This is a genomic window from Paenibacillus haidiansis (genome assembly GCF_036553665.1).
Taxonomy (GTDB): Bacteria; Bacillota; Bacilli; order Paenibacillales; family Paenibacillaceae; genus Fontibacillus; species Fontibacillus haidiansis.
This window is the reverse complement of the sequence record NZ_JAZHPZ010000018.1, coordinates 1-57,671: the sequence shown is the minus strand read 5'-3', so window position 1 is coordinate 57,671 and position 57,671 is coordinate 1. Positions and strand designations below refer to the sequence as shown.

The 57,671-nt window shown below is 55.4% G+C and carries 47 protein-coding genes, 1 rRNA gene and 1 riboswitch; of the genes, 45 read left to right on the top strand and 3 right to left on the bottom strand.

Annotated features, from left to right (window positions below; genetic code table 11):
• Positions 1–500 precede the first annotated feature (500 nt).
• The 16 genes from pth (at position 501) to hydG (ending at position 21,986) form a co-directional block, all read left to right on the top strand.
• Positions 501–1,061 carry an aminoacyl-tRNA hydrolase gene (pth, locus tag V3851_RS23385; protein ID WP_331848924.1) on the top strand — a complete coding sequence of 187 codons (561 nt, stop codon included), beginning with the start codon at positions 501–503 and terminating at the stop codon, positions 1,059–1,061.
• Positions 1,062–1,149: 88 nt separating this feature from the next.
• Complete coding sequence (locus tag V3851_RS23380) at positions 1,150–1,380, top strand: anti-sigma-F factor Fin family protein (RefSeq protein ID WP_331848923.1); 231 nt, start codon at positions 1,150–1,152, stop codon at positions 1,378–1,380.
• 229 nt (positions 1,381–1,609) lie between these two features.
• Positions 1,610–5,134: a transcription-repair coupling factor gene (mfd, locus tag V3851_RS23375; protein WP_331848922.1), complete on the top strand. Its 3,525-nt coding sequence runs from the start codon at positions 1,610–1,612 to the stop codon at positions 5,132–5,134.
• On the top strand, positions 5,121–6,239 hold the full coding sequence (locus tag V3851_RS23370; protein WP_331848921.1) for a peptidylprolyl isomerase: 1,119 nt from the start codon (positions 5,121–5,123) through the stop codon (positions 6,237–6,239). Before mfd ends, V3851_RS23370 begins: the two co-directional genes overlap by 14 nt.
• A gap of 323 nt (positions 6,240–6,562) precedes the next feature.
• Positions 6,563–7,105, top strand: coding sequence for a stage V sporulation protein T (gene spoVT / locus V3851_RS23365; RefSeq protein WP_331848920.1), 543 nt, complete (start codon positions 6,563–6,565; stop codon positions 7,103–7,105).
• Positions 7,106–7,290: 185 nt separating this feature from the next.
• Positions 7,291–8,979, top strand: a complete 1,689-nt coding sequence (locus V3851_RS23360) for a putative polysaccharide biosynthesis protein (protein WP_331848919.1) — start codon at positions 7,291–7,293, stop codon at positions 8,977–8,979.
• 133 nt (positions 8,980–9,112) lie between these two features.
• Positions 9,113–10,615 (top strand): bifunctional methyltransferase/pyrophosphohydrolase YabN, encoded by a 1,503-nt coding sequence (gene yabN, locus V3851_RS23355; protein WP_331848918.1) that lies wholly within the window; start codon positions 9,113–9,115, stop codon positions 10,613–10,615.
• Positions 10,616–10,786: 171 nt separating this feature from the next.
• Positions 10,787–11,059, top strand: a complete 273-nt coding sequence (locus V3851_RS23350; protein WP_044482598.1) for an HU family DNA-binding protein — start codon at positions 10,787–10,789, stop codon at positions 11,057–11,059.
• Positions 11,059–11,340, top strand: coding sequence for an RNA-binding S4 domain-containing protein (locus V3851_RS23345; protein WP_331848917.1), 282 nt, complete (start codon positions 11,059–11,061; stop codon positions 11,338–11,340). The genes V3851_RS23350 and V3851_RS23345 overlap by 1 nt, the downstream gene beginning before the upstream one ends.
• 469 nt (positions 11,341–11,809) lie before the next feature.
• Entirely contained in the window at positions 11,810–12,892 is a 1,083-nt protein-coding gene (gene hydE / locus V3851_RS23340) for a [FeFe] hydrogenase H-cluster radical SAM maturase HydE (protein ID WP_331848916.1), read from the top strand.
• Between the two features lie 44 nt (positions 12,893–12,936).
• Positions 12,937–13,926 carry a 2-oxoacid:acceptor oxidoreductase family protein gene (locus V3851_RS23335; protein WP_331848915.1) on the top strand — a complete coding sequence of 330 codons (990 nt, stop codon included), beginning with the start codon at positions 12,937–12,939 and terminating at the stop codon, positions 13,924–13,926.
• A gap of 27 nt (positions 13,927–13,953) precedes the next feature.
• A complete protein-coding gene (locus V3851_RS23330) occupies positions 13,954–16,245 on the top strand; it encodes a thiamine pyrophosphate-dependent enzyme (RefSeq protein ID WP_331848914.1) in 2,292 nt (763 codons plus the stop codon).
• Between the two features lie 87 nt (positions 16,246–16,332).
• Positions 16,333–16,842 (top strand): NADH-quinone oxidoreductase subunit NuoE, encoded by a 510-nt coding sequence (gene nuoE, locus V3851_RS23325; protein ID WP_331848913.1) that lies wholly within the window; start codon positions 16,333–16,335, stop codon positions 16,840–16,842.
• A gap of 12 nt (positions 16,843–16,854) precedes the next feature.
• Positions 16,855–18,738, top strand: coding sequence for an NADH-quinone oxidoreductase subunit NuoF (gene nuoF, locus V3851_RS23320; protein ID WP_331848912.1), 1,884 nt, complete (start codon positions 16,855–16,857; stop codon positions 18,736–18,738).
• Between the two features lie 18 nt (positions 18,739–18,756).
• Positions 18,757–20,493, top strand: a complete 1,737-nt coding sequence (locus V3851_RS23315) for an NADH-dependent [FeFe] hydrogenase, group A6 (protein ID WP_331848911.1) — start codon at positions 18,757–18,759, stop codon at positions 20,491–20,493.
• Positions 20,494–20,564: 71 nt separating this feature from the next.
• Complete coding sequence (hydG, locus tag V3851_RS23310) at positions 20,565–21,986, top strand: [FeFe] hydrogenase H-cluster radical SAM maturase HydG (RefSeq protein ID WP_331848910.1); 1,422 nt, start codon at positions 20,565–20,567, stop codon at positions 21,984–21,986.
• A gap of 402 nt (positions 21,987–22,388) precedes the next feature.
• On the opposite strand, the gene hydF is transcribed toward hydG, so the two are convergent.
• Positions 22,389–23,642 carry a [FeFe] hydrogenase H-cluster maturation GTPase HydF gene (gene hydF, locus V3851_RS23305; RefSeq protein ID WP_331848956.1) on the bottom strand — a complete coding sequence of 418 codons (1,254 nt, stop codon included), beginning with the start codon at positions 23,640–23,642 and terminating at the stop codon, positions 22,389–22,391.
• 18 nt (positions 23,643–23,660) lie between these two features.
• On the bottom strand, positions 23,661–25,046 hold the full coding sequence (locus tag V3851_RS23300; RefSeq protein ID WP_331848955.1) for an aspartate ammonia-lyase: 1,386 nt from the start codon (positions 25,044–25,046) through the stop codon (positions 23,661–23,663).
• A gap of 224 nt (positions 25,047–25,270) precedes the next feature.
• On the opposite strand from V3851_RS23300, the gene yabP reads away from it, so the two are divergent.
• The 27 genes from yabP to lysS all read left to right on the top strand — a co-directional run bounded on the left by yabP (position 25,271) and on the right by lysS (position 55,868).
• Positions 25,271–25,552 (top strand): sporulation protein YabP, encoded by a 282-nt coding sequence (gene yabP, locus V3851_RS23295; RefSeq protein ID WP_331848909.1) that lies wholly within the window; start codon positions 25,271–25,273, stop codon positions 25,550–25,552.
• The gene (gene yabQ, locus V3851_RS23290) at positions 25,549–26,118 is read left to right on the top strand and encodes a spore cortex biosynthesis protein YabQ (RefSeq protein ID WP_331848908.1); all 570 of its coding nucleotides are present in this window, start codon (positions 25,549–25,551) and stop codon (positions 26,116–26,118) included. The genes yabP and yabQ overlap by 4 nt, the downstream gene beginning before the upstream one ends.
• A gap of 19 nt (positions 26,119–26,137) precedes the next feature.
• Positions 26,138–26,497, top strand: coding sequence for an FtsB family cell division protein (locus tag V3851_RS23285; protein WP_331848907.1), 360 nt, complete (start codon positions 26,138–26,140; stop codon positions 26,495–26,497).
• A gap of 116 nt (positions 26,498–26,613) precedes the next feature.
• Entirely contained in the window at positions 26,614–27,090 is a 477-nt protein-coding gene (locus V3851_RS23280; protein WP_331848906.1) for a S1 domain-containing RNA-binding protein, read from the top strand.
• Positions 27,091–27,457: 367 nt separating this feature from the next.
• Positions 27,458–29,956: a stage II sporulation protein E gene (gene spoIIE / locus V3851_RS23275; protein ID WP_331848905.1), complete on the top strand. Its 2,499-nt coding sequence runs from the start codon at positions 27,458–27,460 to the stop codon at positions 29,954–29,956.
• Between the two features lie 162 nt (positions 29,957–30,118).
• Positions 30,119–30,207: riboswitch (cyclic di-GMP riboswitch) on the top strand.
• 164 nt (positions 30,208–30,371) lie between these two features.
• Positions 30,372–32,129, top strand: a complete 1,758-nt coding sequence (locus V3851_RS23270) for a methyl-accepting chemotaxis protein (RefSeq protein WP_331848904.1) — start codon at positions 30,372–30,374, stop codon at positions 32,127–32,129.
• Between the two features lie 27 nt (positions 32,130–32,156).
• Entirely contained in the window at positions 32,157–35,891 is a 3,735-nt protein-coding gene (locus tag V3851_RS23265) for a non-ribosomal peptide synthetase family protein (RefSeq protein WP_331848903.1), read from the top strand.
• 171 nt (positions 35,892–36,062) lie between these two features.
• The gene (locus V3851_RS23260) at positions 36,063–36,809 is read left to right on the top strand and encodes a vWA domain-containing protein (protein WP_331848902.1); all 747 of its coding nucleotides are present in this window, start codon (positions 36,063–36,065) and stop codon (positions 36,807–36,809) included.
• Positions 36,793–37,731 carry a serine/threonine protein kinase gene (locus V3851_RS23255; protein ID WP_331848901.1) on the top strand — a complete coding sequence of 313 codons (939 nt, stop codon included), beginning with the start codon at positions 36,793–36,795 and terminating at the stop codon, positions 37,729–37,731. The genes V3851_RS23260 and V3851_RS23255 overlap by 17 nt, the downstream gene beginning before the upstream one ends.
• A 20-nt stretch (positions 37,732–37,751) precedes the next feature.
• Complete coding sequence (gene tilS / locus V3851_RS23250; RefSeq protein ID WP_331848900.1) at positions 37,752–39,191, top strand: tRNA lysidine(34) synthetase TilS; 1,440 nt, start codon at positions 37,752–37,754, stop codon at positions 39,189–39,191.
• A gap of 63 nt (positions 39,192–39,254) precedes the next feature.
• Positions 39,255–39,794 carry a hypoxanthine phosphoribosyltransferase gene (gene hpt / locus V3851_RS23245; protein WP_331848899.1) on the top strand — a complete coding sequence of 180 codons (540 nt, stop codon included), beginning with the start codon at positions 39,255–39,257 and terminating at the stop codon, positions 39,792–39,794.
• A gap of 114 nt (positions 39,795–39,908) precedes the next feature.
• The gene (ftsH, locus tag V3851_RS23240) at positions 39,909–42,044 is read left to right on the top strand and encodes an ATP-dependent zinc metalloprotease FtsH (protein WP_331848898.1); all 2,136 of its coding nucleotides are present in this window, start codon (positions 39,909–39,911) and stop codon (positions 42,042–42,044) included.
• 297 nt (positions 42,045–42,341) lie between these two features.
• Positions 42,342–43,280: a quinolinate synthase NadA gene (nadA, locus tag V3851_RS23235; protein ID WP_331848897.1), complete on the top strand. Its 939-nt coding sequence runs from the start codon at positions 42,342–42,344 to the stop codon at positions 43,278–43,280.
• A gap of 35 nt (positions 43,281–43,315) precedes the next feature.
• Positions 43,316–44,932 (top strand): L-aspartate oxidase, encoded by a 1,617-nt coding sequence (gene nadB / locus V3851_RS23230; protein WP_331848896.1) that lies wholly within the window; start codon positions 43,316–43,318, stop codon positions 44,930–44,932.
• Complete coding sequence (nadC, locus tag V3851_RS23225) at positions 44,922–45,788, top strand: carboxylating nicotinate-nucleotide diphosphorylase (protein ID WP_331848895.1); 867 nt, start codon at positions 44,922–44,924, stop codon at positions 45,786–45,788. Before nadB ends, nadC begins: the two co-directional genes overlap by 11 nt.
• A gap of 4 nt (positions 45,789–45,792) precedes the next feature.
• Positions 45,793–46,557, top strand: coding sequence for a type III pantothenate kinase (locus tag V3851_RS23220; protein WP_331848894.1), 765 nt, complete (start codon positions 45,793–45,795; stop codon positions 46,555–46,557).
• Positions 46,558–46,578: 21 nt separating this feature from the next.
• Complete coding sequence (gene hslO / locus V3851_RS23215) at positions 46,579–47,466, top strand: Hsp33 family molecular chaperone HslO (protein ID WP_331848893.1); 888 nt, start codon at positions 46,579–46,581, stop codon at positions 47,464–47,466.
• A gap of 228 nt (positions 47,467–47,694) precedes the next feature.
• Positions 47,695–48,633, top strand: a complete 939-nt coding sequence (gene cysK / locus V3851_RS23210) for a cysteine synthase A (RefSeq protein WP_331848892.1) — start codon at positions 47,695–47,697, stop codon at positions 48,631–48,633.
• Positions 48,634–48,913: 280 nt separating this feature from the next.
• On the top strand, positions 48,914–49,495 hold the full coding sequence (gene pabA, locus V3851_RS23205) for an aminodeoxychorismate/anthranilate synthase component II (protein WP_331848891.1): 582 nt from the start codon (positions 48,914–48,916) through the stop codon (positions 49,493–49,495).
• Positions 49,492–50,445, top strand: a complete 954-nt coding sequence (locus V3851_RS23200; RefSeq protein WP_331848890.1) for an aminotransferase class IV — start codon at positions 49,492–49,494, stop codon at positions 50,443–50,445. The genes pabA and V3851_RS23200 overlap by 4 nt, the downstream gene beginning before the upstream one ends.
• A gap of 5 nt (positions 50,446–50,450) precedes the next feature.
• The gene (gene folP / locus V3851_RS23195; protein WP_331848954.1) at positions 50,451–51,287 is read left to right on the top strand and encodes a dihydropteroate synthase; all 837 of its coding nucleotides are present in this window, start codon (positions 50,451–50,453) and stop codon (positions 51,285–51,287) included.
• Between the two features lie 39 nt (positions 51,288–51,326).
• A complete protein-coding gene (gene folB, locus V3851_RS23190; protein ID WP_331848889.1) occupies positions 51,327–51,689 on the top strand; it encodes a dihydroneopterin aldolase in 363 nt (120 codons plus the stop codon).
• A gap of 9 nt (positions 51,690–51,698) precedes the next feature.
• Positions 51,699–52,247: a 2-amino-4-hydroxy-6-hydroxymethyldihydropteridine diphosphokinase gene (folK, locus tag V3851_RS23185; RefSeq protein WP_331848888.1), complete on the top strand. Its 549-nt coding sequence runs from the start codon at positions 51,699–51,701 to the stop codon at positions 52,245–52,247.
• Positions 52,199–52,408, top strand: a complete 210-nt coding sequence (locus V3851_RS23180) for a helix-turn-helix domain-containing protein (protein ID WP_331848887.1) — start codon at positions 52,199–52,201, stop codon at positions 52,406–52,408. The genes folK and V3851_RS23180 overlap by 49 nt, the downstream gene beginning before the upstream one ends.
• 29 nt (positions 52,409–52,437) lie before the next feature.
• Positions 52,438–53,439: a tRNA dihydrouridine synthase DusB gene (gene dusB / locus V3851_RS23175; RefSeq protein ID WP_331848886.1), complete on the top strand. Its 1,002-nt coding sequence runs from the start codon at positions 52,438–52,440 to the stop codon at positions 53,437–53,439.
• Between the two features lie 339 nt (positions 53,440–53,778).
• The gene (gene greA / locus V3851_RS23170; RefSeq protein ID WP_148454309.1) at positions 53,779–54,255 is read left to right on the top strand and encodes a transcription elongation factor GreA; all 477 of its coding nucleotides are present in this window, start codon (positions 53,779–53,781) and stop codon (positions 54,253–54,255) included.
• Positions 54,256–54,398: 143 nt separating this feature from the next.
• Positions 54,399–55,868, top strand: coding sequence for a lysine--tRNA ligase (gene lysS / locus V3851_RS23165; protein WP_331848953.1), 1,470 nt, complete (start codon positions 54,399–54,401; stop codon positions 55,866–55,868).
• A 79-nt stretch (positions 55,869–55,947) separates the two neighbouring features.
• Here lysS and V3851_RS23160 read toward each other — a convergent pair whose 3' ends face one another.
• On the bottom strand, positions 55,948–56,541 hold the full coding sequence (locus V3851_RS23160; protein WP_331848885.1) for a TetR/AcrR family transcriptional regulator: 594 nt from the start codon (positions 56,539–56,541) through the stop codon (positions 55,948–55,950).
• Positions 56,542–56,642: 101 nt separating this feature from the next.
• Here V3851_RS23160 and V3851_RS23155 point away from each other — a divergent pair, with 101 nt between their 5' ends.
• Positions 56,643–57,185: a hypothetical protein gene (locus tag V3851_RS23155; RefSeq protein ID WP_331848884.1), complete on the top strand. Its 543-nt coding sequence runs from the start codon at positions 56,643–56,645 to the stop codon at positions 57,183–57,185.
• A gap of 325 nt (positions 57,186–57,510) precedes the next feature.
• A 16S ribosomal RNA gene (locus V3851_RS23150) occupies positions 57,511–57,671 on the top strand; the annotation flags it as partial.

Here is a 57,671-nt window from a genome sequence, read left to right as displayed (position 1 = left end):
GCGAGGGAGTGCAACCCTTTTGGTGTATGGTGGTTCTCAACCGTGGTCTCAACCCTCCCAAACCCTCCCTTACTGTAAGGGAGGGCCCCCCAGGGCTCTGCCCTAGGGGATTACCCGAAATGGGGGGAACGTGGGAGGTATAGAGGCGCTCCTACCCGCTGTCCCCTTCGGGGATGCGCTAGGTTGGTGCGAGGCACGCTTTTCCCCCTTCGGGTCCGTCTTACTTTGGGTGCACCCGGGTTACCTATCGGTTGGAGGCACTGCTGCTTTCGAACGCACCCGAGATTAATTCGAGGAGAGAGCCGCTTGTCGCCCCTTTGGGGCACGCTCTACAGTTGGAGCTTCTGCAGGCGAAGGAGTTAATTGGGAGGGTGAGTTGGTAACTTACTTCAAACAATCGCTCTCCCTACGGGAATCGCTTACTTGTGAGCAAACATTATAGTGTTAAGAGTAATAAGGGCTATACTAAGTCCGTGAAATAACCAATGGAGGATTCACAAATGAAATGGATCGTAGGCCTCGGCAATCCGGGGGCTAAATATGAGAAGACCAGACATAATATCGGGTTCATGGCGCTGGACGAGCTGGCACGCCGGCACGGAATCGCGATCAAGCAAAGCAAATGCAAGGCGCTGATCGGCGAAGGGCTTCTGCCGGGCGGCAAGGTCGCGCTGATTAAGCCGATGACGTTCATGAATTTGTCGGGCGAAGCCGTTCGCGCTTTTATGGATTATTATAAGGTGCCGCTTGAAGATATGATTGTCGTGTACGATGATCTGGATACGGAGGTCGGACGGAACCGGCTGCGGTATCAAGGCAGCTCGGGCGGTCATAACGGAATTAAGTCGATTATCCAGCATACGGGAACGCAGACGTTCAACCGGATCCGCATGGGGATTTCGCGGCCGGAGCCGGGGTATGCCGTCGTAGATTATGTGTTGTCTACGTTCCCCAAGAAGGAGGCTCCCTTGTTACAGAAGTCGATCGAGGCGGCCTGCGATGCGCTGGAGTACAGCCTGGACCATACTTTTGAACAGACGATGGCCAAATTTAACGGGTAGAACTCCCGTAAATATTCGGGGCGGCGGGCTAAAAGCGGGTACCTGGGGACATACTGAAGGTTATAAACAATCTTCAGGAGGCATATAGATGGCAATAAACTATGTCTGCCGGCACTGCCGGACGTTTATTGGTAGAATAGATGCGCCCCATGTATCCGAATCCCAACTGGGTTTCCATTTCTTGACCCCCGAGGAGCGGCGAGATATAATAGCGTATGATTCGAACGGCGAAATGACGGTCCGCGTGACCTGCGATTATTGTAAAGAAGCGCTGGAGAGCAATCCGGAGCTGACGCTGCTTTCGAATCCCCTGCAATAAATGGCAGCGGAAACGATACCACCGGATGAATGGGATACAGAGCCTTGGCACGGTTGCTGAGGCTCCTTTTGTGGTTACACTATCGCGGGCTGGAAGGGCGAATAGAATCCATGCTCCGCGCTTGAGTGACCGACCCGCGGATTTGTCACAGCACTTGCGTGCCGATAATAAGATAGCTAATGGTAAACTTGCAGGATAGACGCATTACGAAATAAGAGAGGTGCCTCATTTGTTACAAGCACTCATACAAGCATTCTCCCGGGACTCGGATTTCACCTCGATGGTAGCGGGAGTTGGCGCCGGAATGAAGGAACAGCTGATTTCCGGCTTATCTGGGTCCTCCAGACAGGTAGCGCTCGCGGCGCTGCATCAGGAGACGAATCGGCCCTTGCTGGTTGTTACCCATAACATGTTTTCCGCGCAGAAAATATTCGAAGATTTACAGGAAGCGCTATCAGCGGACCAGGTGCTGTTATATCCTGCGAACGAGCTTGTCGCCGCCGAGGCGGCCGTCTCGAGTCCCGAGACGCTGGCTCAGCGAATTGAGGTGCTGCTGCAATGCTCCAAGGAATTCCGGGGGATTGTGGTCGTACCTTATTCGGGCGTGCGCCGGTTCATCCCTACGCCGGAGGCGGTGGCGGATGCGGGGCTATCGATTGAACTAGGGGGAACGCTCCAACTGGATCAATTCCTGTCCAAAATGATCGAGCTCGGTTACGAGAGAGTAGAGCGCGTGGAATCCCGGGGAGAAATGAGCATTCGCGGCGGTATCATCGACTTTTATCCGCTGACCTCGTCCATGGCTTATCGCGTGGAACTGTTCGACGACGAGATCGACTCGATCCGGACCTTTGACCCGGCGGACCAGCGGTCCGTAGATCAAATCAAGCAGGTGTTCGTAACTCCTTGCAAAGAGATCATCGCCACCAAAGACCGTCTGGAAAAGGCGGCCCAAGCCGTAGCGGACCGTCTGGAACGCCAGCTTGAGAAAATGACCGACCGCCAGGCGAAGCAGAAATTGAAAGAAGAGGTTTCCAGAGAGATTGAGCTGCTGCGCGAGCATGTTTATTTTCCGGAAATCTATAAATATATTTCGCTGATTTATCCCGAGAATACTACGCTATATAATTACATGCCGAAGGATACCCTGCTTATTCTCGACGAGCCGGCCCGGTTGCTGGAGACGTCGCGTCAATTGGAGCGGGATGAATCGGAATGGAATTTGCATTTGTTCCAGAACGGCAAAAGCTTGCCGGAGCTTCCGCTCGCACTGGAAGGGGACCACGTGCTGTATCACCGTCCGTTCCAGACGCTGTTTCTGTCACTGTTTTTGCGCCAGGTGCCTCATACCCAGCCGCAAAATATCATCAATTTCGTCAGCCGGGCGATGCAGGATTTCCACGGGCAGATGAACGTATTGAAATCCGAAATGGAACGTTGGAAAAAGAGCGGCGCCAACGTAATCATGCTGGCGAGCGGCGAGGACCGGATGGACCGGATGCGCCGGGTGCTGCAGGATTACGGCATTGACGAGCCGACCCTGCTGAAGGGTAATCTGCAGTCGGGCTTCGAGCTGCCTTCCGTTCATCTCGTCGTCATCACCGAAGGCGAGATGTTCTCCCAGAAACAGCGGAAAGCGCGCAAGGTCGGCAAGAGCATGGACAATGCCGAGCGGATCAAGAGCTATACCGAGCTGAAGGTGGGCGATTATGTCGTTCACCAGAATCACGGGATCGGGAAATATTTGGGTATCGGCACCTTAGAGGTTGGCGGCATCCATAAAGACTACATGCATATCATGTATGCCGGAGGCGACAAGCTGTCCGTGCCGATCGAGCAAATCGACATGATTCAGAAATACGTCGGTTCGGAGGAGAAGGAGCCGAAAATATACAAGCTCGGGGGCAATGAATGGACCCGGGTCAAAAATAAAGTCCGTTCCTCGGTGCAGGACATTGCCGATGACCTGATCAAGCTGTATGCGGATCGCCAGGCTTCGCCGGGTTTTGCGTTCGAGAAGGACACGCCGGAACAGCAGGAATTCGAGGCGATGTTCCCGTACGAGGAGACGCGCGACCAGCTCCGTGCGATCGAAGAAATCAAAAAGGACATGGAGCAGTCCCGGCCGATGGACCGCCTGCTTTGCGGCGATGTCGGCTACGGCAAAACCGAGGTGGCGATCCGGGCCGCGTTCAAAGCGGCGATCGAAGGCAAGCAAGTGGCCGTACTGGTGCCGACAACGATTCTGGCTCAACAGCACTACGAGACCTTCCGCGAGCGTTTTGCCGGATACCCGATCAATATTCAGACGCTAAGCCGCTTCCGCAGCCGCAAAGAGCAGAACGAGACGATCAAAGGCGTGCGTCAGGGGACGGTCGACATCGTCATCGGTACGCACCGTTTGCTGTCTCAGGATCTCGTCTTTAAGGACCTGGGACTGTTGATTGTCGACGAAGAACAACGCTTCGGCGTAACGCATAAGGAGAAGCTCAAGAAGCTCAAAACGAATGTGGACGTGCTTACCTTGACCGCCACGCCGATTCCGCGGACCCTGCATATGTCCATGCTGGGCGTCCGGGATTTGTCCGTCATCGAGACGCCACCGGAAAACCGGTTCCCGGTCCAGACCTATGTCGTAGAGCACAGCCAGGCGCTTGTACGCGAAGCGGTCGAGCGCGAAATGGCCCGCGGCGGGCAGATTTATTACTTGTATAACCGCGTGCAAGGGATCCAGGAAATGGCCGCGCAAATTTCGATGCTTGTGCCGGACGCGCGGGTAGGGATCGGCCATGGGCAAATGTCCGAACAGGAGCTGGAGAAGACGATCCTTGATTTCCTGGACGGAGAATACGATGTGCTCGTCAGCACGAGCATCATTGAGACCGGAGTCGATATCCCGAATGTCAATACGCTGATCGTTCACGATGCCGACAAAATGGGGCTTTCCCAGCTTTATCAGCTTCGCGGCCGAGTCGGCCGGTCCAACCGGATCGCCTATGCCTATTTCACGTATCAGCGGGACAAATCGCTGACGGAAGTCGCGGAGAAGCGCCTCCAGTCGATCAAGGAATTCACCGAACTGGGGTCCGGCTTCAAAATCGCGATGCGCGACCTTGCCATCCGCGGGGCGGGCAATTTGCTCGGCGCGGAACAGCATGGCTTTATCGCTTCCGTCGGTTTTGACCTTTATTCCCAAATGTTGGCGGAAGAAATCCAGAAACGCAAAGTAAGTATGCTGGGTGAAGCGGTTCCGGACGATGCGAAATGGAACACAACGATCGATCTTGGCATCGACGCCTATTTACCGCCGGATTACATTTATGATAGTATTCAGAAGATTGAGATTTACAAAAAGACAGCCGCCGCCGCGACATTCGAAGAAGTCGCCGAATTGGAGGACGAGCTGCTGGACCGCTTCGGCGAGCCGCCGGAGGCGGTCAGAAACCTGCTCTCGGTGGCGCGGATTAAGCTGTACGGCAAGCAATACGGTATCGAGTCCATCGTACTGCGCGGAGAAGAGATTACCGTGAAGTTCTACGAGGGGCGGGAGCGGGATATCGTTCCGGCCAAAATTGCGGAAGTTGGCAATCTGTTCGGAAGACGTGTACAATTTATTCAGGGGTCGGGAATGCTGATCCGCATGAAAACCAAAGGAATGGACGATAAGGAAATGATGGGCCTACTGGAGGAGTTCCTGGGAGCCCTGAAGGATTCATTCAAAGTGAAAGGGGAACTACAAGATGTTTCTAAGTAAAAGGCGTTCTTGGAAGACGCTGCTGATTGCCCTTGTTGCCGTTATGGCTTTCTCCGCGCTGGCAGGCTGCGGAAAGAAAAGCGAAGGCAACGCCGCTGGCGGCGAAGATACTAGCAAAGTCGTCGCAACCTACGAGGGCGGCGAGATCACGGAGAATGAATTTGACCGTGAACAGCGGATTCTGCTTGCGCTCCAACCGGAATATGAGCAATTCCTGCAAATGGACGATTTCCGCGAATATTTGATTAAGCAGGAAATTGCTTATGAATATTTGGAAGCCAATGCCGACGACAAGATCAAGGAAGAAGGCAAGAAGAAGGCGGAAGAGCAGCTTGCGGCCATGAAACAATCCATCGGCGACGATGCGTTCAAACAAATGCTGGACGCCCAGAAGGTCTCCGAGGCGGATTTCAAAAACTATATGATTCGCATCTACACCGTCATGGAGAGCGAGAAGACCAAAGTGACCGACGAAGATGTGAAGAAGGAATTTGAAGCGACCAAAGAGGATTATATCACCGCTTCGGTCCGCCATATTCTGATCGGTTTTACGGACAGAGAAGGTAAGGAACGCAGCAAAGAGGATACTCTGAAGCTGGCCAAGGAAGTGAAGGCCAAGCTGGATAATGGCGAGGACTTCGCGACCCTGGTCAAAGAGTACTCCACCGACGGGCAAACCAATATCGACAACGGCGGACTGTATGCAGACACGCCTGTCGGCAATTGGGTCCCCGAATTCAAGGAGCAGGCGATCAGCCTGCCGCTTAACCAGATCAGCGATCCGGTAGAAACGACGTACGGATATCACATTATGCGCGTCGAGAAACGGACCGAGAAGACATTCGACGATCTGACGCAAGAAGAGAAAGACCTGATCCAAATGTCGGTCGCTTCCCAAAAATTGGACGAGTTCATGACCGGCGAGCTGGAGAAGAGTATCATTAAGAAGATCGAGCTGCCGAAGGTCGAGAAGAGCGAGGATAACGGCTCGACGAATTCCGGAACGGGCAATAACGCCGGAACGGATGCCGGAGCGGAAAACGGCTCGGGCACCAACAGTGGTACAAGCAACAGCAGCACAGGCAACACGAATGCGGGCAAGTAACGGGGAAACCCGTTCCTGCCGGCTTTGCCGGAGCAGCGCGGAGCGATTCGCGCTGTTTTGTTGTCCTTAAACGCAGATGGATGAAGCGCCCTGCCCAATGGAAATTCGGATGAATAAGCTGCTGGGAAGGGATGAATACTATGGTCAGAATCACAAGAGCCGAAGTCCCTCCAAGTGCAGACTAATCCAGCCGCCGGCTGATCCGGGCGGGGCCTTCCCCGAAACTTTTTAACCGGCAATGATGTAATAACATACCGAAGGGTAAAAGAATATCCGTTCGACAGTAGTTCAATACTTCTTTAGAAAGCGGGGCAACATGTGACATGAAAGCTACTGGAATTGTACGCCGTATCGATGATTTGGGCCGGGTGGTTATTCCGAAGGAAATCCGCCGGACATTGCGGATTCGGGAGGGAGACCCGCTCGAAATTTTTGTGGACCGCGACGGTGAGGTTATTCTTAAGAAATATTCTCCGATCGGGGAGCTCGGCGATTTCGCCAAAGAGTATGCGGAGTCGCTATATGAAAGCACAGGCCACATTACTTTGATTTCCGACCGCGACACGTTAATAGCGGTGGCAGGGGCTTCGAAGAAAGAATATTTGGACAAGCAGATCAGCTCGCTGCTGGAGAACAGTATGGAGAACCGCAAAATTATTTTGGAGACGGCTACGGGAACCTATGAAATAAACCGGGATCATCCGGAAACAATCTCTTCCTTTGTAATCGCTCCGATTATTTCGGGTGGGGACCCGATCGGCTCTGTGGTTTTGATGAATAAAGACGAATCGGTCAAAATGTCGGATCTTGAGTCCAAAATGGCCGAAACGGCGGCAGGTTTTTTGGGCAAACAGATGGAGCAGTAAAGCTGAATCCGGCAAACACCAACACATCCCAAGCTACCCGTGAGGCAGCAGAGCCGCCGGAAGCGGGGATGTGTTTTTTTGGGCTTTCCGGGCCGACCGGGGACCCGGCATGGCGGCGGCAGCGGATTTCGTCATATAATGGAACCTATGAACGGGCTATGATGAATCCGCAAAGTAGGTAGATTATGAACGAAGATAGAAACACAACCTCGCGGCTGCTCAAGGGGGCCGCCGTGCTCAGTTTGGCGGCGATCGTCAGCAAGCTGCTGGGTACGCTGCAAAAAATACCGCTGCAAAATATCGGCGGGGACGGGGTTTTCGGCATCTATAACACCGTCTACCCGTTTTATACGATTTTGCTTACCTTGGCGACGGCCGGTTTTCCGACGGTAGTCTCCAAGTTTGTGGCCGAGCGGCATGCGCTCGGCGAGGAGGCGGGCAAACGGGCCGTGCTCCGGATCGCCTCCGTCGTGATGGTTGCACTGGGAGCCGCAGGCTGCCTGCTGATGTACTTCGGGGCGCCGCTGCTGGCGGCCTGGATCGGCAGCAGCCAGCTCATTCCGGCTCTGCGCAGCGCGGCTCCGGCGTTGCTGTTTGTCCCGCTGAGCGCGTCCCTGCGGGGGTACTTCCAAGGCTTGCAGAATATGACGCCGACCGCCGTATCCCAGGTGACCGAACAGGCCGTGCGCGTAGCGGTGATGATCGGCCTGCTCTTTTATTTCACCGGGATTGGAGGCTCGGAGGCGGTCATCGCCGGCGGGGCCTTGGCCGGATCGGCCGTGGGTGGGGCCGCCGGGCTGGCGGTGATGCTTCTGTACTGGAAAGGGTACCGCAAGCGGGAGACCACGGGGAGATCTGGCCGAAAGCGCGGGGATTCGGCTCTGGCGGAGGTACAGCCGGGACCGGCGAGAGACGAAAGTGTGCCAGCTTTGATTACGGTCGGGAAAGCTAATGCCGATCGGGGGCTGATCAGGGAGCTGTTCCGGTATGCCATCCCGATTTGCCTGGCTTCGCTGGCGATTCCGCTGCTGAATCTGGTCGACACGTTCACGCTGCCGCGCCTGTTGAACAACGGTGGGGACGAGCTGCGCGCGATGGTGGAGGTAGGCGTGTACAACCGGGGTATCCCGCTCGTCCAATTGGTGACGATGCTCGCCTCCTCCCTGTCGGTGCTGTTCATCCCCGTACTGGCGGAAATGAATCTCCGCGGCGACAGGGAGGGGATAGCAAAACAGACGGGCTTGGCGCTCCGCTGGTTCTGGCTGATCGGGCTCGCCGCGTCGGCGGGGCTGGCCCTGCTCGCCGAGCCGATCAATGTGATGCTGTACGAGGATAACACGGGCACCGGAACATTCGCTTGGCTGGCTTGGACGGCCGCACCCGGTGCTCTGGTGACGATTACCGCTGCGCTGCTGCAGGGGCTCGGCGTCGTGCGCGCCCCGGCCGTGCACTTGCTCGCAGCGGCCGCGCTCAAGGCGCTGCTGAACGCGCTGCTCGTGCCGCGGCTGGGCATCAGCGGCGCGGCGATCGCCGGCATCGCCGCCTATGCCGTCGCAGCCGCGCTGAACCTGGCGCTGCTGCTGCGCCGCGCCGGGCTGCGCCCGCGCCTGCGGGACGCGGCGGTACGGCCCGCGGCCGCCGTCCTGGCGATGGCGGCCGCCGTGGCGCTGCTGCGCCTTGCGGGCGACGCCGCGCTGCCGCCGGGCCGCCTTGCGGCCCTGGCGGAGAGCGTGCTCGGCGTGCTGCTCGGCGCAGCCGTGTTTGCCGCAGCGGCCGTACGCCTACGGCTGATCGGCGGGGCGGAGCTCGCCGCCCTGCCCCGCGTCGGACCGAAGCTGGCCAGCGCGCTTCGGAAGCTGCGGCTGCTTCGCTAGCCACTGTAACGGGGCGGCTCCGTGCATCGCCCGAAGGAGAAATTTTTGCCTTTGGCGCGGCTGGTGGTATAGTTAAGGATGAGATTTGTCCATTTTTCCGGTATATAGAGTAGACAGGAGTGAGATTCGCGAAATGGGAGCACTGATTACCGTCGTCGGGCTGGGCTCGGGCGATCCGGACCGCTTGACGCTCGGAAGCCTGAAGTTGCTTCGGGAGGCCGAGGAGAGATACGTACGCACCAAGGATCATCCGGTTGTGGCTTGGCTCGAAGAAACCGGAGTGACATTCACCTCATTCGATGAGGTCTACGAATCCAAAGATGATTTTCCGTCGGTATACGAGGAAATTACGGAGCGGCTCATCGCTTCGGCCAAATCGGCCGGCGAGGGCAAATCGGTGCTGTACGCCGTACCCGGGCACCCGATGGTTGCAGAAGCCACCGTTAAGCTCCTGCGCGAACGCTGCCCCGGCGAAGCCGTCGAACTGCGGATCACCGGCGGGGAGAGCTTCCTGGACGAAGCGTTTGTCCGGCTCGGCTTTGATCCGATCGAAGGCTTTCAGTTGCTGGACGCTTCCGATCTGTCCCGCGGGACTATCGATCCCCGGCGGCACACGCTGATCGGCCAGGTCTACGACGAGTTCACGGCTTCCGACGTGAAGCTGTCCCTGATGGACATGTACCCCGACGATTACCCTGTCGTAGTCGGACATGCGCTTGGTGTATCCGGGGCGGAGCAAGTGCTGCGGATTCCGCTGTACGAATTGGACCGCGTTCAAGGTTACGGGAACCTGTCGCTCGTATACGTCCCGGCCAGCGAAGACGATAGTCTGCGCATCGGCAGCTTCGACCGCCTGCACGAGATCGTGTCGATTCTGCGCAGTCCGGAAGGCTGCCCCTGGGACCGGGAGCAAACGCATCAATCGATCCGTAAAAATCTCATTGAAGAAACCTACGAAGTGCTGGAGACGATCGATGAGGACGATCCAGACCATATGCGGGAAGAGCTCGGCGACCTTTTGCTTCAAGTCATGCTGCACTCGCAGATGGAGGAAGAAACCGGCATGTTCACCGCTTACGATGTGATCCGGGAGCTCAATGAGAAGCTGCTGTATCGCCATCCGCACGTGTTCGGCGATTTGAGCGCCGAGGATGCCGAGGATGCGCTTAAGAACTGGGATGCGATGAAAGCGGAGGAGAAGCGCCGCAAGGGGATCGAGCCGGAGAAATTGTCCGCGCTAAGCGGCGTTCCGCGGGATTTGCCCGCTTTGATGAAGGCGTACAAGCTGCAGAAGAAGGCGGCCAAAGTCGGCTTTGACTGGGATACGATCGACGGCGTCTGGGCGAAGATCGAGGAAGAGCTGGCCGAATTCAGGGAAGCCGTCACCGACGGGCACCCGGCGGACGATCAAGCGCTCGAACTCGGCGACTTGCTGTTTTCGATCGTGAATGCCGCCCGGTATATCAAGGCCGATCCGGAAGAGGCGCTTTCGCGGACCAACGCGAAATTCGTCAGCCGTTTTACGTATGTGGAGGACAAGCTGCGCGAGGCCGGAAAATCGCCCGAAGACAGCACCCTGGCTGAGATGGATGCGCTTTGGGACGAGGCCAAAACGGTCGAACGGGCATCCAAATAACGCGAATTTCCCCTAAAATTCGGTTTTTTTTGCGAAAAAACAAAAAAAAGTTGTTTACCGGGCAGGAATTCCGGCTTTGAGAAAGAATACTCATACAAAGATATCGCGCGGCTTGCGGAGCGCTGGCCGTCAGTATCCATCTATTTTTTTTACTATTGGGAGGCATTATTAATGAACAAAACAGACTTGATCAACAACATTTCCAGCAAAAGCGGTTTGACTAAAAAAGACGTTGAAACCGTATTGAACGGAGTCCTCGGCGAAATTACCGACGCTCTTGCTGGCGGAGACAAAGTGCAACTGATCGGCTTCGGCACGTTCGAAACCCGCAAACGTTCCGGTCGTACCGGCCGCAACCCGCAAACCGGCAAAACGATCGAAATCCCTGCATCCAACGTTCCAGCTTTCAAAGCGGGCAACAAACTTAAAGAAGCCGTAAAATAATGCGTCTTGATAAATTCCTGAAGGTGTCACGGTTGATTAAGCGGCGCACGGTGGCGAAGGACGTCTCCGAACAAGGCAGAGTTCTGATCAACGGGCGTGAATCCAAACCGAGCAGCACCGTGAAGGTGGGCGACGAGATTACCGTTCAATTCGGCCAAAAGCTGGTGACGGTCCGCGTCGAACGCCTGGCGGAGACGACTCGAAAGGAAGAGGCTGCCACCCTGTATACCTTGGTCAAGGAAGAACCGATCGCCAAGGACTCCGGTTTCGACTGGAATTAAGGCGAGAGATGCGATGATCAGCATGCTCCGTTTCCCTGAAACGGGGCGTGCTTCTTTCTTTCAATTTTGCGGGGAGGACGAATTCGCGAGTAATTCAAAAAATACCCCTACCCAAATGATTGAAAGATGATAATATAATAATAAACCTCATCTGCTGTTGAACAGTACGCACACACTTGTACTTTCTTTATGATGCAGCAAGAACTTTCCCGCTTGAAGTCTGATTTTTCACCTTTACTCCCGAGAACACACCTCTGTTCTTACCACAAGTTCTTACCACAACCACTATTTGAAGCGATCGCTATTGCAGCAACATCATTTTTCCGACGCAGGATTGAAGCCACAAGCTCTTTTTTTAACAACACTAGTGAAATATTTCACAATTAATTCTGTAAATGCATCACTTTAGGTATTGATTTTCATTTAATCGGTTTATCGGTAAACTCCTTGTCCAAAAGGATGATCGCTGATGAAACAGTTAATTCACAAGCTCTTCTGCCGCGGCAAGTTGTCCAGGGATGAAATCGTTTATCTGCTGGGCCGCCTTGATGGCGAAACGCGTCAAGAGCTGTATCGTCTGGCGCATCGGAAACGGAGCGAGAAGTACGGCGATAAAGTTTATATGCGCGGTTTGATCGAGTTCTCCAGCTTCTGCAAACAGGATTGCCTGTATTGCGGGCTTCGCGCCGGCAACAAGGCGGCGGAGAGATACCGGCTGAAGCCTGCTGAAATTCTGGATTGCTGCCGCGAGGGCTACGATCTCGGCTATCGGACATTTGTGCTTCAAAGCGGGGAAGACGCCTGGTATACCGAGGAGATTCTCGTTCGGCTCGTCCGGGATATCAAGGCGGAATTCCCCGACGCGGCTATAACGCTATCGATTGGCGAACGGGACGAGCGGACCTATCGGAGCTTGTTCGACGCGGGGGCAGACCGGTTTTTACTGCGTCATGAAACCGCTTCCCGAAATCTCTACCAATCTCTACATCCTACGATGTCTTTTGACAACCGGCGCAAATGCCTCTCCGTACTCCAAAGCATCGGCTATCAAATCGGCGCCGGATTTATGGTCGGTCTGCCGGGGCAGACCTTGGAGGATTTGGCGGACGATTTGCTCTATTTGCAGGATTTACACCCGGACATGATCGGTATTGGCCCGTTTATTCCGCATTCCCGCACGCCTTTGGGCGGGGCTGAGGCCGGTACGATTGACGATACACTCGCGATGGTCGCGCTGGCGCGCCTGATGGTGCCGGACGCGCTCATCCCCGCCACGACCGCCTTGGGATCGCTTGATGCGAGCGGGCGGGAGAAGGCTCTGAAGGTAGGGGCCAACGTCGTGATGCCGAACTTGTCACCTCTAGCAGTCCGAAAAAAATACGCCCTGTATAACAACAAGATATGTACCGGCGACGAGTCGGCGGCTTGCAGGCATTGCTTGGAGCTGCGGATCAATTCTGCCGGCTTCTCCGTGGATATGGGGAGGGGGGATAGCCTGAAATCACTCCGGATGAAGCCGCTGACGGCTTTTCATTCTACTTCTACGCAGTAGATTGTGAAATAAAACACAAATCAAATACAGAGGAGAAATGGCGAATGAGCATATGGAACAAAAGTAGCCAACCGGGATTCGAAATCCGGTTGGAATCGATCGGCGGGCTGGGCGCGAACCTGGCCGGGAAGATGCTGGCAGAGGCCGGCGTGCTGGGATTGGGCTTAAACGGCGCGGGTTTTTCGTCCTACGGGTCGGAGAAGAAAGGCTCGCCGGTCAAGAGCTTTGTCCGATTTTGCGATCCGGAGCTCGACATCCGCGACCATAGCCCGGTGGAACAGCCGGATGTGATCGGCGTATTCCATGAAGCCCTGCATACCACCGTGCCGGTGTTAAGCGGGCTGAAGCCCGGCGGGGTCGTGTTGGTGAACTCGATCCGCAGCTTTGAAGAAATTCGCAAGGACCTGCAGTTCCCTTACGGTACGCTGGCCGTAGTCGACGCGCTCGGCATCGCTTTGGAGGAGCGTACCCGGGTCAATACGTCGATGCTGGGGGCCTTGTTCCGCATTTGTGATTTTCTGGACCGCGACTCGATGCGGGCGGTTATCAAACGGACGTTCGAAAAGAAATACCCGCAGCTTGTTGAGCCGAACTTGCGTACCTTTGACCGCGGTTACGATGAAGTGCGGTTCGAGACGATCGAACCGCCCACCGAATTAACCGCCGTCCCTTACCTCCGACAACAGCCGCTGCTCGGCTATGAGACGCAGGAGTCGGGGGGAATCATTTCGGCCCAGGGCAACAGCCTGCTCAAAGATTTAAGCGGCTCGCGCCAGGGCTATTTGCCGGAATTGAATCTGGGATCCTGCATTCACTGCGCCAATTGCGATGCCACCTGCCCCGATCTTTGCTTCGTCTGGGAAGCCGGGGAGGATAAGCGCGGCAGAATGCAGATGTTTCTGCAAGGCATCGATTATCAGTATTGCAAAGGCTGCCTGAAATGTGTGGAAGTGTGCCCGACCGGGTCGCTGGCTCCGCTCCGGGAAGAGGCCGGATACGCCGACAGCCATCGTGTAGCGCATGTTTTTAATTAAAGCTAAAGCGTAAGGAGGACTTTTCCTATGTCGATCATGGAAGAATCAGTGACAGCATTAACGACGCCGGAACAGACGGTTGCGTTCGAATCCGGCAACGAAGCAGCGGCGATGGCGGCCCTGCAGATCAATTATCATATCATGGGTTATTTCCCCATCACCCCTTCGACGGAAATCGCTCAAATTCTCGATCAGAAAAAAGCGCAAGGACTGCATGATATCCAACTGATCGCCGCGGACGGCGAGCACGGATCGGCGGGCATCTGCTACGGGGCGGCGCTGAGCGGAGCCCGGGTCGTCAACGCGACGAGCGCCAACGGATTCATGTATATGCTGGAGCAGCTCCCGGTGCAGTCGGGCACCCGCTTCCCGATGGTGCTGAACCTCGTGACGCGCGCCATCAGCGGACCGCTGGATATCCGCGGAGATCACTCCGACTTGTATTACGCGCTGAACACGGGCTGGGTCATTTTGACGGCCAGCACGCCGCAGGCGGTATACGACATGAACATTATCGCGCTGAAGCTGTCCGAGCATGCCGATGTGCGGCTGCCGGTCATCGTCGCTTACGACGGCTTTTTCACATCCCACCAAAAGCGGAAGCTCCATTACTTCCAGGACGGCCGGAGCGTGCGGGCTTTTGTCGGGGAACAGCCTCCCGCCGGATTCGATAATGTCGTCGATCCGGCCCACCCGGTAACGATCGGGGCGCATATGAACGGCGACGATCTGCTCAATAACCATTATCAGCTGTCCGGTGCGATGGACCGGGCGGCGGAGGTCTACAAGAAGATCGCCGCCGAATACGGGCAATTGTCCGGCCGCGGTTATGAGACGCTGGATTTGTATTGTATGGATGACGCCGAGGTAGCGTTGTTCCTGCTGAATTCCGCGGCCGAATCGGCGAAGGATACGGTAGATAAGCTGCGGGCTCAAGGGATCAAGGCCGGGTTGGTCCGGCCGAATGTCATCCGTCCTTTCCCGGCCGAGGAACTGCGGGCGGCGCTCAAGAATGTCAAGGCGCTGCTTGTGGGAGAACGGGCCGATTCGTACGGCGGGCAAGGAGCCAATATGACGCATGAAGTGCGCTCCGCCCTGAAGCTGGATCCCGACAACGCCACGATTGTCCTTTCCCGCGTGTACGGGCTAGGCGGCAAGGACTTCTATCCGGACGATGCGGAAGCTTTCTTCCGCTTGGCTTTGGAGGCCGCGGAGAAAGGCCATGCCGAGGTACCGTTTGACTATTACGGCCATAATCCCGGCGAGGAAGAGAACCGTCTGCAGCCGGTGCTGACCCCGCGTTACGGCGATGCCTACAAGAGCGGGTTGATTCAGGTGACTCAGGACGAGGCGACCGGCAAGGTCAAAGTGAAGCTGCCGCCGCTGCGCAGCCTGACGGCCAAGCCGAAGCGGCTCGCTCCAGGACACGGCGCCTGTCCGGGCTGCGGCGCCCTCTCCGCCCTGGAGCTGTTCTATAAAGGGATCGAAGGCGATGTCGTCACCTTGATCCAAACCGGCTGCGCTTATGTCACTACCGCCAGCTATCCTTATACCTCGCACAAGCAGACTTTTGTGCACAATCTGTTCCAGAACGGGGCGGCGACGGTATCGGGGATGGTCGAAGCGTTCCTGGAGCGGAAACGGCGCGGCGAGATCGAAGTATCCGACGATTTGACCTTCATCATGGTGACGGGCGACGGCGGGATGGATATCGGGATGGGCCCGTCCATCGGCGCGGCGCTGCGTAATCACCGCATGATCATTCTGGAGTACGACAACGAGGGCTATATGAATACCGGTTCCCAGCTCTCCTACTCGACGCCGATCGGCCACCAGACGAGTACGTCAGGCGTCGGAAAGAAGCAGAAGGGCAAGGCGTTCCATCATAAGGATACGCCGCAAATTATGGCGGCCACGAACATCCCTTACGTATTCACCGCTGTGGAGTCCATGCCGCAGGACTTGATCATGAAGGCGGCCAAGGCGCACTGGTACGCGCAGCACGAGGGCCTGGTTTACGGGAAGGTGCTGAGCACCTGTCCGCTGAACTGGCGCTCTGAGGATCATCTTGGCGGCACGATTCTTAAGGCCGCGGTGGACTCCTGCTTCTTCCCGCTGTACGAGATCGAGCATGGCGTTACGACGATCACGTACAATCCGGAGGCGAAGAACGCGCGGATTCCCGTGAAGAACTGGCTGGAGATGATGGGCAAGACCAAGCACATGCTGGCCGACGAAGAACTGCTTACCGCCTTTGAAGCGGAGACCGACCGGCGCTGGGAACGGCTCAAGCTGATGCACGACTCCCCGCTGCTCTAGCGGCGGGGGGCCGAATATCGGCCCGGCGGGCAGGCGCTTTTTTGCGATAGTCATTGCTTAAGGAACTTTGAAGGGAGAGAGTTCATCATGGAGGATACTTGCTGCGGTCAAGGCGGAGTGAACCAGGAACGGCTGGACCAGGTCCGGGAGGTCATTTCCCGGTTCCGGATGCTTCAGGGTCCGCTGATCCCCGTGCTGCATGAAGTTCAGGACATCTTCGGCTATTTGCCGGAGGAAGCGCTCCGGATCGTCTCCGAGGAACTGGAGCTGCCGATGGCGGAAATTTACGGCGTGGCGACATTCTATTCATTCTTCTCGTTGGAGCCGAAGGGGGAATATGTCATCCGCGTGTGCATGGGGACCGCTTGTTATATCAAAGGGGCGCAGGCCGTTCTGGACCGGCTGTCCCAGGAGCTTGACGTTCCGGTGCAGGGCACGACCGCGGACGGGAAATTCACGCTCGATGCCACGCGCTGCCTCGGGGCTTGCGGGCTCGCCCCGGTCATGACGATCGGGGAGAAAGTCTACGGCCGATTGACGCCGAACGAAATTCCGAAAATCCTGAAATCGATGCGTACGCCCGCCCATACGCATTAAGGGGGAAAAGACATGAAAACGTTGGTTGATTTGGAAGGGATCCGTACGGTTGCCCTGCAGCGGCTCGTACGGCGGCAGCTCGGCAAAGTGGAGGAGGACAACGTCGGCGTCGCCCAGCGGTCCGTGATGATCTGCGGCGGCACGGGCTGCGCCTCGTCCGATTCCATGCTGATCGTCGACGCGTTCCGTCAGGAGGTCGCGAGCCAGGGGATCGAAGAGCAGATCGATATCGTGCGTACCGGCTGTTTTGGACTTTGCGAATTGGGGCCTGTGGTGATCATTTACCCGGAGGAGGTCTTTTACAGCCGCGTAACCTTGGAAGATGTGGCTGAAATCGTTGAAGATCATTTGCTGAAAGGCCAGATCGTCGAGCGACTCGTGTACGAGGCGTCGATCGAGGACGGCGCGATCAAGCCGCTGCAGGAGGTCGACTTCTTCCGCAAACAGATGCGGATTGCGCTGCGGAACTGCGGGCTGATCGATCCGGAAGAGATCGAAGAATATATCGCGATGGGCGGGTACAAAGGGCTGCATAAGGTGCTGACCATGTTCAAACCGGACGATGTCGTCCGCCAGGTGAAAGAGTCCGGGCTTCGGGGCCGGGGAGGCGGGGGGTTCCCGACCGGGGTGAAGTGGGAGACCGCCGCAAGACAGCGGAACCCGCAGAAATATATTATCTGCAACGCCGACGAGGGCGACCCGGGCGCGTTCATGGACCGCTCCATTCTGGAAGGGGATCCGCACGCGGTGCTGGAAGGGATGGCGATCGCCGGTTATGCCATCGGCGCGAACCAGGGATTTATCTATGTCCGGGCCGAGTATCCGATCGCGGTAAAGCGCATACAGCTCGCTATCCGTCAGGCGCGGGAATACGGCCTGCTCGGGAACAAGCTGTTCGGTACGGATTTCTCTTTTGATGTCGATGTGCGTCTTGGGGCCGGCGCATTCGTATGCGGGGAAGAAACCGCGCTCATGAATTCAGTGGAGGGCAGACGGGGAATGCCGAATCCGAAGCCGCCGTTCCCGGCGGTGAGCGGGCTTTGGGAGAAGCCGACCATCATCAATAACGTGGAGACGCTCGCCAATATCCCGCAGATCCTGCTCAACGGACCGGCCTGGTATGCCGGAATCGGAACGGACAAGAGCAAGGGCACCAAAGTATTCGCGCTCGGCGGCAAAGTGGTGAATACCGGGCTGGTCGAGGTGCCGATGGGGATTACGCTGCGCGAGGTAATTTATGAGATCGGCGGGGGGATTCCGGGCGGCAAGGCGTTCAAGGCGGTGCAGACCGGCGGACCTTCCGGCGGCTGTCTCACGACCGAGCATCTGGACCGCCAAATCGATTACGACACCTTGCTCAGTCTGGGCTCGATGATGGGCTCGGGCGGCATGCTGGTCATGGACGAGGAAACCTGTATGGTCGACGTGGCCCGTTATTATCTCGATTTTACCCGGGACGAATCGTGCGGAAAGTGCGTGCCTTGCCGGGTCGGCACCAAACGGCTGTTGGAGATTCTCGATAAGATTACGGAAGGCAAAGGGACGATGGAGGACCTGGATAAGCTGGAGGAACTGTCCGAGCAGATCAAAGCGGCTTCCCTTTGCGGTCTGGGGCAGACGGCGCCGAATCCGGTGCTGTCCACATTGAAATATTTCCGCGATGAGTATGTAGCCCATGTCGTCGACAAGAAATGCCCGTCCGGCGTATGCCGCTCTCTTGTCTCGTTTATCATCGAGGCCGAGAAATGCAGAGGCTGTGGCCTCTGCGCCCGGAAGTGTCCGGCGAACGCGATTACGGGCAAGATCAAGGAGCCTTACTATATCAACCCGGATCTGTGCATCAAATGCGGGATTTGTATGGACAGTTGCAAGTTCGCCGCCATCTATAAAAGCTAAAGGTGTGAGGAGATCGACATGGATACCGTAAAATTGTGGATCGACAATATCGAAACGGAAGTGCCCCGGGGAACGACGGTTCTCCAGGCCGCCCGCGATTTGGGCGTGTATATCCCCACTCTTTGTCATATGCAGGGCGTTAATCATTCGTCCAGCTGCCGCGTCTGCCTGGTGGAATCCGGGCCCCGCTTAATCGCATCCTGTACGCTGGCGGCCGAGGAAGGCATGCAGATCCGAACAAATACGCAGCGGGTGCGGGACGCGCGCAAAACAACGGTGGAACTGATCTTATCCGATCATAATCAGGAATGTCCTTCCTGCTCACGCAGCGGCACCTGCGAATTGCAGGATGTCGCCAAGCAGACCGGCGTGCGCCAAGTCCGCTATATCGGCGAGAAATCGCACAGCCTGGTCGATTTCTCTTCGCCTTCGATGCTCAGGGACACCTCCAAGTGCATCCTATGCGGGCGCTGCGTTGCGGCTTGCAGCAACATTCAGTCTGTCGGGGCGATCGGCTTTATGAACCGCGGCTTCGACACGACGATCGGCCCGGCCATGGGTAAACCGATTGGCGAAAGCGTTTGCGTGAACTGCGGTCAATGTATTATGGCTTGTCCGGTCGGGGCGCTGCAGGAACGGGAAAATATGAACGATGTCTGGCAGGCGATCGCCGATCCCAACAAATTTGTCGTCGTGCAGACCGCTCCGGCGGTGCGCGTCGCCTTGGGCGAAGAATTCGGCATGCCGGTCGGCACGCGGGTCACGGGTAAGATGGTGGCGGCGCTGCGCCGGATCGGTTTCGACAAAGTGTTCGACACCGATTTTGGCGCCGATCTGACCATTATGGAGGAAGGCACGGAGCTGCTGCATCGGCTGGAAACAGGCGACAATCTCCCGCTGATGACTTCCTGCTGTCCGGGCTGGGTGAAATTCGTCGAGCATTTCTTCCCGGAGATGCTGGACAATTTGTCGAGCTGCAAATCGCCGCATGAAATGGAAGGAGCGCTTATCAAGAGCTATTTCGCTCAGATGATGGATATCGATCCGCGGCGGATCGTCGTCGTTTCGGTGATGCCGTGCACCGCGAAGAAATTTGAAGGCCAGCGGGAAGAGCTGGGACACGACGGACTTAAGGATATAGATTATGTGCTGACGACCCGGGAACTCGCCTGGATGATCAAGGAGGCCGGGATCGATTTTGTCCATTTGCGCGGTGAAGATTTCGACAATCCGTTTGGGGAAGCGTCGGGGGCCGGGGTTATTTTCGGCACGACGGGCGGAGTGGCCGAGGCTGCTCTTCGGACAGTATTTGAACTGGTTGCCGGAGAAGAACTGGACACGGTCGACTACATTGCGGTACGCGGCTTGGAAGGAATCAAGGAGACAACCGTCGAGCTGCCGAACGGGAAAACGATCCGCACCGCCGTCGTCCACGGCTTGGGCAATGCCAGGAAGCTGATGAACATGATTCGCAAAGGGGAACGCAAATACGAATTTATCGAGGTCATGGCCTGCCCCGGCGGCTGCATCTGCGGCGGCGGCCAGCCGCATGTCCCGGCAGCGCTGCGGGACCGGATCAATGTGAAGGCGGAGCGGGCCAAAGGAATCTATGGCGAGGACGAGGCGTCCGCTGTCCGCAAATCGCATCGCAATCCGTATATCAAGCGGGCCTATGAGGAATTTTTGGATCGCCCGAGCAGTTCCAAGAGCCATACGTATTTGCATACTCATTACAAAGTGCGCTCCCGTTATTAACGGGAGCCTCACGCTTCTTAGACTATTTTGATAAGTGGGGAAAAGCCATCAACTCAGCAGGGGGTATTCGGATGAGCATTGTGCGACAGGAGGTTGCCGATTTTATTCGGGAGGAAGAGATTGAAGCCTGCCTTGCCCATGGAGCGGTGGGGGCGAGGGATCAAGCCCGGGTCAGGGAGGTGCTGGAGAAGGCGAGAATGTCCAAAGGGCTAAGTCCATGGGAAGCGGCCATTTTGCTGAATGTAGAGGACGAGGCGATTTTGGAGGAAATCTATCATACGGCCCGTGAGGTGAAGGAGCGAATTTACGGAAACCGCATCGTGCTGTTCGCCCCTTTATACGTCAGCAACTATTGCGTAAACAACTGCGAGTATTGCGGATACAAGCATTCCAACAGCGATCTGCTCCGCCGCCGCTTAAACCGGGATGAGCTCATCCGTGAGGTGGAGGTGCTTCAGAAGCTGGGACACAAGCGGCTGGCGCTGGAGGCCGGAGAGGACCCCGTAAACTGTTCCATCGATTATATTCTTGAATGCATGGAGACGATCTATTCGGTCAAGGTCGATAACGGCAGCATCCGGCGGATTAACGTCAATATCGCCGCGACGACCGAGGGAAATTACCGTAAGCTGGCGGAGGTGGGGATCGGGACGTACATCCTGTTCCAGGAAACTTACCACCGGCCTACCTACCGAGAACTTCACGGGCAGGGACCCAAGCGGGATTACGACTGGCATACCACCGCGATGGATCGGGCGATGCGGGCCGGCATCGACGACGTGGGCGTCGGCGTGCTATACGGACTGTACGAACCTAAATACGAGACGGTAGCCATGCTGCTGCATGCGGAGCATCTGGAGGAGACGTTCGGGTGCGGGCCCCATACGGTGTCCGTGCCGCGACTCCGGGCCGCCGAAGGGGTGGATTTGCACCGCTTTCCGTATCTCGTAAGCGACCGGGATTTCAAAAAAATCGTGGCCGTCATTCGGCTGGCCGTCCCCTACGCCGGAATGATTCTGTCCACCCGCGAGGACGAAGGGTTCCGTGATGAGGTGATTAAGCTCGGCATCTCGCAAATCAGCACGGGCTCGCGCACGGGGGTCGGCGCATATATTAGCTCGTATGAAGGCGAGCCGACCGGGGAAACGCCGCAATTTGAGGTGGGGGATCACCGTTCCCCGCTGGAGATGATCAAGACGCTCTGCCGGGACGGCTATGTGCCAAGCTATTGTACGGCCTGCTACCGGGAGGGGCGGACGGGCGACCGCTTCATGCGCCTGGCCAAATCCGGTCAAATCCATAATGTATGCCATCCGAATTCGCTGCTCACCTTGCAGGAGTATTTGCTCGACTACGGCGACGAGGAGGCCCGGGAAATCGGCAAATCCGTGATCGAACAAAACCTGGACCGGATTCCCAAGGCTGCCGCCCGGAAGGCGACGCTGGACCGGCTGGCGCGGGTGGAGGCGGGGGAACGGGATTTGCGGTTCTAATCCTCCTGACCGGCGGAACGGGTGCTACTGAAAGCTGCGTAAAATAATGGCGGCGGTACAAGGTGTTTAATGCCTCGTACCGCCATTTTTATGTTATGCGGACAACATAAGTTGTAGATAGTGCAATATTTTGGTGCCAATGCGCGGGCCGGCTGAGTTCATGATGCAGAAAATACAACAATTCGCCGGGAGCCCGGGAAAATTCGGATGAATCCGGGCAAATTGTTGTAAAAAATGCAGCTTTCGTCGGCGTTGGAGCCGGACGGCGGTAGAAATGTTGCAATTGATGCAACATGGAGCGCGGAACGGCTGCCAAGCTGCCATCTGCTATATGCTGTGCTGGTGGGTGAGCTGTTCTTGCTTCAGTGCCACATGCCACATGCTGGCACTACTTGGGATAAATCACCGGCACCCGGGCGTTGGCGCCGATTCCTCCCAGGCCATGACGGCCGAAGGGAACAATTCGATCGCCCGCGGGAAGATGCCGTGCACGTAGGCGATCAGCACGCCGTAATTGACGATCGGCACGCCGGCGCCCAGCGTTTCGCCGATGCGGTGCTGCATCGCCCGGCGGTTCAGCATGCAGGCGCCGCAATGGACGACCAGTGCGTAGCTGTTCAAGTCCGGCGGGTAGCTGTAGCCGGAGGCATGATCGATGTGGAGCTGCTTGCCCGTGACTTGTCTAAGCCAGCGCGGAATTTTCACGGTCCCGATATCGTCCGATTGCTGGTGGTGCGTGCACGCTTCGGCGATCAGTACACTGTCCCCGTCCTGTAAGTTTTCGATGGCGCGCGCGCCTTTGACGAGCTCGTTCAAATCCCCCTTGTGGCGGGCAAACAGGATCGAGAACGAGGTAAGCGGAACCTCCTTCGGGGTATCGGCGGCCACCTTGAGGAAGACCTGCGAGTCCGTGATGACAAGCCGCGGCTTCCGGCCAAGCCGATCCAGGGTCGCCTTCAATTCATGCTCCTTGGTCACGATCGCGATGGCGTCGCTCTCCAGAATGTCGCGGATCGTCTGCTGCTGCGGCAGAATCAGCCTGCCTTTGGGCGCGGCCTTGTCGATCGGCACCACCAGCACGACGAAATCGCCGGGCGAAATCAGATCGCCGACGATGCGGAACCGTTCCTCGTCATGCGGAAGAGCAGCGATGATGGCCTGCTTCAGATCGTTCACGCCCGATCCCTCCATCGCGCTGAACGCAACGCATTTGACGCCGAGCTTCTCACCCATGCCCGCAGCGATCTCCCCTGTGTTCGGAACCGTATCGCTCTTGTTGATAACGGCGATGACGGGAATGCCCTTGGCCCGGAGCTCGGCGAGCAGCTCGAGGAAGAAATCGTCCGCTCCGGTCGCGGCATCGGCGACCAACAGGGCGAGATCGGTGCGGCTCACGATCTCGCGCGTTTTCTGCTTGCGCAGCTCGCCGAGCATGCCCTCGTCGTCCAGCCCGGCGGTGTCGATCAGAACGACCGGGCCCAGCGGCAGCAGTTCCATCGCTTTATAAACCGGATCGGTCGTCGTTCCCTTCACCGGGGACACGACGGCAATTTCTTGTCCGGTCAAGACATTGATCACGCTCGATTTCCCTACATTGCTCCGGCCGAAGATGGCGATATGAATACGTTCCCCGCGCGGTGTGGCGTTCGGATTCAAGCTCATGCACGACTCCCCCTATTTGCCGGGTATGCCCGGCTTGGTGACTTGCAGCGGACTCAGGATTTCCCCCACCTGTTCGGCAGTCAGGAGGCCGCGCTCCAGGACGATGTCTTCCACGGATCGTCCGCTTTCCTGGGCGGCCTTGGCGATCACGGAGGCAAGCTCGTAGCCGAGATGATGCACTAGCGCCGTAGCCATCACGGTGGACTGCCGCAAGTGGGCTTCGCAGCGCTCCCGGTCCAGCGCGATGCCACGTACGCAGCGCTGCTCGAACAATTGCACGGCACGGGTCAGAATTTCGAGCGATTCGAGCAACGATTCGGCGATCAGCGGCGAGAACGCGTTTAATTCAAGCTGGCCGCCCGCCGCGGCCCAGCTAATCGCGGCATCGTTGGCGATGACCCGCATGGCGGTAACGCCGGCCATCTCGGCCATGACGGGGTTGACCTTCCCCGGCATGATCGACGAGCCGGCTTGCACAGGCGGCAAGCGGTATTCGCCAAGCCCTCCGGCCGGGCCGGAGGCGAGCAGCCGCAGATCGTTCGCGATCTTGAGCAGCGTGACCGCCGCAGCCTTGAGCAGCCCGGAGACCTCGACGAAAACATCCATATTTTGCGTCGGGTCGATCGGGTATTCGCTGCGGCATAGGCCGAGGCCGGTCAGATCCTGCAGCACTTCCGTCACCTGATATATATAGGCCCGCGGGGCTCCGAGACCGCTGCCGATCGCGGTGCCGCCGAGATTAATCTCCCGCAGCCGCTCCTCGGCCTTGTACAGCCGCCAGCGGTCGCGCGCCACCGCCTTGGCGTAAGCGCCGAATTCCTGGCCGGCCATCATCGGCAGCGCATCCATGAGCTGCGTCCGGCCGAGCTTGAGGCAATCTGCGAATTCCTGCTCCTTGGCCTGCAGCGCCTCCTGCAAGGAGGCGTACGCTTCACTGAGCTGCCTCAGCAACGAAATCGCGGCGATTCTCAGCGCCGTCGGGTAGACGTCGTTGGTCGACTGGCAGCAATTCACATGATTCAGAGGATGGACAAGGGAGTAATCACCTTTTTGCCCGCCCATAAGCTCGATCGCCCGGTTGGCGATCACTTCGTTTACATTCATATTCGTCGACGTGCCTGCGCCGCCTTGCAGCGCGTCAACCACGAACTGATCCTGCAAAGCGCCGTCCAGGATTTCATCGCAAGCAAGGACAATAGAGCGGGAGACGGGACCGGGGATGAGGGACAATTTGCCGCAGGTGACGGCGGCCGCTTTTTTGACGAGGACGATGGCGCGGAACAGACGGGGACTCGAGGGCCTTCCGGACACGGGGAAATTATCCAAGGCGCGCGCGGTATGAATGCCGTAATAAGCATTTTGCGGAACTGCCTTTTCTCCCAGCAAATCGGCTTCCATCCGGCAGCCTTCCGCCCGGGCGGCGGTTGTTGCGGTTCCTTTCTTCATCAAGGATTCGCCCCTATCGTACAATTGGTATGACTTTCCTCCATCGTAAAAGAATGCGATTTCCTCTACTGTAAAATTGATCACGGCGGCCCGTTATTTTCATTTCCGGCACAGGCTTATGTTCTAAAGGAAAGGAACCGCCCATAAGCTATTGGTAAGAAGGAGGGGTACATGCCATGGTCGAACAAGGGAAAGGGAAACGTCAGGAGCTGCATTTGATGCAAAGAAAGCTGCTCGAGATCTCGGGCGTCCTGAACGTGGATAGCTTTGACAACGAGGAGTTTTTGCTGCAAACCGAACTTGGGCATCTGACGATCCGCGGGCATAATTTACATATTAAAAACCTGAATCTGGAGCAGGGACTTGTCAGTATAGAAGGCCAAGTCAACTCTTTATCATATTTGGATCCGGGCTCCCGTCCCAACGGTAAAGGGCTGCTCGGCAAGCTGTTCCGATGAATTTGGAAACGCAATGGGCGACGCTTCTGTGGATGCTGCTGTGCGGGGGAGCTATGGGGATCGCCTTTGACAGCTACCGGGTCGTATCGGGACAGCTTCGCTTCCCCCGCTGGAGCGTGCATGTACTGGATTTATGCTATTGGCTCGCGGCCGCGCTGTTCGTATTCCGGACGTTGTACCATGTCAACCAGGGGGAACTCCGGTTTTACGTATTCCTTGGCCTGTTTCTAGGCGTTTGGATTCATTTTTTGATTCTGAGTGTTGTAATTGAAAAATTTGTGGTAAATTTAATAAAGGTAGTTCAAAAGATTTACAGAATAACCATTCGGATATGGCGGTTGACCGTAGTCACACCTGTCAAGTGGCTGTTGAAGGGGATACGGCTGCTGCTCGGATTCGCCTGGGCTATATTGCTTTTTTTGGGGAGGGTGACACTGTCCCCGATTTGGAAACTTTTGGCCTGGGCCACAAGACCTATATGGAAAAAGTTGTGCTTACCGGACAGGCTTCATTCTGTTCGGGAATGGGTAATCAAATTATGGAACCGCTGGTTTAGCAAAGAATAAAAGTACGGGAGGTGCTCCGATGCGCGATACGGCGGCAAGAACAAACCGAAATACAACCAATAATAACGGGCCTGCCGTGAAATCCGCCGGAGCGCGCAGACGGATGCGGCTGTGGATGAGCTTCATGGTGCTGTTCCTCGGCTGGGCGGGTTATACCTACATCGACCAATCCGGCGAGATCGGGAACAAGCAGCATGAGCTGGCCGAACGCCAAGCCGTCAAGGATGAGAACGATCAGGCTTTAAACCAGTTGAAATATGAACTCAACCGACTGAATGATCCCGAATATATCGGTCAGATTGCGATGAAGAAATACGGACTTTACAAACCGGGTGAAATTCCGGTCCGCGTATCGGAGTCAGAATCCGGAAATGACTGACCCCATGCGGGATATACGGCTGTTGACCTTGTTTGACTCATTTTGTATAATCAAATCACCGCAGTCATGATTTCAAGGCCTGGCTGTATATTTTTAAGGGAGGATCATTTTATTTTATGTCAATAGAAGTGGGCACCAAGTTAGAAGGAAAAGTGACAGGCATCACGCATTTCGGAGCATTTGTGGATCTGTCAGGAGGTGTCACGGGTCTCGTTCATATCTCGGAGATCGCAGACAACTATGTTAAGGATGTCAACGATCATCTGAAGATCGGCGATGTTGTGACCGTGAAGGTTATCAACGTCGACAAGGACGGCAAGATCGGACTTTCCATTAAGCAAGCCGTCGATAAACCGGTAGAAGCCAGACCGCCACGCGCACCGCGCAGCGATCGTCCGGGCGGTAGAGACGGAGATCGGCCAGGCGGAGGATTTAACCGGGATCGGGGAGGACGTCCTTTCAAGCCGCAGCCGAACAAGGCCTCTTTTGAAGATAAAGTCTCCCGCTTCCTTAAAGATAGTGAGGAGCGAATTTCGTCACTGAAGAAGAACACGGAAGGCAAACGCGGAGGACGCGGAGCCAAACGTATGTAATACAACATTGAATATGAACTTCCGCAGGCACTCTTGCCTGCGGTTTTTTGTTTTTCGCCCCGTTTCTCCGCCCGCTTACTATTTTTGTCGTCTACCCTGCCTCAAGCGACAGGTTACAACGCAATCCACGCCTGTCTTTGGACGAACTGGCAGGAAATGTCTAATGGGACGACTTCCATACATACGAACATAGGAACGCCTTAAGAAGCTGATCCGTACGGCAGGCTTGGGTTCGCGCTGTTTCGAAGGCCGCACTCAATTTGTCGGAAATTTCTTTTGACTCGGCTCCGGTAATTGACAAACTTTCCGCCCGCGCCCTCCTATAATGGGACATACCTTACAAAAATGGAAAAGGCGGTGCCAGGTAATGGAGAAATGGAATGTAATCCCATTTCCGGGAATGAAGAGAACGAAGAAGCAAGTAAGGGAATCATGGGGAGATGCGTTCAGGCAGCTTCCGATTGTAGCGGCCTTTAGCAGGTTTTTTGCGGCCAATAAGTGGAACGGTTTGTTCTTATTGATGAGCTTCCTGCTGGGGAAGGCGGTGATCCTGGACGAGCTGTCCCCGTTTGCCGCGGCCTTCTTTGCGGTCATTATGTTTCTAAGACGGGATATCGCCGTGATTGCCGGGGCGTCGATGGTCGCCGGAGCGATGCTTGTCTCCGGGAATCACGCGCTTTTGATCGCCGCGGAGCTGCTCATTTTCTTTCTAATCCATAAAGGAATGGAAGCGTTCGAACGCGCGGATGTGTCGTACGCGCCGCTCATGGTGTTCACTAGCACTTTCCTGGCGCTGCTGTTCGAGACGGTAATCGGCCCTTCTCTGACATGGTACGCCTTTTTGATGACGGTGATGGACGCGATCCTCAGCTTTGTGCTGACGCTCGTATTTATTCAAGCGGTTCCGATCTTTACATTCCGGAAAAGGAACTACCAGCTGCGCACGGAGGAAATTCTCTGCCTTGTCATTTTGCTGGCGTCGGTGATGACCGGATCCGTAGGTTGGGAGATATCCGGCTTATCGATTGAACATATGCTCACGCGATATTTAATTCTGCTGTTCGCCTTGGCCGGCGGCGCTACGCTGGGTGCCTCGGTCGGGGTTGTCACGGGGCTGATCCTCAGCCTGGCCGACACCTCGGCACTTTATCAAATGAGCCTGCTCGCTTTTTCGGGCATGCTGGCCGGGATGCTGCGCGAGGGACGAAAATGGGCCGTCGGCTTCGGCATGCTGCTCGGCTCTTCCATCCTTTCCTTATATCTGACCGGTCCGGCGGAGGTGATGTCCTCAACCTGGGAGAGCTGCGTCGCGGTATTCTTCTTCTTACTGACGCCGAAAAGCGTCGTCGGTTCGATTGCGAAATACATTCCCGGCACGCAGGACCATACGAAAACCCAGCATGAATACGCCAAACGGATGCGGGAGGTGACCGCGGGCCGGGTATCGCAATTCTCTCAAGTGTTCAAGCAACTGTCGCGCAGCTTCGGACAGATCGCCAGCTCGGGGGAGATCGCCAAGCGGAGCGAGGAAGTCGATCATTTTATGGACGCGGTCACCGAGGGGGCGTGCGCAACCTGCCACCGGCGCAATATGTGCTGGGACGGGAAATTCTATCAAACTTATAAACTTATGACGGAGATGATGACGGCCGTCGAAGAGAATCCGAATTTGACCAAGGAGGGCCTGCCCGCCAAATGGAGCAAAATGTGTGTGAAGACCGATCAAGTGTTGGCCGTCATGAAACGGGAATACAATCTTTATCAACATGATATGCACTGGAAAAGGCAAATATACGACAGCCGGCTGCTCGTAGCCGAACAATTATCCGGCGTATCGCAGGTGATGGAAGACCTGGCGAGGGAGATCGAGCGCGAGGGACAAGCTTTGTACAAACAGGAGGAACAAATCCGCGAAGCGCTGGAAAAGATGGGCCTGTCCATTCACAGCATCGATATCGTCAATCTGGACCACGGCAATGTCGAAATCGAGATCGTTCATGCCTATACCCGCGGCTTCGACGAATGCCGGAAGATCATCGCCCCGCTCTTGTCCGATATTTTGGGCGAGCATATCGCCGTGGTGGCCGAGTCGGCGGCTAGCCGGCGCGACGGTCTGGCCACGGTGACGTTCGGATCGGCCAAGACGTACGAGGTGGTCACCGGGGTGGCGGGCACGGCCAAAGGCGGGGATCTGCTGTCCGGGGACAGCTTCAGCGCGATGGAGCTCGGCAACGGAACCTATGCGGTGGCGATCAGCGACGGGATGGGCAACGGAGAACGGGCCAGATTGGAGAGCAGCACCGCGCTGAACATTTTGGAGCAGCTGCTGCAATCGGGTATGGACGAGACGCTGGCGATCAAGTCGGTCAATTCGATATTGATGCTTCGCTCGCCGGATGAGATTTACGCCACGGTCGATATGGCGCTGATCGATGAATATTCGGCCCGGACGACCTTTTTGAAGATCGGCTCTTCCCCGAGCTTTATCAAGCGGGGACAGGAGGTGATCCCCGTCTCGGCCAGCAATTTGCCGATCGGCATTATTCAGGATATCGAAGTCGACCTGGTTACCGTTCAGCTGTATCCGGGCGATACGCTGATCATGATGACGGACGGTGTATACGATGCTCCGGGGTACGCCGTCAACAAGGAGCTGTGGATTAAACGGCTGATTCAGGAGATCCGGTCGGAGGATCCCCAGGAAATCGCCGATAGTTTGCTGGAATCCGTGATCCGCTATCAAAAGAATGTTATTCAGGACGACATGACGGTTGCCGTCGCCAAAGTGGATCATTTTTTACCCCAATGGTCGACGCTGCATATCCCGGGGATCACCCGGCTGGAGCGTCCGCGGACCGTAAGCTAGGTACGGGGACGGAGAGATTTTTCGACAAAGATAAGGACAAAAGTCACAAATTCGACAAAAAATTGGGTTAATTTTCATGGGAATGTTTTCAAGTATGTAGTAACATGGACCTTGACTATCCTGGTAATCCACCAAATATGGCATCATTTCTCAAAATTTTAAATAAAATCTTGGCAAAACTGCCGAAAGGCAGTGACGCAAAGCTATAGGGACTAATTCCTCTACAGGGGAGATGTCAGCCAGTTGCCTGAAAAAAATGGTAACCTATAGTTTTTTTCTACAGGTTATCTTTTTTTTGCCCTCAAACCGGGTATGCCTTACCATTCTCTCACAGAAAGGAGTCTTAGTAGTGAAATAGGTTTTGCAGTTCACAACAAGGCATCATAACATTACTGACGGAAAGAGGAGACAAGAAATGAAGCTGCCAAGATGGGGCGGTTTTCGCCGCTGGAGCACTGTTACGAAGAATATGGTTATAACGAGTTTATCCATTCTGATGACCGGCGTGATCCTGATCGCCTCCAGCTACTATATTCAAGGCGAAGTCTTGACGAACCAGCTGGAATCGGATTCGCAAAAGGTCATGGAAGCGTGGATTAACAAAGTGACTCCGGCCGAAGCCGCCGAAGCGATGAACAACACGGATCGGAACTCGCCGGTTCAACAAAAGCTGACGCAAATTTTCGATGATTTATCCGCAACGCATCCGAATGTGGCGCAAGGTTATATTTTCGGCGCCGAAGTAGTCGACAAGAGTACGCTTATGATAGCGTTTCCAACAGCTGTATTGGACATGTTCGAAGGCGAGAACCTCCATTTGGGGGACATGCTCGGACAGCCCGATATACATATCCAAGGCGTTGATGAGATGCTGAAGACCAAAAAGATTACCTTCACGGAACCTTATAAAGACGATTACGGTACCTGGTTGACCGTGCTTTATCCGTTCCAGGACGAGAGCGGCAAAGTGTTCGCCTACATGGGCATGGACTTCGATGCCAGCCTTATTTTAAAAGGACAGCAGGACTTGTTGAAATATACCAGCCTTGCATTGGTTGTTATATTACTGGTCATTCTAACGTTTCAATATATCTCGCTGAGACGGACTTTCGCTCCCGTTAAAGGATTGATGAACGCGCTGGAGAAGCTGAGCCAGGGCGATTTTAGCGTTCAATTGGAGACGAACGGAAGTGAGCTGGGACGGGTCAACGAGAAATTCAATGTCACGGTTTCGAACATCAGAGACCTGATTACAACCATAAAAGGGGTGTCCACCCAATCGGCCGAGCAGGCTCGCGTTTTGTTCACGGCTTCCGAGGAGAATCATCAAAGCTCTGCGAACATTACCACCCATATCGGCGAAATTTCGGACAAGGTGTCTCAGCAGAGCAAGTCGATTTCGGAAAGCGTGACTTCGCTGGAGGAAATCAACTCCGGGGTCAATACGATCGCGGGAAGCACAGCCCTGTTGTCTGAGGCTTCTTTGCAAATGAAGACGCAGTCCGAGATAGGCGGGGAAAACATCGGCAAAGTCATGAAGCAAATGGACTCGATTCACCAATCGGTGCAGCATTCGGTGGCGTCGATCGAGCAGCTACAGAAGCGTTCGGGTGAAATCGAGGAAATCGTGCAGGTCATTACGCAGATTGCGGCGCAAACCCATCTTCTGTCACTGAACGCCAGCATCGAAGCCGCCAGAGCGGGGGAAGAGGGCCGCGGTTTTGCGGTCGTAGCGAATCAGGTGAAGAAGCTTGCCGAAGAATCGGGCAAGTCCGCCGAGAAAATCGCCGACCTCGTCCACTACATCCAGAACGAAACGCTGACCGCCGTCAATGCCATCGGCGAGGGGGAGCGGAATGTGGAGGCGGGGATCGATATCGTCAAACAAACGGGCGAGCTTTTCTACAATATATTGGAGGCCACCGATTCCATCACAAGCCAGATTCAGGAGGTTTCCGCTTCAACGGAAGAAATGGTGGCGGAAACCGAACAGATTACGGCTACTATCAAACAGATCGCCGTATTGGCGGAAAGAAATGCGGACGTATCCGAGCATATCAAGTCCAGCGCGCTGGAGCAGCGCACGTCTGCGGGTAAAGTTATGGGTTCGGCGGAAAGCCTGAATCAAATCTCAGGGGAACTAGAGAAAGTGGTAGAAGGTCTGAAATTATAGAGAGAGAAGTCAAGGAGCTGAATTCGAGTGGGTACCTTACTAATGGACCGCATAATCCGGGATTTTTGGACGAATGAACTGCAGCCGCCGCTTTCCGGATTCGACATTTATACCGACTATTCCAAAATCGACGCAAAAGGAGAAATGGCGCAAACCGAATACAAGCTGGATATTTCTAAGGCCTTTAAATCGGGATTAAGCTCGGATATCGATTTTAATTTATGGATGATGGCCTGTTATTTCACTTTTTTATACCGAATGAGCGGCGAGAACGATCAAATCGTAGGCGTGATAGATGCCTGCGGGAATTTGCTGCCGCTTCGGATGCACTGCGAAGCGAAGACCTCATTTCGCGGATTGTATCAATCGCTTTCGGACAAATGGAAATCCCTCGATTTCGCAGCGCTGCCGCTAAAGGAGATTGAACGGATTACCGGCCATTCGCCTCTCGTACGGACGATCTTCGGGGAAGCCGCCTGCGCTTCGAGCTGCCTGAACTGGCACGTAAAGGAGCGGGAAGGCGAAATCCGGGTTCAAATTTCGTATGACAAAAACCTGTTTAAAGAACAAACCGTTCTCAAGTTCGCCGCCCACTATGGGCGGATTGTAAATGCGGCGTTTGAAGACGGGGACCGGGCCATCGGAAGTATACCGATGTTGACGGAAGAGGATATCACGGCTTACAGCGAATTGAATAATACGGAGAGGGTCTGGCCATCCCTACCGGCCGGCATTCCCGATATGCTGAGCCGGACCGTGGAGCGTTTTCCCGACCGCATCGCCTTGTCTTCCGAGAGCCGTACGCTAACCTATACGGAGGTGGATCGCCTCTCCAATCAAGTAGCCCGGAACCTGCTTTCGCGGGGGCTCGGCAAAGGAGAGTACGTGTCCATCTTCATGGAGCGCAGCTTAGAGGCCGTGATCGCTATGCTCGGGGTCGTGAAAGCGGGCGGCGCTTATGTGCCGCTTGATCCGGAACACCCGGAAGACAGGAACTCTTACATTATCGCGGATACCCGTTCCCGGACGGTAATTACGAAGGAAGTGTTCAAGCCGAAGCTGGAATCGCTTCTGGCGGGAGGGGAGACGGAAGTATCCCTGCTTTGCCTCGACACGCCCCTTGCGGACGACTCGGCCGATCTGGTAGGTGTCTTAACCGGTCCGGAAAATGTAGCTTATGTCATTTATACGTCGGGGACGACCGGCAGACCGAAGGGAGTTCTGATTCCCCATGCCGGCGTCGTCAATCTGTCGCTCGCAACCGTAGATCAGCTCGAAATGAGCGAGACGGATGTGATTCTGCAATACTCCACATTCAGCTTCGACGCCTCGGTGTACGACATTTTCAGCGCGCTGTGCTGCGGCGCAAGACTGCACCTGTTGAACAATGAGCAGCGCTATTCGGTCGATTCGTTCACTTCGAGCATTGTGGAAACCGGTGCGACGCGCATCGGCATTTTGCCGACGGTATTCTTCAACCAGTTGTCCGCCTATTTGAGCGCGGAAGACGGGTTCAAATATCGCGGGATTCGCAGCTTTGTGATCGGCGGAGAGGCCCTGACGGGGGAATCGGTGCGCGCGCTGCAAAGAAAGCTGCCGCACCGGCCGGTCATTGTCAACGCGTACGGGCCTACCGAGGTGACGGTCGCGACGACGACCTTCAAGCTCGACGGGCCGATTCCCGACGACTGGACCACGGTCAGCATCGGCAAGCCGCTTGCCAATTACGAGGTACTGATCGTGAATGAGCAGGATCAGCTATGCCCGATCAATGTGGCGGGCGAGCTGCTGATTCACTCCGTAGGGCTGGCCAGAGGGTATTTGAATCAACCGGAGAAAACCGCGGAGGCGTTCGTCCCGGACCCGGTAAATCCGGGATCGGGCAAGCGGTATTACCGCTCCGGCGATCTCGTGCGCTTGCAGAACGGGGGCAACATTGAATATGTGGGCCGCAAGGATCTTCAGGTCAAAATCCGGGGTTACCGGATCGAGATCGGGGAAATCGAGGAGAATTTGGCCAAACATCAGGATATGAAGGATGTTGCCGTGATCGCCAAAGCGGACGCGACCGGGGAGAAGCAGTTGGTAGCCTTCTATACGGCCAAGGCTGGAGCCTCGGCAAGCAAGGCGGAGCTGGCGGCGTTTCTGAAGACGAAGGTCCCGGCTTACATGGTTCCGAGCCATTTCATATGCCTGGAAGCCATGCCGGTGTCGCCGACCGGGAAAATCGACCGCAAACGTCTGGCCCTCTATGAGCTCCCATTGGCCGGGGAGGAGTCCGAGGATTATGCGGCACCGGAAAATGACGTGCAACGGGAAATAGCGGCCGCTTGGGAAAGGGCGCTGAAGCGCAGCTTTATCGGCATTCACGACGATTTCTTCGAAATCGGGGGCCATTCGCTGAAAATTATTGAGGCGCTGGTACTCTTGAAGCCCAGGTTCCCTATGCTGAAGATTAACGATTTCTTTACATATCCTACCGTAGCGAAGCTGTCCGAGCGGGTGAAGGAGCTTGGAGGTGCTGTTTCCGGGGAGAAGGCGGCGCCCGGAATGACCGGGGAGCCGGTCGATCTGGCGGAATATCCGCGGAGGTTTGGCCGTAAAGCCCCGTCTCCGAAAACCGCCAGCCCGCAGAATCATATTCTGCTTACCGGCGCTACAGGTTATCTCGGTTCGATGCTATTGTACGAATTGCTCCGTTCCTCGGATGCGCTGATCTACTGCCTGATTCGCTCCGTTCACGGAGAAGACGCCTACCAGCGGCTGACCCGGGTGATGCGCGGCTATTTCGGCCCGGAAATCGCCTCGATGATGGAAGGGCGGGTCTTCGCCGTGCAGGGTGATTTGGAGCAGCCGGATTTAGGGCTGAACGAACGCGTTCAGACCTTGCTGGACAGCCGGATCGATTCCATCATCCACTGCGGGGCGGAGGTAAAACACTTCGGCGATCCGGCGTACTTCGAGCGGGTCAATGTCGAAAGCACCGACCGGCTCTTATCCATGGCCCGCGGGAAAAACGTCCGCTTCCACTACGTCTCGACGCTGGGCATTCCCGAGGATTTGGCCTTTGAAGGGAAGTGGGAGCGATTCACCGACCGGAACGGCTACGATTATTCGGTATCGACCGATAATGTCTACACCAACAGCAAACTGGCCGCGGAACGTATCGTCGTCAGAGCCTGCGAGGAGGAAGACGTAGCCGCGACGATTTACCGCATCGGCAATTTGTCCTGCCACTCGCAGACGGGCGAATTCCAGCGGAATATCGACAACAACGCCTTTTATCGAATGCTGAAGGCGATGTTCCTGCTCGGCAAAGCCCCAAGCGTTGACTGGCAGGTTGATTTGACGCCGGTCAATTACGCGGGTGAAGCGATCGTGGCTTTGGCGCTTCAGGAAGAGACGGCCGGACGTCTGTTCCACATATGCAATCCGGTGCAGCTTCCTTATAAGCAACTGGTCGATTGTTTCCGTGACCTAGGCTATAGGGTCGAGCTGCTGGATTGGCCTGCATATGAAGCCTGGCTGCTTGACGCCGGCCAGCGGAAAGACAGCATAGGTGTGGAGCTGGCTATGGCCCAATTGGAGGGTGACGGAGCCAAAAATTCGCCGTTTAAGTTTGCCTGTCCGCAAACGAGCGAGTTTTTGGCCGGAACGACGGTCGCCTGCCACGCCCCGGACCGGGAATACATCGCCCGGCTGGTGCGTCACGCCGTCTCCGTCGGCTATTTTCCAAGACCGGATAAACCTATAGAAGCGTAAAGCAATAAGCCTCAAACTGCTTCAAAAAGCGGCTTGTCTTATTCCCAACCGGTACGGGATAGGGCAAGCCGTTTCTATTGACTCTTTCGTCGGGTTTGAATCCTCTCTCTGCTGGAAATGATAGAAAAGAGAGTCTTTCAGAAAATAGAATGAAAGAAAGCGGGGATTCCTATGAAGCAAATTATGCTGATTACCGACGGCTGCTCCAATGTGGGAGAGAGCCCGGTTATGGCCGCGGCTTTGGCCAAACAGGAAGGAATTATCGTCAATGTCGTGGGGATTGTCGATTACGGAACGATCGGCGAGCTCGGCAGCTTGGAAATTGCGGAAATCGCCAAGGCGGGCGGCGGGATGAGCTCGCTGTCGGGGACGCAGAAGCTGGCGCAAACGATGCAGATGTTGACCAGAAAGACCGTGGTTCAGACGATTCAGCACGCGGTTAATAAAGAGTTAAAGCAAATCCTGGGCAATGCTTCCGTCGAGGAACTTCCTCCGGAGCAGCGTTCCCAGGTCGTGGAAGTGATTGACGAGCTAAGCGAAACGAGCTCCTTGGACGTAGCGCTGTTAATCGACGCGAGCGCCAGCATGAAGCCGAAGCTTGCCGCCGTGGAGGAGGCGATCCGCGATATGATGCTCAGCCTGGGCGCGAGAAAAGGAAGCAGCAGGTTGGCCGTGTTCCATTTCCCCGGCTCACACGGCGGCGAGGATGCCGTGCTCGATTTGGACTGGACGACCGATCTCGGTTCGGTACGCTCCATCTTCCAGCGGATTGCGATGCGCGGGGCGACCCCAACCGGCCCGGCGATCCTGAAGGTGATGGAATTCTTCCAATATGGTACACTTAAGGGACACGAATCCAAGAACTGGCCGGAGGAACCGGATAGAGGAGAAGGGATACTCGGTGACTACGTCGTCTAAATTGAGCCTTGCGCAAGGAACGGTAGTAACCGGCCGCTGGAAGGGCGGGCAATATCGGATTGAGCGCCTGCTCGGCCAAGGGGCCAATGGCGTTGTTTATTTGGTCAGGCAAGCGGACAGCTCGAAGCGTTATGCGCTCAAAATGGGCTTCGACACGGTCGATATACAATCGGAAATCAATGTGCTGAAGGCGCTGCAGCGGCAAGAACGGCGGCGAAGCGGCACGGGGCGGGATCTTTCTTATCTGGTGGAAGTCGATGACTATTCCGTCCAGGGCAGGGAGATTCCTTTCTATGTCATGCGATATGTGAAGGGCGAGCCGCTTCGGCCCTTTCTTGCCCAGAGAGGCGCAGAGTGGCTCGGGATCGCGGGTTTGCATCTGCTGCGGCAGCTTGGGCAGCTGCATGAGAGCGGGTGGGTATTCGGCGATCTGAAGCCGGAGAACGTGCTGGTGTCACCCTATGGCGAAGTCGAACTCATCGATTACGGCGGAGTCAGCAGTATGGGACGGAGCGTAAAGCAGTTCACCGAGTGGTATGACCGCGGGTTCTGGGGGGCCGGAGGGCGAACCGCCGACCCGGCCTATGACTTGTTCTCCTTTTCGGCCGTGTGCATTCACCTGCTTGCCGAAGGCTCGTTGAGACAGGCGGCGACGCAGCTTCCGCAAACGCGAAGCTACCATGATTTGCTGAATATCGTTCGTTCCGAGCCTGCTTTGAAGCCCTACAAAGTCTGGCTGGAGCGGGCGATCACAGGGCAATTTCGGGATACGTGGGAAGCGTGCCGATTATGGAAAGAACTCGTTACGGCCCCTTACCGCCGGCGCAAACCGGCAGCCTCGACTCCGCGCTGGCTGGTGGGCGCTTTCGCCCTGGCATTAACCTTGCTGGGCTGCGCCCTTTATTTGACTTTTATTCTATAGTGGAAAGGAAGAGGCGCAGGATGAATTCCGATTTGCACCGATTGGTGGAGCAAGTGCGCCGCACCGGGCGGGATCACGAGCTGTGGTCGCCCGGAGATGGTATCGTGGTCGCGGTTTCCGGCGGACCCGATTCCGTTTTGTTATTACATATATTAAAGGAGCTGGCCGGGGATCCCGGGCTTGGTTTGAAGCTGGTGTGCGCCCACGTCAATCATGGATTCCGGGGACAAGAGTCCAACGAGGAGGCCGAATTTGTACGGCATATGGCCGACCGCCTGGGGATTCCGTTCGAGCTCGGCGCATTTGACATTCCGGCTTATATGAAGGAATCGGGCAAAGGGGGCCAATTGGCCGCCCGGGAGAAAAGATACGGCTTCCTGCACGAGGTCGCCAAAAAATACGGGGCCGCGTCGATCGCCTTGGCCCATCATGCCGACGATCAAGCCGAGACGGTCATGATGCGGATTTTGCGGGGAAGCGGGCCGTCCGGTTTGGCGGGGATGAAGCTGAAACGCCGGGAAAAAAATGTGGAACTTATCCGCCCGTTGCTTCGTATATACAAAAATGAGCTGGTGAAGGCCTGCGAAGGCGCCGGCATCCCGTTTGTCATCGACAGCTCCAATTTGCTGCCCAAGTATGCAAGAAATGCGATCCGGCTGGATGTACTGCCGTTTTTGGGGCAATATAATGAGCAACTGGCGGATTCGCTGAACCGCCTGGCCGAGGTGATCGGGGAAGAAGACGATTACATGGCGCAGGAAACGGCGCGGATATATGCCGAAACGGTCATATGGCAGGATGGCTGCGCGGCTTTTCGGACGGGGACTTTCACCTCCCTACATGCCGCTTTACAACGGAGGTTGATTAAACTAATATTAAATTATCTGCCTTTGGGCACGGATGACAGCGATTTTGTCAAGATTGAAGCGATCCGCAAAGGGGCGGTCCAGGACCGGCCAACCACATGGAGCCTTGATCTCGGCGGAGGAATCCGTTGTCTGCGTGAATATGATATCATCCGGTTTATGCCCGCCCGAGCGGAAAGTCAGATTCCTCATTATACATATGTTGTGGAACATTTTCCGGCGGAAGTGTCTATTATGGACACGGGGCAAACCTTGCGTTTTACCCGTTATGAGGCCGGAGCCGAACTTCCGGCGGTGATACCGGAGGGAAACAACGAGGCCGCGTTCGATGCGGCCGAGCTCGTCTATCCGCTTACGGTGCGCTCCCGGCTTCCGGGAGACAAGATGAAATTGATGGGACTAAATGGAAGCAAAAAGGTGAAAGATATTTTCATCGACGAGAAAATACCTCCCTCTCTACGCTCCCAAATCCCAATGGTGACGGACGCCAAGGGCCGGATTGTGTGGATTCCCGGAGTTCGAAGATCATCGCTTGCGGCGGTAGGACGGCAGACGGCTTCCGTTGTGGTGATGGCTCTGGATACGGGCCGATAATCCAAACTTGGGGCTAAGGCCAATTGAAGGCATTCATAGTATAACGTAGGAGGTTTATTTATCTTGTTAAATGACATTCAGGAAGTTTTGATTACCCGGGAACAAATCCAGGAGAAAGTAGCCGAGCTCGGCCGCCAATTGAGTGCGGAATACGAAGGCCGGAATCCTTTGGTCATCTGCATTCTGAAAGGCGCTTTTATATTTATGGCGGATTTGGTGAAGGAAATTACCGTTCCGCTTGAGCTTGATTTTATGGCGGTATCCAGCTATGGAGCCTCCACCCGTTCTTCGGGAGAAGTAAAAATCATCAAGGATCTGGACAATTCCGTCGAGGGAAGAGACATCCTTATCGTGGAAGATATCATCGACAGCGGGCTGACGCTCAGTTACCTCGTCGATGTGCTGCAGCGGCGGAATGTGAAGTCCGTAAAGATCGTAACACTGTTTGATAAGCCGGCGCGCCGGACCGTGAAACTGGAGGCGGATTTGTCGGGATTCATTATTCCCGATGCTTTCGTTGTCGGTTACGGCTTGGATTATGCCGAGAAATACCGGAACCTCCCCTTCGTTGGAGTGCTGAAGCCGGAAGTATACAGCAGCTGATTTCGCCGGACCTTTGCGATTTTGCAAGGAGCCCGGAGCCGTCCCCGCCCGTTTTTTTGAAATGGCATGAGCGGCTATGTTAAAATAACTTAAGGTTTTGAGAGGAGGTAGGGGATGAATCGGTTCATCCGGAATTCTGGTTTTTATTTGATACTTTTCTTAGTCGTGGTGGGCATCGTCCAATTCCTCAACACCGGGAACGAGGCAACCATCAACCCTAGTTATGCCGAACTTCGGCAGCAATTAAAGAACGACAACATCGAAGAATTAACCGGGAAATTCGACGGTTATGCTTATCTGGTAACCGGTCAGTATAGAGAAGAGGTCGGAGACGGCAAGACGAAGACGAAGAACTTCTCGGCCTATATCCCTTATGATCCGAACGTGTTGAAGGAGATTACGGATCTCAGCGAACAGAACGGTTTTGATCTGAACTGGAAAAAGATGCAAGGGGAAAGCATCTGGCTGACTTTCCTGACCTCCATCGTTCCGCTGGCTATCATGTTCATTCTGTTCTTCTTCCTGTTCAATCAGGCGCAGGGCGGCGGCGGCAAAGTGATGAACTTCGGCAAGAGCCGGGCCCGTCTCTATAATGAAGAGAAGAAAAAGGTAACCTTCGAGGATGTGGCTGGGGCCGACGAAGAGAAGCAGGAGCTTGTCGAAGTCGTTGAATTCTTGAAAGACCCGCGGAAATTCGCCGCCGTCGGCGCGCGTATTCCGAAAGGGGTTCTGCTTGTGGGCCCTCCGGGGACCGGTAAAACTTTGCTGGCCCGTGCGGTTGCAGGGGAAGCCGGCGTACCGTTCTTCAGCATCTCCGGTTCCGACTTCGTGGAAATGTTCGTCGGGGTCGGCGCTTCCCGGGTGCGGGATTTGTTCGAGAATGCGAAGAAGAATGCGCCATGTATTATCTTTATCGACGAAATCGATGCCGTGGGCCGTCAGCGCGGCGCCGGACTCGGCGGCGGGCATGACGAACGCGAGCAAACGCTCAACCAATTGCTCGTGGAGATGGACGGTTTCGGCGGCAACGAAGGTATTATTATTGTCGCGGCGACCAACCGCGCCGATATTCTTGATCCGGCCTTGCTGCGTCCGGGACGTTTTGACCGTCAAATCACGGTCGACCGTCCGGATGTGAAGGGCCGCGAAGCGGTACTTCGCGTTCACGCGCGCAATAAGCCGCTGACCAAAGACGTCCGCCTGGACGTCATCGCCAAACGGACGACCGGTTTTACCGGCGCCGATCTGGAGAACCTGTTGAACGAAGCGGCGCTCCTTGCCGCACGCCGCAACCGCAAGGATATTTCCATGCGCGAGGTTGACGAGGCGATCGACCGCGTCATCGTCGGTACGGAGAAACGCAGCCGCGTTATCAGCGACCGCGAGAAGCGGATCGTGGCGTTCCACGAAGCGGGCCATACGATTGTCGGCTACTTCCTGGAGCATGCCGATATGGTGCACAAGGTAACGATTATTCCGCGCGGCCGTGCCGGCGGATATGTAATCATGCTGCCGAAGGAAGACCGGATGCTCGTGACGAAGCAGGAATTGCTCGACAAGGTAACGGGCCTCTTGGGCGGCCGCGTGTCGGAGGAGCTGTTCATCGGCGAAATCGGCACCGGGGCTTACAGCGACTTCCAGCAGGCGACAAGCATCGTGCGCAGCATGATCGTCGAATACGGGATGAGCGAGAAGCTCGGACCGATGCAGTTCGGCACATCGCAGGGCCAAGTATTCCTGGGCCGCGATATCGGGCACGAGCAGAATTACAGCGATCAGATCGCTTACGAGATCGACCAGGAAATGCAGCGCTTCATTAACGAATCGTATGAACGTTGTAAGAAGCTGCTCACCGAGCATGCCGCGGAAGTCCGCTTGATCGCGGAAACGCTGCTTGAGGTGGAAACGCTGGAACTGGATCAGATCAAATCGTTGATCGAGACCGGCAAATTGCCGGGTAATGGCGAAGCCGGCGGCAACGGAAGTACTCCTGCCGAACCGGGTGAACCAACCGTGGACAACGTCGGCGACGTACGTGTTCGTATCCAGGGCAAAACCGAGGATCCGGCACCTGCCGGTCCGACCGGAGATATCCCGAACAATATGCCGGGGAGCTCGGCGAATAACGTGAAAGAGGATCCGACGGTGGATGCTCCGCAAGGAACCGTCAGCGATACTCCGCAAACGCCGGACCGGATCGATAAAGACGATAACGGGCAAGGCAACGGCGGCAATACGCCGACCGTATAAGCATAGCGTCACCAAACCGGGAGACAGAGTATCTGTTTCCCGGTTTTTTTCATTCCCGGGAGCATTTTGCTTAAAATTTTATTTAGTCCATTTGCTCAGGTGAATTGACAGCCCTGTGCCGCTTGTGTAAATTAGTTGTTAAACACACTGTGTCAACTTGGTGACCGTGCAGAAAAGTATGCGTTTTTTTGCACAAAGTTTTTGCTCACAGGATGATTTAACCAAATATAACGGGATGCGGACAAGAGAGAGAATCGCGGAGGATAACCGCGGGCGCGACTTAGGGGAGGATATCAGGTGGAAGCTCAAGCATTGGAACATAAGGCGGAAATGAACCGTGAGCTTCGTGAGAAGTTGTTCCGGCTTAAAAAGGAACGGAATGCCATTATTTTAGCGCATTATTATCAACGCGACGAAATTCAGGAGGTGGCCGATTTCCGGGGCGACTCGTTTTTGCTTGCCCAAAAAGCGGCTTCGACCGATGCTGAAACGATCGTATTCTGCGGCGTCCATTTTATGGGGGAAAGCGCGAAGATCCTCGCTCCGGACAAGACCGTGCTCATTCCCGACGAACGGGCGGGCTGCCCGATGGCAGATATGGTCAATGTGGACGGCTTGCGCAAGCTGAAGGCCCAGCACCCGAACGCCAAGGTGGTTACATACATTAATTCTTCGGCGGAAATCAAAGCGGAGACGGACATCTGCTGTACGTCCTCCAATGCGGTAAAGGTCATCAATTCGGTCGATGCCGATGAGATCATCTGGGTTCCCGACAAAAATCTAGGACATTACGTACAGCAGCATACGGACAAAAAGCTTATTATCTGGGAAGGATACTGCAATACGCATGACATGCTGACCGTGAAGGATGTGGTCGAAATGAAGGCCAAATATCCGAACGCCGAGTTTGTCGTCCACCCCGAGTGCCGCCCGGAAGTGGTGGCGATGGGCGATTTTGTCGGCAGTACGACCGCGATTATCGATTACTGCAAGAAGTCGTCCGCCAAAGAGTTTATCGTCGGGACCGAGGACGGAACCGGATACCAATTGCGGAAGGACAGCCCGGATAAAGATTTCCATTTTGCCACCAAGTTTCTGGTATGTCCCAATATGAAAGTGAATAATTTGAAAAAACTGGTCAAATGCCTGGAAACAATGCAGCCGCAAATTTACGTGCCGCCCGCCGTCGCCGACAAAGCCAGAACCTCACTAGAGCGCATGTTACAAGTTCAGTAGCATGCGCTACTCTCTGTTCAAGACAGGTGAATATCGTGATACCACAATATTTGGTTGATTTCGATTTGAGTGAACTTGCCGTCATCGATACGGATGTCATTGTGATCGGCTCGGGGATCGCCGGCCTGTATACGGCCATTAAGGCGAGCGAAGACCGCCGCGTGACGATGATTACGAAGAAGTCGCTGATGGAGAGCAACACGAGATATGCGCAGGGCGGCATTGCTGCGGTCATCTCCGAGGAAGATTCTCCGGCTTCGCACCGGGAGGACACGCTGCTGGCCGGAGCCGGGCTGTGCTCCTTGGAGGCCGTGAACATCCTCGTAACCGAAGGGCCCGAGGGAGTTAAGGACCTGATTACGCTCGGGACGGCCTTCGACCTGGAGAACGGGGAGCTGGCGCTGACCAAGGAAGGCGCGCACAGCCACCGCCGCATTCTGCACGCGAACGGCGACGCGACCGGCTACGAGATTGTCCGCGCGTTGTCGGAGCAGGTGGCGGGACACGGCAATATCGATATATGGCATGATCATTATGCGATAGATTTAATTACAGAGGATGGAGAGTGTCTGGGCGCATTGGTTCAGCGACCGGACGGCGAGCGGGTATTCCTGCGGGGGAACTCCACGATTCTTTGCAGCGGAGGGGCCGGGCAGCTATACCGGTATACGACCAATCCGGAGGTCGCCACCGGCGACGGCGTGGCGATGGCGTACCGGGCCGGCGCGGTCATTCGGGATCTGGAGTTCATCCAGTTCCATCCGACCTCGCTCTGCTATCCCGGCGCGCCGCGGTTTCTGATCTCCGAAGCGGTGCGCGGGGAAGGCGCGATCCTGCGCAACATTCACGGCGAACGGTTCATGGGGAAATATCATGAACTGCTGGAGCTGGCGCCCCGGGATATTGTCGCCCGGGCCATCGTCAGCGAGATGGAAGCGACGAAGTCGAGCATCGTGTATCTCGACATCACGCACGAAACGCCGGAAACGATCAAGCACCGGTTTCCGACGATTTACGAAACCTGTATCGGCTACGGCCTAGATATGACCACCGACTGGATTCCGGTGGCTCCCGCTGCGCATTATATGATGGGAGGCGTGCGAACGGGCCGCCACGGGGAGACCAGCATCCGCCGTTTGTTCGCCTGCGGCGAGGTATCGTCGACCGGTGTGCACGGCGCGAACCGGCTGGCCAGCAATTCGCTGTCCGAAGCGATCGTGTTCGGACGGCGGATCGTCGAGCGCATCCGGCAGACGGAGCCGCTGACAAAGACGGGGGCGGGCATCGCCTCCCGGGAGAACCGCCGCGACCCGGTCATGCAGCCGGTCGTTGAACGCCGGCTCAAGCTGCAGAAAGTGATGGTCCGCAACGTGGGACTGCGGCGGACGAAGGAAGGCCTGCTCAAGGGGCTGGACGAACTGAAGCGGCAGGTGCCGATCTTCGGGGCCGCGCTCCACACGCGGGAGCAGTTCGAATTCGCTAATATGCTGACCTGCGCGCTGCTGCTGGCCGAATCGGCGCTGGCCCGCGAGGAGAGCCGCGGCGGGCATTATCGGGAGGACTTCCCGGAACGGAATGACGCCCATTGGCGCAAGCATATTTTACGTCAACGGGACAAAGGAATGTTGGAGGAAACCAGCGATGATGTTTAATGGATATAACGAAGGCCTGGTCGAATCGATCCGCATCTGGCTGAAAGAAGACGTAGGCTCCGGCGATGTGACCACCGGGGTAACGATCCCGGCCGGACATGAGTCGAAGGGAATTATCCACGCCAAAGAAGCCGGGATTGTCGCCGGGATGCCGGTGGCCCAGCTCGTCTTTGAAGTGGTGGATCCGCTGCTTACCTTCACCCCGCTGGTGAAGGACGGCGAGTCCGTGGCGAAAGGAACCGTACTGGCGGAGGTCGAGGGCAGCACGCACAGCATTTTGACGGGCGAGCGGCTGGCCCTGAACTTGCTGCAGCGGTTGTCCGGAATCGCGACGCGGACGCGCACTTTCGTCGATGCGCTGGAAGGTCTGCCGGTCCGGCTGGTCGACACGCGCAAAACGACGCCGGGACACCGCATGCTGGAGAAGTACGCGGTGCGCACCGGCGGCGGCGCGAACCACCGCTTCGGCTTATATGACGCGGTCATGATCAAAGACAACCACATCAAAGGGGCCGGCGGCATCGCCCAGGCGGTAGGCCGGGCGCGGGCGAATATCCCGCATACGATGACGATTGAGGTGGAAGCGGAGAGCCTGGCGCAAGTCGAGGAGGCTTTGACGGCAGGGGCCGATATTATTATGCTGGACAATATGGCCCCCGACATGATGAAGGAAGCGGTCCGGCGCATCAAGGCCAAAGCTCCCCATGTCAAAACGGAGGCTTCCGGCAATGTGTCGCTGCAAACGATACGGGCCATCGCGGAGAGCGGCGTGGACGTCATCTCCGTGGGGCGTTTAACTTATTCATTTGAGAGTCTGGACATCAGTTTGGACCTTGGTGAGAAGAAAGAGGGGTAAGGCCGTGTTTCTTGTCGTAGATGTCGGCAACACCAATATCGTACTTGGCATTTACAGAGAGCGTGAGCTGCTTCATCATTTCCGGATCGGAACCAACCGGCAGTCGACGGTCGATGAATACGGCGTTCTGATCTATAACTTGTTTCAAATGTCCAAGATTGATGTACGTGATATTGAAGGAGTCATTATCTCTTCCGTCGTGCCGCCGCTGATGCATGTGCTGGAGGAATTGTGCGAAAAATACCTGCATCAAAAACCGCTCATCGTCGGCCCGGGGATCAAAACCGGCCTTAACCTGCGTTACGAGAATCCGCGCGAAGTCGGCGCGGACCGGATCGTCAACGCCGTGGCGGCGATCGAGCAGTACGGCGGCCCGCTCGTCGTCGTCGACTTCGGTACGGCGACGACCTTCGACTGCGTCGACGCGCAGGGCAATTATTTGGGCGGCGCGATCGTGCCGGGCATCGGCATTTCGACGGAGGCGCTGTATCAGCGCGCCTCGAAGCTTCCGCGCATCGAGCTGGAAAAGCCGAAGAAGGTGATCGGCCGCAATACGGTTCATGCGATGCAAGCGGGGATTATTTTTGGCTATGCCGGTCAAGTTGACGGCATTGTGGAACGGATCGGGCGAGAGATGGACGGAAAGCCGAAGGTGATCGCGACCGGCGGACTCGCCGAGCTGATCGCCAGCGAGGCCCGCTCCATCGAGGTCGTAAATCCGCTGCTTACGCTTGAAGGCCTTCGCCTTATATATGAGCGGAATCAATAAAGAACAAGGAGGCTTCACACCGTGGAGAAAAAGACAGATAAAGACCGTTTGGTCCGCGGCACGGCGATGGACGGTAAAGTCCGCGCTTTTGCGGTCCGGACGACGGAGCTGGTGGAAGAGCTCCGCAGACGGCATGATACGTACCCGACAACAACGGCGGCGCTTGGCCGTACGGTGACGGCGGCCGCAATGATGGGCGCGATGCTGAAAGGGGAGGAGAAGCTGACGGTTCAGGTCAAGGGCGACGGGCCGGTCGGGCAGATCGTGGCCGATGCCAACGCGAAGGGCGAGGTGCGCGGCTATGTATCCAACCCGCATGTTCAGCTCCCCAGCAACAGCAAGGGCAAGCTGGACGTGGCCGGAGCCGTAGGAACGACCGGATACATTCATGTGACCAAGGATCTCGGCATGAAAGAGCCTTACCAAGGCAGCGTGCCGCTGATCTCCGGCGAGCTTGGCGAAGATTTCACTTACTATTTTGCCTTGTCCGAGCAAACGCCATCCGCGGTAGGACTCGGAGTGCTGGTGGAGGCGGATAACTCCGTTATTGTGGCCGGCGGCTTCATTGTCCAACTGATGCCGGGGCTGAGCGATCCCGAGATCGACGCCATCGAGCGGGCGGTGAGCCAGCTTCCGCCGGTGACTTCGCTGCTGGATCAGGGGCTTGAGCCGGAGGAGATGCTCCGTTGGATTCTGCCGGATGTGAAGGTGCTGGATGAACTGGAGATTACCTTCTCCTGTCACTGCTCCCGGGAACGGGTGGAACGGACGCTGATCAGCTTGGGCAAAGAAGAACTGACCGAGCTGCGCAACGAGGAGAAAGAGACCGAGGTTATATGCGATTTTTGCAATGAAGTTTACACCTTCGGCCCCAAGGATTTGGACGATTTAATCGCCCAGTCCAAGTAGGAATTTCGGGTGTACGGATAAATACTTTGCTTCCCCGGACAACCTTTAATGTATGACCGGATTGGAGGCAAAGTATTTTTTTCGGGCTTTATTGACAATCCTGATCGGGGTTGTTAAGATTATAGATAGGAAAACCAACTTGTTTACTCGGAAATAAAGAAATACACAATGACAGCAAGATTTGCGCGCTTATTCAATATTGTTTTCATATTTGAGGAGGGCTCTATTATGGCAAAAATCGTAAATAACGTAACGGACCTTATCGGCGATACGCCGCTGGTTCGTTTGAACCGCATTGTTCCGGAAGACAGCGCGGAAATCTATGTGAAGCTGGAATACCAAAATCCGGGTTCCAGCGTTAAAGACCGGATCGCAATCAGCATCGTGGAAGAGGCTGAGAAGGCGGGGAAACTTAAACCGGGCGGTACGATTGTGGAAGCTACCAGCGGCAATACAGGGATCGGTCTGGCCTTGGTTGCCGCCGCTAAAGGATACAAGGCGGTTATCGTTATGCCGGAAACAATGAGCTTGGAACGCCGCAACCTGCTTCGCGCTTACGGTGCCGAGCTGGTTCTGACACCGGGATCGGAAGGGATGAACGGCGCCGTTAAGAAGGCGGAAGAAATTTTGGCGGCCAATCCGGATTACTTCCTGGCCGATCAATTCAGAAATCAAGCGAACGTGAAAATCCACCGCGAAACGACCGGCCCTGAAATCGTGGAAGCGATCGATTCTTTGGACGGCAAATTGGATGCTTTTGTGGCGGGTATCGGTACGGGCGGAACGATCAGCGGTGCGGGCGAGGTGCTTAAGAAGCGCTTCCCTGACATTAAGATTTACGCGGTAGAGCCGGCGGCTTCGCCGATTTTGGCGGGAGGCAAACCGGGACCGCACAAAATCCAAGGTCTTGGCGCCAACTTTATTCCCGAAATCCTCAACCGTGAAATCTATGACGAGATCATTCATGTCGAAAATGATGACGCCTTCGAACAAGCCCGCAAAGTGGCTAAAGAAGAGGGGATTCTGTCCGGTATCTCTTCCGGTGCGGCTGTGTATGCCGCTCTGAAAGTAGCCAAGGAATTGGGTAAGGGCAAACGCGTTGTCGCGGTTATTCCAAGTAACGGCGAACGTTACCTCAGCACGCCGCTTTACAATTTTGAAGCTTAATCGGAATTGGGTTAACCCGTATAATTGCAATTGAATATTGCTTGCGACCCCCGCGGTTGTTCTTTGTTCTTCATGAAGGACGCTGCGGGGGTTATTGCATTTTCAAACAGTACCGCGGGGCTATGGGATGGATTGACTATAACGGGAATATGGAATTAAATATTATTATACGTATACCGGTTATGAAGGACGGAAATCGGCCATGGTCAAAGTTATCGCCGTAGCGTACCGTCTGTAGGGACAAATAACGCCACCTTGGCGAAGGATAGGGGATGAAGGGATGATACTGGTCATCGATAATTACGATTCGTTTACGTATAACCTGGTTCAGTATTTGGGCGAACTGGGAGAAGAGGTAACGGTTCGGCGAAACGACGAAATCGACCTGGAAGGGATCGAGGCGCTGAGACCGGATCATATTTTACTTTCCCCGGGCCCCTGCACACCGAATGAAGCGGGCATCACGCTGGCCGTGATCGGGCGGTTTAAAGATTCGATTCCGATCTTCGGCGTCTGCCTCGGACATCAGGCGATCGGGCAAGCCTTCGGCGGCACAGTGATCCGGGCCGAGCGGCTGATGCACGGGAAAACCTCGCCGATTCACCACCACGGCGAATCGGTATTCGCCGGACTGCCTTCGCCCTTTACGGCAACCCGCTACCATTCTCTCATCGTCGAGCGGGAAAGCCTCCCGGATTGCCTGGAGATTACCGCGGAGACCGCGGAAGGCGAAATTATGGGGCTGCGCCATAAAGAGTACCCGGTGGAAGGCGTCCAGTTCCATCCGGAATCGATCATTACCGATCACGGGCACCAAATTCTCCGCAATTTCCTGAGCCGGAAAGCGGAGGCAAGAACATGAAATATATCGGGATGAACGGAGCGGTCATCCCGACTGCCGAAGCCGTGATATCCGTAATGGATCACGGCTTCATGTACGGTATGGGTTTATTTGAGACATTTCGGACGTACGGCGGGAAGCCGTTTTTGCTGCATCGACACCTGGAGCGGTTAAAGGAAAGCTGCAGGCAAGTGGGTATTCCCTACCAAGGCGATGCCGACGGAATTATGGCGGAAATCGCCGAATTGTTGGCGCGAAATGAGCTGAGCGACGGATACTTCCGCCTGACCGTGTCCGCGGGAGAGGGACCGCTCGGGTTAATAACGGAGGATTATGCGGAGCCGACGGTCGTTCTTTACGTAAAGCCGCTGCCGCCCCTAAATGAGGCGTTGTACACGAAAGGGAAGACGCTCTGGAGGCTTCGTACGCCGCGCAATACGCCGGAGAGCGAAATCCGGCTGAAATCACTGCATTATATGAACAATGTGCTGGCCCGCCGCGAATTGGCCGCTTACGAACGGCAAGAGTCCGCTGCGGGTGCGGGTGCGTATGACCATAGCGCATCTGTAGCTGTCGAAGCGGGAGCCGGAACATGCGCCGCCCTTCCGGCGGAAGGATTGCTGCTGACGGCAAACGGAGATGTGGCGGAGGGGATCACGAGCAATTTGTTTTTCGTGAATCACGGCAAACTATATACACCCGAGATCGGCACCGGCATTTTGCCGGGCATTACCCGGAGCCTGGTCATGGAGCTGGCTCGACGCTGCGGACTTAAGGCGGAAGAGGGACGCTATCCCTGGGACAAGCTGGAGGAGGCAGAGGAAATTTTCCTTACAAACTCGATCCAGGAGCTGATGCCGGTAACCCTGCTCGCCCGGCCTGACGGAAAGCGCATCGCTGTCGGAGGCGGGGAGATCGGACCGGTGACCGGACGGCTGCTGGATTTATACAGAAAAGAGGTAAGACGATAAAAATGATGAAGAGTAAGCTATATAAAAGGGAATACCGCTGCGGGGAAACGACTGTGACCTTGGGAGAGCGTACGCTGATCATGGGCATCCTTAACGTGACGCCTGATTCGTTTTCGGACGGAGGGCGATACAATGATGTCGAGCGGGCGATTCAACATGCCAAGCAAATGGTCGCGGACGGTGCCGATATAATCGATCTGGGGGGAGAATCGACCCGGCCCGGCCATGAACCGGTAAGCGAGCAGGAGGAGCTGGAGCGCGTCGTCCCCGTAGTGGAGGCTCTTCACCGCGAGCTTCCGCATATTCCGGTCTCCGTGGATACCTATAAAGCGAAAGTGGCGAGGGAATCGCTGAAAGCCGGCGCCCATATAATCAACGATATCTGGGGCTTTAAGTACGAGCCGCAAATGGCCGAAGTCGCGGCGGAATTCGGATGTCCCGCCATTTTGATGCACAACCGGCATGATCGGGATTATAAGGATTTGCTGAAAGACGTTTGCGACGACTTACTGGACAGCGTCCGGATCGCCCGGCAAGCCGGGGTGAAGGACGAGCAGATCATCCTGGACCCTGGGATCGGCTTCGCCAAAGATTATCACGAGAATCTGCTGGTCATGAAGGAGCTCGACCGAATCGCGGACCTCGGGTTCCCTCTGCTGCTTGGAACGTCGCGCAAAAAGTTCATCCGTACCGCCTTGGATCTCGATGTCGATGAGGTGGTATTCGGCACTGCGGCGACCGTGGCCTTCGGGATCGCGCAGGGCTGCCAGATCGTACGGGTCCATGACGTAAAGGAAATCAAACGTACGGCGCAAATGTGCGACGCCATTATATACGCGTAGACCGCCAACTTATTTGGCCGCTAAACGGAGGAGTAAATTATGGATAAAATGATTATTCGGCGCATGGAATATTACGGGTATCACGGTGTATTTGAGGAAGAACGGAAGCTTGGGCAGCGGTTCTACGTGGACCTTACGCTGGAGCTTGATCTGCGCAAAGCCGGGGAGAACGACGATCTTGCCGAAACGGTAAATTATGCCGAGGTCCACGAGCTGGTGAAAGGAATCGTCGAGCAAAGCAGCTTTAAATTGATCGAGGCGCTTGCCGAGCATATTGCATCCGCCGTTTTGGACACTTATACTAGTGTAGATGCCTTAACGGTCGGCGTGACCAAACCGCATCCCCCTTTTGATATACATTTCGAGGGAGTGACGGTGGAGTTGCACCGGTCGAGAAAGTGAGAAGGATTTATGAGCACACAATCCACCTCTGATCTGTCAGAGGCTTATATTGCATTAGGAGCCAATTTGGGAGATCGCGAGTCCAATCTAAGGCAGGCGGTGGCGCTGCTGAATGAACACCGCGAGATTCAGGTGCTCCGGTGTTCCGATCTGTACGAGACGGACCCGGTAGGCTACGTGGATCAGCCCAACTTTGTCAATATGGCGCTCGCGCTGCGCACCACGCTTACCCCCGAAGCGCTGCTTAAGTTCATGCTGGAAACCGAGCTTAAGCTGGGAAGGGAACGCAAGCTCCGCTGGGGCCCGCGAACGGTCGATTTGGATCTGCTATGGATGGAGGGCCAAACCATTGATACTCCTCTGTTGACCTTGCCTCACCCGCGGATGCTGGAGCGAGCCTTCGTACTTGTCCCGCTGCGCGATATCGTGCCGGAAGGAGAACCTACGGGGCTCTATGAGCGGGTGCACACTGCCCTGAACTTCATAGACGGAAAGGATGGAGTACGGCTTTGGAAAACAGGCATCTGGCCCGGCGGATCCGCGCCTTCCGGAAACTAAAAGGTTATACGCAGCAGCAGTTGGCGGATGAATCGGGCGTGTCGCTAGCGATTCTGGGCGCGATCGAGCGGGGAAACCGCCGCGCAGAAGATCAAATTTTAATTAAAATTGCGGATGTTCTTGGGATATCCCTTGCGGAACTGAAGCAGGAGGAAATTTAGTATATTTTACCCCCGGGAGGGATACCATCATGCTGAAGATCGGCGATATTGAGATGAAAAATCAGGTCGTGCTGGCCCCGATGGCGGGAGTATGCAACCCGGCGTTCCGGCTCATCGCCAAAGAGTTCGGGACCGGGCTTGTCTGCGCAGAGATGGTTAGCGATAAAGCGATCATCCACGGCAACAAGCGGACCCGTCAAATGCTGTTCGTCGACGAGCGGGAGAAACCGCTCAGCCTGCAAATTTTCGGCGGGGACCGCAAATCCCTGGTCGAAGCCGCCAAAGTGGTCGATCAGGAGACGAACGCGGATATTATCGATATCAATATGGGCTGCCCTGTGCCTAAAGTGACAAAATGCGATGCGGGCGCCCGTTGGCTGCTCGACCCGAACAAGATTTATGAGATGGTGTCGGCGGTCGTGGAAGCCGTAAGCAAGCCGGTGACGGTAAAGATGCGGATCGGCTGGGATTCCGATCACATCTATGTCATCGATAACGCCAAAGCCGTGGAACAGGCCGGCGGCAAAGCGGTCAGCGTTCACGGCCGTACGCGGGAGCAATTGTATACCGGTAAAGCGGACTGGAGCTACATCAAACAAGTGAAGGAAGCGGTGTCGATTCCCGTCATCGGCAACGGAGACGTGGCGACGCCGGAGGATGCGAAACGGATGCTGGACGAAACCGGCTGCGACGGAGTCATGATCGGGCGCGGCGCACTGGGCAACCCGTGGATGCTGTACCGGACGGTAGAATACCTCAAAACGGGTATCCTGTTGCCGGAGCCGGAAGCCCAAGAGAAAATCCGGATCGCCATTTTGCATATGGACCGGCTGGCGGCGCTCAAAGGCGAGAATGTGGCCGTTCGGGAAATGCGCAAGCATCTGGCCTGGTATCTGAAAGGCCTTAAAGGAGCGGCCCGGATTAAGGACGTTATTATGGAGGAAACGAAGCGGGACGAAATGGTGCGTATTCTGGAGAATTTTGTAGCGGACCTTGAAGCCCAACAGAATGATCAGGTCGCATCCGCGTAATCGGATTTTGCAGGGGTAACGTTCATAAAGCGTTTTCATTTGCAAAATCGGGCGTCATTGACATTTTCGATTCGTTAACCTATAATTTCTCAGTATAAATTCGCCTCAGGAGATAACTTCCACAACATGGATGGTCTGACCTCCATGCGATTGCATATGATATTCTCAATGATGCGTGATTTTTCACGGCCGTTGTTAGGCGGAAATACGGGAATTACGGCATCTTCTTTAGGAACGTCGTTGGTTCTCTCCTTGATTTAGCGGGAAGGCGCCTTTGGAGCTCCCGGCAGTCCGCCGCACAGTGCGAATATTATTTCCATGACAGGAGAATCGGTTGAGATGAGCGATAAAGAAGTCATTCTTACACAGGACGGTCTGAAAAGACTGGAAGAAGAGCTGGAAAATTTGAAGTCCGTAAGACGCCGCGAAGTAGCCGAGCGGATCAAGACCGCCATCGGATACGGGGACATCAGCGAGAACTCGGAATATGAGGATGCGAAGAACGAGCAGGCGTTTATTGAAGGACGTATTATTACGCTGGAGAAAATGCTGCGCAACGCCCGGATCATCAACAATGACGAGATCGATACGGACACGGTAAGCATCGGTTCGACGGTTACGGTCGAGGATCTGGAGTTCGGCGATACGATGGAATACGCGATCGTCGGGACGGCCGAGTCCGATCCGCTGCAGAACAAAATATCGAACGAAAGCCCTGTCGGCAAAGCCATTCTGGGCAAGAAGAAGGGTGCTATCGTCGACGTTACGGTTCCTGCGGGCGTCATTCAATATAAAATAGTCGATATTAAGAAATAAGGCTGAATTAGCGACCTGAAGAAGCTTCCCCAGCGGAAGCTTCTTTCACTGTTTTCTATTCGCCTTTTAAAAATCATGTTGTTAAGGAGTGGAACGAAGTGAGCGAGGAACAAAACAACCAGGAAGTCGTCGAGATCAATGAAATGCTGCAAATCCGCCGCGATAAGCTGGACGAGCTGCGCGGGTTGGGGGTAGACCCTTTCGGCAAGAAGTACGTGCGTACTTCCATGGCGGGGGATATTTTGAAGCAGTATGACGGATTAACCAAGGAAGAGCTTGATGAGAAGCAGGTGGAGGTTTCGATCGCCGGGCGGATTATGGCCAAACGGGTGATGGGTAAAGCCAGCTTTGCGCATATTCAGGATCTTTCGGGCAAAATCCAAATTTACGTACGGCAGGACAGCGTTCCGGCGGACAAATACGCGGCTTTTCATATCCTCGACCTTGGCGACATCGTCGGCGTAACCGGCGAAGTATTCAAGACCAAGACCGGCGAAACGACGATCAAAGTCAAAGACCTGGAGGTTTTGTCCAAATCGCTTTACCCGCTTCCCGACAAATATCATGGCCTTAAGGACGTGGAGCTTCGCTACCGTCAGCGTTATGTCGATTTGATCGTTAATCCCGAGGTTCAGCAAACCTTTATCAAGCGCTCCCGGATCATCCAATCCATGCGCCGGTATTTGGATTCTCTCGGCTATCTGGAGGTAGAAACGCCTACGCTTCACAATATTGCCGGCGGTGCGGCGGCCCGTCCTTTCATTACGCATCATAATGCACTGGACATGCAGCTCTACATGCGGATCGCCATCGAGCTTCATTTGAAGCGTCTGATTGTGGGCGGTTTGGAGAAAGTGTACGAGATCGGCCGGGTATACCGGAATGAAGGGATTTCCACCCGCCACAATCCGGAATTCACCATGATCGAATTGTATGAAGCTTATGCGGATTACAAGGATATCATGGCATTGACTGAAAATATGATCGCGCATATCGCCGAAGAGGTTTTGGGCACTCATGTGATCCAATATCAAGGGCATACGGTTGACTTGACGCCGCAATGGCGCCGCGTATCCATGGTGGATGCGGTCAAGGAAGTGACCGGCGTGGACTTCGGCGTGCACATGAGCGATGAAGAAGCTCACCGTCTTGCCAAAGAACACAAGGTTCCGGTTGAACCGCATATGACTTTCGGGCATATTTTGAATGCGTTCTTCGAGCAATTTGTGGAGGAAACCTTGATTCAGCCTACGTTTGTGTACGGTCACCCGGTGGAAATTTCCCCGCTGGCCAAGAAGAACGAAGAAGATCCTCGTTTCACGGATCGTTTCGAGCTGTTTATTGTGGCGCGCGAGCATGCCAACGCATTCTCCGAGCTGAACGATCCGATCGATCAGCGCCAGCGGTTTGAAGCCCAGCTCCTCGAGCGTGAGCAAGGCAACGATGAGGCGCACGAAATGGACGAAGATTTCATCCGTGCCCTCGAATACGGCATGCCGCCGACCGGCGGACTCGGTATCGGGGTCGACCGTCTGGTCATGCTGTTGACGGACTCCGCTTCGATCCGCGATGTCCTGCTGTTCCCGCATATGCGGAACACAGCTGTCGAATAAGGAAGGCTTCTGCGTTGTAAAAAGAACACCCTCTTCGGAGGGCGTTCTTTTTTTTGCGCATATTATTGTGGATCAAGCTTCAAGGCCTGCATAGCGTACGCAAATGATGCGTCAGTACGGCTTCGATTTTTTCCCCGGACAGCATTTCGGGCCTCAGTACCGCATGAATCGCCAAACCGTCGATCAGAGCATAGAAACGCTCTGCCTCCAGATTCCGATCGAGATCGTTTCTGGCGGAACCCGACTCGATCAAAGCAGCGATCAGTAATTCGGACAGCCTTCTTAGATCGTGATCCACTTGATTGCGGAGCTCTTCTAATGAGGAATCCGACATGGACTTCGCGACAAAAGCAAACCACACCTCCATTTCGAGTCTCGTTTCCTCATTAAGCGGGAGAATCTGCTCCAGATATTCGAGAATATCCTCCATCAAGTTCCCCGTAGGGCGAATATGCCGAATCCGTTCATTGACTCGCTTCGAAACCAGTCGCATGGAGTATGCGTACAGCTCGGATTGCGAAGTGAAATAATGACGCACCGAGCCTGCGGAAACACCGGCTTCCTCGGCGATCTTTCGAACTGAGGCCTGTTCGATTCCGTATTTGCGGATAACTCTCCATGCCGCCTCGGCGACAACTTCTCTTTGAAATTCATGGTCAACAATTTTAGGCATGTCCTAAGTATATCACGGCCTTGTTTTATGTAATACAGATGTGTTATTTTGTTTTTAGCACAAGTGTATTAAATAAATGCGGAGAGGAGAGACATACTGGTATGATCATGGCACTTATTATTGGCTGTGAAATTGCGTTCTGGGTATTGGTACTGGCCGGTTTATCCGCAAGGTATCTGTTGGGTTGGAGAAAGATCGGCGGATTGCTGCTGATAGGAACTCCGATCGTTGATTTGATTCTGATCGTGGTAACGGTCATTGACTTGAAGAACGGGACGATGGCGTCATTCGCTCATGGGTTGGCCGCTGTTTATATCGGGGTGACGGTCGGATTCGGGCACCGGATGATCCGGTGGGCCGACCAGCGGTTTGCGTACCGTTACGCCGGGGGTGCCAAGCCCGAAAAGGCGCCGAAATACGGAAAGGAACACGCTCGCTCTGAAAGGCAGGGATGGTATCGGCACCTCCTTTCCGGGGTTATCGGTGCGTCATTATTGTATGGAATGATTCTTTTTGTCGACGATCCCTCGCGTACGGAGCAGCTGGGAGGAATGATCATAAAATGGGCGGTAATCTTGGGGATCGATTTCCTGATCAGCTTCAGTTTTACGCTTTGGCCGAAAAAACAAACCTTATCAGGGTAAAGATTAAGGGCATTAATTCAGGAAAACATTGCATGTATGAAATTGATTCAAAATGGTTGCCTAATTAATTTATCCGTGGTATATTATATATCCGGCCAGCGAATAGCGGCCAGCACGGTTCGAGAAACAGCAAGCAAAATAACGAATTAAAAAATAATTCAAAAAAAGCTTGCATAATTGATTGAAACGTGGTAATATATAAGAGTTGCTGCTGATGAGCGGTTGACTGAAATGAATGAAGTTGATCTTTGAAAACTGAACAACGAGTGAGTATTAAATGAGAAGTAAAATTCTCGTCAGTTTTGAAATGAGCAAGTCAAACACTTTATTGGAGAGTTTGATCCTGGCTCAGGACGAACGCTGGCGGCGTGCCTAATACATGCAAGTCGAGCGGAGTTAATCGGGAGCTTGCTCCTGATTAACTTAGCGGCGGACGGGTGAGTAACACGTAGGCAACCTGCCCGTAAGACCGGGATAACTACCGGA

Excerpts from the sequence above, each read along its gene's own strand:
- pth (WP_331848924.1), top strand. The coding sequence starts at position 501 with ATGAAATGGATCGTAGGCCTCGGCAATCCGGGGGCTAAATATGAGAAG.
- V3851_RS23380 (WP_331848923.1), top strand. The coding sequence starts at position 1,150 with ATGGCAATAAACTATGTCTGCCGGCACTGCCGGACGTTTATTGGTAGA.
- V3851_RS23370 (WP_331848921.1), top strand. The coding sequence starts at position 5,121 with ATGTTTCTAAGTAAAAGGCGTTCTTGGAAGACGCTGCTGATTGCCCTT.
- spoVT (WP_331848920.1), top strand. The coding sequence starts at position 6,563 with ATGAAAGCTACTGGAATTGTACGCCGTATCGATGATTTGGGCCGGGTG.
- V3851_RS23360 (WP_331848919.1), top strand. The coding sequence starts at position 7,291 with ATGAACGAAGATAGAAACACAACCTCGCGGCTGCTCAAGGGGGCCGCC.
- yabN (WP_331848918.1), top strand. The coding sequence starts at position 9,113 with ATGGGAGCACTGATTACCGTCGTCGGGCTGGGCTCGGGCGATCCGGAC.
- V3851_RS23350 (WP_044482598.1), top strand. The coding sequence starts at position 10,787 with ATGAACAAAACAGACTTGATCAACAACATTTCCAGCAAAAGCGGTTTG.
- V3851_RS23345 (WP_331848917.1), top strand. The coding sequence starts at position 11,059 with ATGCGTCTTGATAAATTCCTGAAGGTGTCACGGTTGATTAAGCGGCGC.
- hydE (WP_331848916.1), top strand. The coding sequence starts at position 11,810 with ATGAAACAGTTAATTCACAAGCTCTTCTGCCGCGGCAAGTTGTCCAGG.
- V3851_RS23335 (WP_331848915.1), top strand. The coding sequence starts at position 12,937 with ATGAGCATATGGAACAAAAGTAGCCAACCGGGATTCGAAATCCGGTTG.
- V3851_RS23330 (WP_331848914.1), top strand. The coding sequence starts at position 13,954 with ATGTCGATCATGGAAGAATCAGTGACAGCATTAACGACGCCGGAACAG.
- nuoE (WP_331848913.1), top strand. The coding sequence starts at position 16,333 with ATGGAGGATACTTGCTGCGGTCAAGGCGGAGTGAACCAGGAACGGCTG.
- nuoF (WP_331848912.1), top strand. The coding sequence starts at position 16,855 with ATGAAAACGTTGGTTGATTTGGAAGGGATCCGTACGGTTGCCCTGCAG.
- V3851_RS23315 (WP_331848911.1), top strand. The coding sequence starts at position 18,757 with ATGGATACCGTAAAATTGTGGATCGACAATATCGAAACGGAAGTGCCC.
- hydG (WP_331848910.1), top strand. The coding sequence starts at position 20,565 with ATGAGCATTGTGCGACAGGAGGTTGCCGATTTTATTCGGGAGGAAGAG.
- V3851_RS23300 (WP_331848955.1), bottom strand. The coding sequence starts at position 25,046 with ATGGAAGCCGATTTGCTGGGAGAAAAGGCAGTTCCGCAAAATGCTTAT.
- yabP (WP_331848909.1), top strand. The coding sequence starts at position 25,271 with ATGGTCGAACAAGGGAAAGGGAAACGTCAGGAGCTGCATTTGATGCAA.
- yabQ (WP_331848908.1), top strand. The coding sequence starts at position 25,549 with ATGAATTTGGAAACGCAATGGGCGACGCTTCTGTGGATGCTGCTGTGC.
- V3851_RS23285 (WP_331848907.1), top strand. The coding sequence starts at position 26,138 with ATGCGCGATACGGCGGCAAGAACAAACCGAAATACAACCAATAATAAC.
- V3851_RS23280 (WP_331848906.1), top strand. The coding sequence starts at position 26,614 with ATGTCAATAGAAGTGGGCACCAAGTTAGAAGGAAAAGTGACAGGCATC.
- spoIIE (WP_331848905.1), top strand. The coding sequence starts at position 27,458 with ATGGAGAAATGGAATGTAATCCCATTTCCGGGAATGAAGAGAACGAAG.
- V3851_RS23270 (WP_331848904.1), top strand. The coding sequence starts at position 30,372 with ATGAAGCTGCCAAGATGGGGCGGTTTTCGCCGCTGGAGCACTGTTACG.
- V3851_RS23260 (WP_331848902.1), top strand. The coding sequence starts at position 36,063 with ATGAAGCAAATTATGCTGATTACCGACGGCTGCTCCAATGTGGGAGAG.
- tilS (WP_331848900.1), top strand. The coding sequence starts at position 37,752 with ATGAATTCCGATTTGCACCGATTGGTGGAGCAAGTGCGCCGCACCGGG.
- ftsH (WP_331848898.1), top strand. The coding sequence starts at position 39,909 with ATGAATCGGTTCATCCGGAATTCTGGTTTTTATTTGATACTTTTCTTA.
- nadC (WP_331848895.1), top strand. The coding sequence starts at position 44,922 with ATGATGTTTAATGGATATAACGAAGGCCTGGTCGAATCGATCCGCATC.
- cysK (WP_331848892.1), top strand. The coding sequence starts at position 47,695 with ATGGCAAAAATCGTAAATAACGTAACGGACCTTATCGGCGATACGCCG.
- pabA (WP_331848891.1), top strand. The coding sequence starts at position 48,914 with ATGATACTGGTCATCGATAATTACGATTCGTTTACGTATAACCTGGTT.
- V3851_RS23200 (WP_331848890.1), top strand. The coding sequence starts at position 49,492 with ATGAAATATATCGGGATGAACGGAGCGGTCATCCCGACTGCCGAAGCC.
- folP (WP_331848954.1), top strand. The coding sequence starts at position 50,451 with ATGAAGAGTAAGCTATATAAAAGGGAATACCGCTGCGGGGAAACGACT.
- folB (WP_331848889.1), top strand. The coding sequence starts at position 51,327 with ATGGATAAAATGATTATTCGGCGCATGGAATATTACGGGTATCACGGT.
- folK (WP_331848888.1), top strand. The coding sequence starts at position 51,699 with ATGAGCACACAATCCACCTCTGATCTGTCAGAGGCTTATATTGCATTA.
- dusB (WP_331848886.1), top strand. The coding sequence starts at position 52,438 with ATGCTGAAGATCGGCGATATTGAGATGAAAAATCAGGTCGTGCTGGCC.
- greA (WP_148454309.1), top strand. The coding sequence starts at position 53,779 with ATGAGCGATAAAGAAGTCATTCTTACACAGGACGGTCTGAAAAGACTG.
- lysS (WP_331848953.1), top strand. The coding sequence starts at position 54,399 with ATGCTGCAAATCCGCCGCGATAAGCTGGACGAGCTGCGCGGGTTGGGG.
- V3851_RS23160 (WP_331848885.1), bottom strand. The coding sequence starts at position 56,541 with ATGCCTAAAATTGTTGACCATGAATTTCAAAGAGAAGTTGTCGCCGAG.
- V3851_RS23155 (WP_331848884.1), top strand. The coding sequence starts at position 56,643 with ATGATCATGGCACTTATTATTGGCTGTGAAATTGCGTTCTGGGTATTG.